The following is a 56,572-nucleotide window of genomic DNA, read 5'->3' as shown; positions in this document are numbered from 1 at the left end:
GTTCGATGACGCGGGCGATGCCATTCCGATCGGAGCGGCGTCGTGAGGGCCGCGTTCCGTCCGGCCAGCCTGGGCACCCTGCGGGCACGCAGCGCCTGGCTCTTCCTGGCTCCAAGCCTGATCGTGCTCACTGCGGTGGCGCTGTGGCCACTGGCCCGGACCTTCTTCTTTTCCTTCACCGATGCGGAGCTCACGCAGCCCGACATCTATGAACTTGTCGGCTTCGACAACTACCGGACACTGTTCGAGGATCCGCTTTGGTGGAAATCATTCAGCAACACGCTGGTCTTTGCCGCGGTTTCGGTCTCCATCGAAACGGTGCTCGGCCTGGCGATCGCACTTCTGCTCAATTCGCACATCAAGGGACGCGGGGCGATGCGCGCCATCATCCTGATCCCCTGGTCCATTCCAGTCGTCGTCAGCGCGCGGATGTGGCAGTGGATGCTGCACGACCAGTTCGGCATCATCAACCATTTGCTGAAAGGGCTCGGCCTGATCGACACCGGCATCGCCTGGACGGCCGACACCAACCTGGTGATGCCCGTGATCATCGCCGTCGACATCTGGATCACCACGCCTTTCATGGTGCTGCTCATTCTTGCCGGCCTGCAGATGCTGCCACGCAGCATCTATGAAGCGGCCGCCATCGACGGCGTGCCCGCCTGGCGGCAGTTCACGTCGATCACACTGCCGCTGTTGGGACCGAGCATCGCCGTGGCCGTGCTGTTCCGCCTGCTGGATGCCCTGCGCATGTTCGACCTCAGCTACGTGCTGTCATCCAACAGCGACGACACCAAGACAGTGTCGATCTACGCTCGCGAGATTCTTGTCAATTTCCAGGACATGGGCGTCGGCTCGGCCGCAAGCACCGCCATCTTCCTGATGATCGCAATCGTGACCGCCATCTACGTCACGCTGTTCCGCCTCAACCGCCGCCTGCTGGGAGCGTGAGATGGTCCGCAGTCCGTCGCTCAAGGTCCTCCACAGCTTCGCGATCTATGCGCTGTTCGGGATCGTTGCCCTCTACACGCTGTTCCCGTTCTACTGGATGATCGCATCGTCGCTGAAATCGGGGCAGGCCATCTTCGACGTGACCTTTTTCCCCGACCTGAAGCTCAACAACTATGAGGTCATCCTGTCGGACGGGGTCTTCGTCGGCAGCCTGCTCAACTCGCTGATCGTCGCCGTGTCCGTCGTTTCGATATCGCTGCTGCTCGCCATCGGCGCCGCCTATGCGCTCGGGCGCGTCCATTTCCGCGGCCGGTCGATCGTCATGATGATGGTGCTGGCGATCTCGATGTTCCCGCAGATCGCGCTGCTGTCCGGTTTGTTCGAGCTGATCAACTGGCTCGGCCTCTACAACAAGCTCGGCTCGCTGATCTTCGCCTACATGATCTTCACGCTGCCGTTCAACATCTGGGTGCTAACCACCTTCATGCGCGACCTGCCCAAGCAGATCGAGGAGGCGGCGATCATGGACGGCTGCTCGCCGCTGCGCATTGTGCGGGTAATCTTCCTGCCGATGATGGGGCCGGCGCTGATCTCCACCGGCCTGCTTGCCTTCATCGCCGCCTGGAACGAGTTCATGTTCGCGCTCACCTTCATCCTCACGGACGAAAACCGCACCGTGCCGGTGGCGATCGCGCTGATCTCGGGCTCCAGCCGCTACGAATTCCCCTTCGGCGCCATCATGGCGGCCTCCACCATCGTCACCGTACCACTCGTCCTGCTGGCGCTGTTCTTCCAGCGGCGGATCGTCTCCGGACTCACCGCCGGCGCCGTGAAGGGTTGAGGGACAAGCAAACTTCGAAAGGCATTCCATGAGCATAGTTCGTGTCGGATTGATCGGTCTCGGCGAGGTCAGCCAGCTGATGCATTTGCCGATCCTGGCCGACAACCGGGATCTGTTCGAGATCGCCGGCGTGTTCGACGTATCGCCGAGCCTGACGCGCCATTGCGCGGCCCGCTATCCCGGTGCCAAGGTCTACCAGACCGCCGAGGAACTGGTTGCCTCGGCAGACGTCGATGCCGTCTTCATCCTGACTCCGGACCAGACCCACAGCCACTACCTGACGATGGCGCTGAAGGCCGGCAAGCATGTTTTCCTGGAGAAGCCGGCTTGCCTGACCATCGGCGAGATCGATGCCGCGGCACCGCTCGCCGGAGCGAGCGACAGGCTGCTGTTCGTCGCCTACATGCGCCGCTATTCGCCGGCATTCCTGCGCGCCAAGGAAATGCTGCCGAAGACGGACGACATCCGCAACGTGCGTGTGCGCGACATCATCTGCGAGGGACCGTTCTTCATCCAGCAGACCCGCAATATCTTCTACCCGAATGATCTGTCCGCGGAGTTCCTGGCGCAGTCCCGCGCGGAGACGACGGCGCTTCTGGAAAATGTCGTGGGAACGAACCCGCCGGCCGGCCTTTCACGCGCCTACCAGGTGCTGACCGGTCTTTCCTCGCACAGCCTTTCGGCGATGCGCGAACTGATCGGCCGGCCCAAGCGGGTGATCGCGGCGCATCAGAAGCAGAATGGCGAGTCGATCGTGGCACTGTTCGACTACGGCAATTTCACCGCGATCTACGAAGCGCTGATCGACAACGTCGCCCGCTTCGACGCGCGCATCGAAATCCTCAGCGATACGCGCCAGATGCGCATCGGCTACGACACGCCGTACATACGCAACCTGCCGACGTCGCTCGAAGTCATCGAGTCGACCGGCACCGACACGCAGACGACCACCTATGGCCCCAACTACAGCGATCCCTTTGCGCTCGAACTCAAGGCGTTCCACGAGCATCTGACGAAGGGCACCAAACCGAAGACGACGCTTGCCGACTCGCGCGAAGACCTGGTGCTGATGAGCGAGATCGTCGAACGTATGAAGGCGTCGGCATGAAAAGGCAGCGAGGCGCCAGCGATCTGAGCAAGGGCGAGATCGCTCGGGAACGTATCCTTGCGGCGGCCGAGACGATCATCGTCGACAAGGGCGTGGCCGCATTGACTTTTGACGAAGTCTCCGAACAGACGGGTCTCAGCAAGGGCGGTATTCTCCACCATTTCTCCAGCAAAGACGCGCTTGTCCGGGCCATGGTCGAGCGCTTCGTCTCGTTGTTCGAGACTGGCCTTGCCGGACTTGAAACGCACGACGAAGCTGCGGCGGGTCGTTATACGCGCGCCTATGTCGGCGCCACGCTCGGCAATGCCACGAGCACCGGGCCGCAATACGACCGGCTGGGTGCCGCGATCACCGCCGCCCTGCACAACTTCCCGGACTTGCTGCTCATCGTCCGCCAACAGAACATCCGCTGCCAGACCGGTGTCGAGAATGACGGGCTGGACCCGGTGCTCGCCACCATCATCCGGCTGGCGACGGAAGGGCTGTGGCTCGCCGAAGTGTTCGACGTGATGCGCCTCGACCCGAAGATGAAAAGTGCCGTCGTGGCGCGGCTCATGGAGTGGACGCATCCCGCCAAGAGCTGAGACGGGGATCGCCCCCGAAAATCCAGACTGGAGATCAACATGGCCTACAAGCCGTCGCCACGACCGGTGTTCGATCGCCCGTCGCATATCCCCTACGACAAGGTCACACGGCATCTCTGGGGCGAGGAGGATGCCGGCCTCGTCGACGACTGGATCTACGCCTCGACCGACAATATCCACCAGTTGGTCTTCGGCCTGCAGCCGGGCGGCTTCTTCAAGCACACCGACGCGTTCCGCACGATCTTCGGCGCCGACGAGGTGATGTATGTCATCTCGGGCACGTTCGGCCTCGCCAATCCGCAGACCGGCGAAATGCAGATCGCCAAGGCGGGAGAGGCGCTGTTCTTCCGCAAGGACACCTGGCACCACGGCTTCAATCTCGGCGAAGAGCCGGTCAGGGTGCTGGAGTATTTCGCTCCGCCACCCGCCAAGGGCACGTCCGGCCCCTATGCGCGCACCAAGGAGCTCGTCACCAACTCGCAATATGCGCGCTGCGACCTCGTCGGGCGCTGGCCGATGGATGCCGGCTCGGAACGCGCCAGCCGGACGATCCACCCGATGCGCGACACCGACCTGCTCTGGAGCCTCGACCAGGAAACGCAGGGCGCCTACACCGGCCTCTACTGCTCGACGGAGCATCTGGTCGCCGGCCGGACGTCGATCCTCACCGGCAGGCGCACCGGCATGGAAAGCCACGGCGGCGACGAATGCCTCTATGTGCTCTCGGGCCAGCTCAACGTCCACGTGCCGGACGCCGGGGGCCAGGTCTGGTTCGAACTCAACCCGCGCGACGGCTTCTACATTCCGGCGGGCTGCAGGCACCAGTACTACAACATGGGACAGGGCAAGGCGGAGTTCGTCTTCGGCATCGCACCGGGCGAAGCACCCCGTTGACGCTCTGATGCTGCCACCCGACATTATGGCAGGGTGGTAGCGACCACACGACACCGAACAGGGCCGAGGTCAAGGCTGCGGTGGCGCCGCCCGCGATGGCGCCGCGCGGCGCCATCGTCTCGCGTGCAGTCGCGACCGACTACCAGTCGATGCCGGCTTCGGTCTTGGCCAGCGCGGATGCCAGCTCGGCGCGGGGTTCCGTGCCATCCAGGGGACGGATCGCCTGCTCCAGACGGCGCGCGGCATTGTAGCCCTCGGCCGCGGCCTCGGTCGGCGCGGTGCCATAGGCGCTGCGGTAGCGCGCGGCAAAGCTGTCGGCCGCAGTGGCCTCGGCCCAGAGGCTGCGTGCCGGCAAGGTGCCGGGGCGCAGCACGGCGCCGTTCGCCGAAGCCTCGGCCATCGCCGCCGCAGCCTCTTTCTCCGGACCGATGACCACCGTCACGTGGGGCGTCGCGTCGGGGCGACCGTTCAGCTTGTCGACGCCCGCAGCGGCCTCGGCCGGCAACGGGAGAATGTTCACGTCCACCCCGCCGAGATGTCCGTCCGACGTTTCGCCGGCGTGCCCGTCGCGTTCGTCGGCCGCCAGGAGGAAGCCTCGCACCGCCTCGGCAAGCCGCGCTTCACCTCCTTCGCCGACGCTCAGAATCCCGGCCGTGAATTCGTGCGCGGCCGCTGGCCCGGCTGCAAGCATGGCGGTGGCGAGAGCGAGTGCCCGCAATCTTGCGCCACGGATCCCACCTGCTACGGCCGTGTCCTCGAAGAGACGCCCCGTCATCGTGGCTCGTTGGTCCATTCCCGTCTTCATCTCCGTTTCGATCCTCATCGCATGGATGTCGTACTGCAAAGATGCCCCTGGAAACCGGGGGAATCTCACGCCCCTCGCCAGCCGTATCCGGCGGCATCGGGGGCGCGTTCGGCATAAGTCGACATTGGGTGGGCCGAGCGGAATGCGGCAATTGGCAGCAAATCGCGCCTCAGGCGCCGGATTGGCGCCCCTCCGGGGTCAGATCGCGAAATCGTGAAGGCAAGTGTGGCCGGCGAGCCCATCCCAACGCCGGCCACGGCAGATGGAATTCTAGGGGACGTCCGCCTCGCGGATGAAATCGCGCAGCGTCTCCATATCCCACGACAGCGGCCGATCGTCGGCATAGTGCGCGACATGCCCGCGCAGGGCGCGATAGATCGCATCGGTGCGAGGCGCGCGCGCTTCCTTGCCTGCCAGGAAATCATGCGCCTGCGCAGCCGCCATCAGTTCGATGGCGAGGATGTATTCGGCGTTGTCGACCACGGCCAACAGCTTGTTGGCGGCGACGGTCGGGTGGGCGAGAAAATCCTCCTGCAGGCCGGAGGTGACACCGCCGTCGGTGGCAGCCGGGGCGGCGAGGCGGCGGTTGGCGTTGCTCAAGGAGGCGGCGGTGTACTGGGCGATCATGAAGCCGGAATTGCAGCCGCCTTCGCTGGCGAGGAACGCCGGCAGATCGTTGACGAGCGGATTGACGAGACGGTCTATGCGCCGTTCGCTCATCCCCGCCACCTGCGCAAGAGCGATCGCCAGGCTGTCTGCGGCCTGGCCCAATGCGGGCGCCACGGCATGGGCTTCCGAGAACGCCATGGGGTTCTCCGGCGTGCCCATCACGGCCGGGTTGTCGGTGACCGAAGCCAGCTCGCGGTCGACCAGCTGGGCGGAGCGCTCCAGAACCTCGCGCGCGGCGCCATGCACGTGCGGTACGGCGCGAAGGCTCAGCGCGTCCTGGGTGCGCCTGCCGCGGGCTGCAGCGATCAGGCCGCTACCCTCGAGCAGATGGCGCAACGTTGCGCCTACCGCTTCGATGCCGGGCGATGGGCGCAGGGCGAGCACGCGCTCGTCGAAGGCCGCCATCTGGCCGCCGGCGGCTTCCAGGGTCAGCGCCGCGGCGGCATCGGCCCAGTTCAGCAGGCGTTCGGCACGGGCCAATGCCATGCTCAACAGGCCGGTCGCGCATGCCGTGCCGTTGACGAGGCTCAGGCCCTCCTTGGCGCCGAGCACCAAGGGCTCGAGTCCGATGGCGGCCAAGGCATCGCGCCCATTCATACGACGCCCGGCGACGCGCGCCCTGCCCTCGCCTATCAACACCAGGGCAATGTGGGCATTGTGCGTGAGATATCCCGCCGAACCACGCGAGGGCACTTCCGGAATGCAGTCCCGTTCCAGGAAAGTCAGCAGGTTGCGAACGATCGCGGGGCGCACGCCGGAGTGCCCATGCGCGAAATTGGCGACCTGCGACGCGATGATGGCGCGAATGCCGCGCTCCGGCACCAGGTCGCCTACCCCGCACGCGTGGCTGAGGATGATGTTGCGCGACAGTCTTTCCTGCAAAGCAGGCTCGACCACCGTATTCGACAAAGCACCGACCCCGGTGTTCACGCCGTAGGCGCGGATGCCGTTTTCAACGATGCGCGCCACGATGCGGTTCGCGTAGGCGATACGATCCCAGGCGGCCGGGGCCAGGGCCAGCGCTTCGCCATCGCCGACGCGCGCGATGTCGCGCCAGCTCGGAACTCTATCGATGGATATCGTCATCACATGCTTTCCAAACGAATGTGCCGATCAGAGTCCGAAATGGTCGAGACTGACAAACGGCACGCGATCCAGACAAGCGTCGCGTCATAGATGAACCGATGTCCCGGCCGAGCGATGAAAGCGACTTGGATCGGTCGCTTATTTCGTCAAACGGAAGGAAGTCGAAGTGGCGGGAGCCGCGACGAGCGCTTCACCAACCAAGGCAAAGATGCCTCAGATTTCCAGCGCCCCCGGCCGTCCCCGAACACCTGAGAGGATATCTCGACTGCCTAGGCAGCCACCGAACGGCGATCTGCCGAGGAAACGCGAGCCAGCGCATGAGCGACCGGCTCGATCTGATCGGGGCGGAGACCGGCGATGTTGATGCGGCCGGTCTGCGTGCCGTAGATGGCGAACTCCTCGCGCAGCCGCGTCATCGCGTCCGGACCAAGCGGAAGCAGCGAGAACATGCCCTTGTGATGCCGCAGGCCGTACATCTCCTCGGGGAGACCGAGGCGCTCGAGTGCATCGGCCAACGCGTTTCTCAGGCCGACGACGCGACGCCTCATGCCTTCGAGTTCGCTGCGCCAGGGCTCCGGATCGGCAAGGAGGACTGCGGCGATGGCCGCACCGTGCTCGGCCGGCATGGAATAGTTGCTGCGCGTGATGCGTTCGAGCGTGCCGGGTACCGCACGAAGCGCAGGCGCGTCCGCGGCGATCACGGTCGCGGTTCCGGTGCGTTCGCAGTAGAGGCCCATGTTCTTCGAGCAGCTTGCCGAGACGAGCACCGTGTCGAGCCTGTCCACCAGGAGACGCAGCCCTGCAGCATCTTCATCGAGGCCGTCGCCAAAACCCTGGTAGGCGATGTCGACGAGAGGAACCAGACCGCGGTTTGCGCACAAATCCGCGATCGCCGCCCAGCCCGCGAGCGGCATGTCGATGCCGGTCGGGTTGTGACAGCACCCATGCAGCAACACGACATCGCCGCGGCGCGCGGCGGCAAGATCGTCGAGGACAGCTTCGACATCGACAACGCCGCCGCGCTCACGCCAGCGATAGTGGCTCACCCGAAGCCGGGCAGCTTCCATCAGCGGCCGGTGGTTGACATAGGCCGGATCGGTCGACCACACGGTCGCCTCGGGGTTGGCGCGAGCGACGAGATCGGCCAGGAGCCGCAGCGCGCCGCTCGCCCCGATGGTCTGCATCGTGAACTGGCGTGCGAGGCGCGCTGGCTCTGCTCCGAGCAAGAGCTTCGCCATTCCGTCGTTGAACGCGACGTTCCCTGCCAGCGACCGGTACGCCTTCGACGGCGCCTCCATCGCCAGCCGGCGCTCGGCGGCCTTGACGACATCCAGAACCGGCGTGATGCCGGTGGCATCGCGATAGACGCCGACCACCAGATCGATCCTGGACGGACGGGGATCCTGCCGGAATGCAGCGCTCAGCCCCCAAAGCGGATCCGCGGGAAGGATGGGCAGGTTCGCGAACATGGCGCTAATCCTCGGTTGAGATCAGGAACGGTTGGACAGGACGACGCCCAGGGTGATCGCGCCGACACCAAGCGCAGTCAGCAGCGTCAGCGACTCGCCAAGGAGCGGAACGGCCAGGAGGCTGGCGAGTGCCGGCGCCAGCGAGCCGACGGCGGCGCTGCGGGCGGTGCCGAGCCGAGCAATGGCTATGACGTAGGCGAGGCTCGCGGTCAGGCCCACGCCGAGCCCCTGGACCAAAAGGAAAGGGGCTGCGTCGGCCAGTGCGAACGTGCCGAGGTGGCTGTCGACCAGACCGGAAGCCATCAGCACCAACAGGCCGACAAGGGACGGCACGCTCAGGAGCAGCGTGCTTCCGACCGCATCCAGGCCGGCACGGCGAAGGCCCAGGGTATAGATCCCCCAGAGCAGGCTAGCGCCCAGGAGAAGCGCTACCCCCTTGGCGGTCGACACAGAAACCCCCGCCGGTGCGGCGACGACAAGGGCGGCGGCACCGGCGACGATGATCGCAAGCGCATGCCAGCGTGTCGCCGGCGCGAAGCGGCGGTCGATCGCATAGCCGACGAGAGCGACCGACAGCGGCGACGTCCCGGCAATCAGTGCACCGACATAGGTCGCGGATGTTGCCGCCCCGCCAGCGGAAGCGACGAAGAAGAACGGCAAGCCTGCCCCGCAGATCACCATCATGGCGTCACGGGGCCTCACTGACCGCAGGGCCCGACCGCGTGACGGAAGGAGCGGCAGGAGCAGCAATGTCGGCAGGCCGAAGCGGATGAGTGCGACGTCGGCGGTCGTCAAGGCCGAGGCGCTGATGTAGCGGATGGAAAGGGCAAAGCCTGCCCAGACCGCGACCGTCACCGCGATGGCGGCGTAACCAATCACCGTCGCAGTCTGGATGTTGTTCCGCGCGGGCTGTGCCGCCTCGCTGCCGACCGCTGATGACATCTGTTCCCTCGACCCAGTTTCGTGGAATCATTGCCAGGCATCTGCAGGAATGTTCTTGCTAATTTGGATCGTCTGTCCCATTTTTTTGGCAGAATCTGCCACTGGAGACGGGAATGGACGCCAAGGACCGACAGATCATCGCCGCCCTGCAGCAGGACGGCCGGCTGACGAACCAGGAACTGTCGGAGCGTGTATCGCTGTCGCCCTCCCCCTGTCTGCGCCGCCTGCGCCTGCTGGAGGACGCCGGCGTCATCAAGGGCTACACGGCAATCGTCGACGAACAGGCTTACGGACTGCCCATCACGGTCTTTGTCCGCATTCGCCTCGAGCGGCATACGGAGGACGTGATCGAAGCCTTCGAACGAAAGATCCGGGACATCGACACGATTCTCGACTGCTACGTGATGACCGGGGACGCGGACTATCTGCTGCGGGTCCTCGTCGAAAGCCTGCAGGACTATGAACAGTTCGTGCGCATGCGCCTGCACAAGATCGAAGGAATCGCGGCGATCGACACGAGCTTTGCCTACGGAATCGTCAAACGATCCAACGTCTTTCCGCGTGTCGGGTGAGGAGAAGAGGCGTCGCCTCTGGAAGCGAGCCCCGCCAACTGCCGGGGTCACCGGATGTCTGACCGAGACGGCCCCCTCATGCACGTCAAGAAAATTGCGTGCCACCTCAGGCTGAATTCATTTGCCTGGGAACCGCAATGGCGGAAAACTCCAAGAAGGCAGCCTGCCGGACAAGCCCAGCAGCGCGGCCTGCGTCACCGACAGTTGCAGGGAGGAGAACATGGCCGGTAGCCATTCACAGCCCAGCGGACCCGACCTCGCACTCGGCATTGCGCTCGCCGAACTTCCCGATGGAGGCAAGCTGATCGGCCATCGCGATGGCGAGCCGGTGCTTCTGGTGCGTCGCGGACCGGAGATCTTCGCTGTCGCCGCCGCGTGCTCGCATTATGGCGGGCCGCTCGCTGAGGGCCTCGTCGCCGACGACACCATTCGCTGTCCCTGGCATCACGCCTGCTTCGACCTGCGCACCGGCGAAGCACTGCGAGCCCCTGCTCTGTCGCCGCTCGCCTGCTGGTCGGTGGAACAACGCGGCGACATGATCTTTGCTGGCGAGAAACGCAAGAAGCCGTCGCCGGCGCCCAGGGAAAGCGACGGAGCCGCTGCCGAGAGGATTGTCATCGTCGGCGGCGGCGCCGCCGGATTTGCCGCCGCCGAGCGGCTGCGGCGCGAACAATATCAGGGCTCGATCGTCATGCTCAGCGACGACGACGCGTTGCCCGCGGACCGCCCCAATCTTTCGAAGGACTATCTTGCCGGCAAGGCACCGGAAGACTGGATCCCTTTGCGCAAGCAAGGCTTCTACACCAAGAACGGCATCGACCTGCGCCTGGGAACCAGGGTCGCAGGCCTGGATGTAGGCGCCAATGAGGTCATGCTTGCCGATGGCGCTCGGCTCGCCTTCGACAAGCTGTTGCTGGCGACGGGCGCGGAGCCGGTTCGCCTGACCATCCCCGGCGCCGACCAGCCCCATGTCCACACGCTGCGCTCCTTCGCCGACAGCCGCGCCATCATTGCGCAGGCTGGCACGGCGCGGAGCGCCGTTGTCCTCGGCGCCAGCTTCATCGGCCTCGAGGTAGCCGCCGCCCTCCGGACGCGCGGCATCGAAGTGCATGTGGTGGCGCCCGAGGAGCGGCCAATGGAACGGGTTCTGGGCCCGCAGATGGGCGACTTCATCCGCGCCTTGCATGAGGAGAACGGCGTCGTCTTCCACCTTGGGGATACCGCCGCGAGCATCGGCACAAGAGAAGTTCGCCTTAACGGCGGCGGCACCCTGGTCGCCGACATCGTCGTTGCCGGCATTGGCGTGCGACCCCGGACCAGCCTCGCAGAAGCAGCCGGGCTTGCCACTGACCGCGGCGTCCTGGTGGACGCCTATCTCGAAACCAGCGCGCCCGGCATCTACGCGGCCGGCGACATCGCCCGCTGGCCAGATCCGCACAGCGGCGGGAACATCAGGGTGGAGCATTGGGTGGTGGCGGAGCGCCAGGGAGCCGCTGCGGCGCTGAACATGCTCGGACGCCGGAAGCCGTTCACCGACGTGCCGTTCTTCTGGAGCCAGCACTACGACGTTCCGATCAACTATGTCGGCCATGCCGAGGGATGGGACGCAATAGAGGTCGAGGGCGACATTGCCGCGAAAGACTGCATCTTGCGTTTCAAGCGCGGCGGACGCGTGCTGGCTGTCGCCACGATCTTCCGCGACGCCGAAAGCCTCGAGGCGGAACTGGCGATGGAGCGCGACCAAGTCTAGCGGATCGACCAGGCAGACTTTGCCCGCAGGCCATCGCGCGGTTCCACATGCGAGGTCCGAGAACCTAACAGATTGTGCAGTTCGACAGGTCGGCGGGCAACATGCTTACAGCCGGGATCCATGATGGCGCTACTGCGTCTCGGGATGATGGCATGCAACCGAATGCGCGCCGGGGTCGGACCCCACGGACAACACCGGGTCGATGCGGCTGCAGATCTCGGACGCCTTCCAGCAGCGCGTGCGGAAGCGACATCCCGATGGCGGATCTGCAGGATTGGGCGGATCACCTGCCAGCGTGATGCGCTCGCCAGCGCCTGCTTTGGTTCGCTCGAGCCGTGGCACGGCCGACAGCAGGGCACGGGTGTACGGATGTTGCGGCCGTTCGAACACCGCCTCCCGTGGCCCGATCTCGACGATCCGGCCGAGATACATAACGGCAATACGCTCGCTCACGTAGCGCACCACGGAGAGATCGTGTCCGATGAAGACGAAAGTCAGTCCCAGTTCCCGGCGCAGATCGTCGAGGAGATTGAGCACTTGGGCCTGAACCGACACATCGAGCGCCGAAACCGGCTCGTCCAGGAACAACACCTTCGGACCCAGGATCAGGCTGCGCGCGATCCCCACGCGCTGACGCTGTCCTCCCGAAAGCTGATGCGGATAGCGATCGGCCTGGCGGGCATCCAGCCCGACCTTCTCCAGCATGCGGAGCACTTGGGCGCGCCGCTCGGCTGCGGCAAGCCGCAAGCCACTCACCTGCAACGGCTCCTCGACGATCTGCCGAACCGTCATCCGAGGGTCGAGGGAAGCAAAGGGATTTTGGAACACCATCTGGACGTCGCGCCGCCAACGGCGCGTTTCGGCTCGGCTCATGTCGAACACTTCACGCCCGGCATAGCGGAACGAACCGCTGGTCGGGCGTACTAGTCCCATCAGCGCGTTGACCATGGTGGACTTGCCGCAGCCGGACTCGCCCACGACCCCAAGGCCCTCACCGCGCTGGACTGAAAACGAGATCTTGTCGACCGCCTGGATCGAGCCAACCGTCCGGCGCAGCAGTCCGGCGCGCACCGGGAAATGACAGACCAGATCCGAAACCTCGATCAACGGCCGATCCGGCTCAGGGCTTGAAAACGACTGCCCGACTTCCATCGGCAAGCACCTCTTCGCTAAAGTGACAGGCGGCCATCTTCCCAGGCGCCACTTCGCGCAAGGGAGGTCGCTCGTGTAGGCAAATCTGCTGCCGCAACGGGCATCGCGGCGCGAAGGCGCAGCCGGCCGTCGCATCGGCCAGGCTCGCAGGCTTACCGGGAATGACGGGAAGTCGCTGTGCTGCCTCGTCCATCCTCGGCACGCATGCGGCCAGCGCCCTCGAATAGGGATGGGCTGCGGCGCTGAGGATGCTTTGCGGCGTTCCGCTTTCGACAACGCGGCCCGCATAGAGAATGACGACGCGGTCGGCATTTTCCGCGACGACCCCGAAGTCGTGGGTCACCAGCATCATGCCCATCCGCTTCTCCTCCTGGAGAGCCACGAGCAGTTGCATGATCTGCGACTGCACGGTCACATCGAGCGCGGTGGTCGGCTCGTCGGCGATCAGCAGGCGAGGCTCGAGCGCGATTGCCATGGCGATCATCACGCGCTGTCGCATGCCGCCGGACAATTGGTGGGGGTAGTCCTTGGCGCGAGCTGCAGCATTGGGCAGGCCGACACGCATCATCAGCGCGACCGCGTTCCGCCAGGCATCGGCAGAGCTCATCCCCTTGTGTACCTTGAACACCTCGGCGATCTGCCAGCCGACGGAATAGACCGGATTGAGCGCGGTCGGCGCATCCTGGTGGACCATCGCCATTTCCGGTCCACGCAACCCGCGGCGACGATCCGGAGAGAGGTTCAGCAAATCCTCGCCGCGGTACGAGATCCGTCCGTTGGTTATCCGGATGCCAGGAGACAGGATTCCCATGATCGCCAGGGCGGTCATGCTCTTACCCGCCCCCGACTCCCCCATCACGGCAAGGACTTCGCCGGACTGGATGTCGAACGATACTTCGTCCAGTAGCGGCGTTCGGCTCGGACCGGACCCCAGTGCGAGGGACAGCCTGTCGACACGAAGTAGCGGCTCGAAGGCAGAATTCGGTTGGAAGAGTGTCATGCGCTTTCTACCGGGAGCGTGGGTCAAAGGCGCGCCGCACGGCTTCTCCGAACAGCACCAGTGTAAGCACCGTCACGGTCAGCAGCAGACTCGGAAACAGCAGCATGTGGGGGGCGCTGGCCAGGTAGGGCTGGGCGTCGCTGATTGCCGTCCCCCAGGAAATGATCGGCGCCTGCAGGCCGAGCCCGAGATAGGACAGGGTCGCTTCGGCCCCGACATAGCCGCCGAGCGAAAGGGTGGCCATGACCAGCAGCGGCGTGACGGAATTGGGCAGGATGTGCCGAACCGCAATCCAGAGGTCGCCCGCGCCGGCTATTCTCGCAGCGCGTACATACTCGGCCTGCTTGGTCTGCAACACACTTGCGCGCATCAGCCTGGACTCGGTCGCCCAGCCCAAGACGGACAGCACAAGCGCCAGGCGGATAATGCTGCTGCCATCTCCCGACCCGAGAGTCGCCAGGATGACGATCGCGCCGAGCAGGGTTGGCAAGCCGAGGACCACGTCGGTTATCCGGGAGACAACCGAATCCGTGACCCCGCCATAAAAGCCGGCGAGCAGGCCCACGGCACCACCGATAAAGGTGCTTCCGATCGTCGCCAGCAGCGCCACGACCAGCGACGCCCTGGCTCCATAGATGGTCCTGGCAAAGACGTCGCAGCCCTGGATGTCGAAACCGAACCAATGGCCGTAGCTGGGCGGCTTGCGAGCATTGAGGAGCTGACACTGGCGCGGGTCGAGCGATGTGAACAGGCTGGGCGCAACGGCCATGACCACCAGCATCAACAGAACGGCCAGGGCCACCCATACCATGGGAGAGCGCAAGAGCAATGTTGCGGCTTCGCCGGTCAGCGAGCGCCCAGCCCTGGTGTTTTCGACGAACTCTCCAGGCAAGCCTCCCGGCATCGCGATGGTTGTCTTGGTTTCAGTCATAACGAATCCGGGGGTCCAGGACCGCGTAGGCGATGTCCACGAGGAGATTGATGATCAGATAGGCAACGACGATGACCGTGACGGCGCCGACGATGGTGATGCCGTCATGGCTGCGGATCGACCGGACGATGAGCCCGCCGATGCCGCGGATATTGAAGACGCCTTCCACGACCACGGCCCCTGCCAGCAATCCGCCGATATCCTTGCCGACATAGGTCACGACAGGGATGAGGCTGTTGCGCAGGGCATGGATTCCCACAATCCGGCTCATCCGCAGCCCCTTGGTCTGGGCCGTACGGATGTAATCGCTGTGCAGGCTGTCGATCACGGCCGTCCGCGTAAGCCGCGACAGCGTTACCTGATGGGCAAGTGCGAGGACCACAGCAGGCAGCAGCAGCTGATAGTAACTGCCGGCGTCGCTGACTGTCACCGGGAACCAGCCAAGCCGGACACCGAATATCAGCTGGGCCAGATTGGCGATCACGAAGCCGGGAAATGCGATGATGACCAGGCCCAGCAGGAGATTGGCCGTGTCGAATGCACCGCCGGGTCTGAGCGCTGCCAGAATGCCGATGGTGACGCCAATCAGCACTTCGATTGCCACCGCCAGCAGCGCGAGCCTGATGGTCGCAGGAAATGCCGCGAGCAGCTGTTCCGACACATTACGTCCGGTGAACGATTTTCCCAGGTCGCCCTGCATCAGATCCGCAACATAGTAGCCGTATCGGACTATCAGCGGTCGATCGAGCTTGAACTCTTCGGTCGCCTGGGCAACGAAAGCTTCGGGACACTCCCTGTCTCCGCATTTCCCGGCGAGCGGGTCTCCTGGCATGCCCCATGCCAGGAAGAAGACCACAAAGGTCGTGCCGAGAAACACAGGGATGAACTGTATCAGCCGGCGCAGGATGTAACCTGTCATTTTGTTGCTCTGTTCAAGCCATGTTTCTCGGCACGCTGGGTCATTCCGCAAGCGTTACCGCGGAATAGTCCGGCCGGCCGTTGGAATAGAGAGAAACGCCCTTGATCTTCGGCGAATAGCCCACCGTCGTCATCGGGTTCCAGAGCGGAATGCGCGGCATTTCCTTGGCCAGCAGCCGCTCCGCCTCCTGATAGGTCCGGACGCTGTCGGCAGGAGCCTCGGTCGCCGCCTTGGCGATCAGCGCGTCGAATTCGGCATTCTCGTAGGAGCCGCGGTTGGAGGTTCCGTTGCTGGAGTAGAGCGGGATGAGCGCATTGTCGATGGACGGGTAGTCCATCGTCCAATTCGACGGGAACGGGCCATCCGCTTTGCCGGAACGGGTGAAGGAGCGGAACGTCGAGTTGTCCGACAGTGCCGAGGTCAGACAATTGATCTGAAGCGTGTTCTGAATGCTGTTGCAGATCGCATCCATGGCCGGTTTGGCCCCTCCATCGCCGGCATAGTAGATCTTGATCTCCCCGCTGTAACCGCCTTCCTTGGCAAGCAGTTCCTTGGCCTTTTCGGGATTGTATTCGCAAAACTCGCCGCAGGCGCCCGCCTGATAGCCTTCGACCCCTGGCGGCACCCAGCCGGTGGCAGGCTGGCCGATGCCGCTGAAGATGACGTCGATGATGGTCTTGCGGTCGATCGACATGGAAACCGCCTGCCGGATGCCTGGCTTCAGCAACTGTGCATTGGCGTCCGTGAAGGGCATGCCGAGACCCTGAAGATTGGCGCGCGGCTGCTGCAGGACGCGTCCCTCGAGGTCGGTCTTCCACAGCTCGCCGACGAGCTTCGACGCCGGAATGTCGCGCATCAGATCCAGGTTTCCGGCGATCAGGTCGTTATAGGCTGCCTCTTCGTTGGAATAGATCCGCAGTTCGATGCCCTTTAGCTGAGGGTGCCGGCTGCCGGCGTAGCCGGGAAACGCCGCGAGCCTGTACCCCGTATCGGGAGTGCCGGATTCGAACTGGAAGGGCCCGGCCCCGATCGGTTTCGCCCCGAATGCCTCGGGATCCAGGAAAAAGGAATCCGGCAACGGATAGAAGGCCTTGTAGGTCAGCTGCGACTTGAAGGTCGGCACTGGCGATTTCAGCACGACCTTGAACGAGAAGTCGTCGAGCACCTCGAGACCCTTCATAGCCTTCGCCGTCGGCTCGGGAGCCTTCTCGCCCTTGGGCGCCTTCAGATTGAGGTCCTCATATCCCTCGATTGTCGAGAACCAGTCGTTGTTCGACTGCCCGTTGGGTCCATAGGCTGCCCAATTCCAGGCATCGATGAAGTTCCTGGCCTTCACGGCCGAGCCGTCATGGAACGTCCACCCCTTATTCAGGGTGATCGTCCAGACCTTGTTGTCGGTCGTCTCGATCTTCTCGGCGATGTCGTAGACGACGCCGCCCGTCTTGGCATCGGTCGTGACAAGGCCGGCCAGAATCGGCTGCAGAACGTCCGAACCGCAGCTCTCGGTCGTGTTCGTCGGGATCAGCGGGCCGGCCGGCGCGCAGGCAGACACGGTGATCCAGCCCTGTTCCGCCGCCGCTGCAGGCAAACCCGTGCCACAGATGGCGCCATAGGCCAACAGGGCAAGAAGACTCGTGGACCTGTTCATATTCTCCTCCTGACTTTGAAAACTAGATTTTTCGATCTCTGGCGCGGCTGCAAGCCGGACGTCGCATTCGCGTTTGGCCGCCAGGCTCCACGTCACGATGACTCTGCTTGGCCATGCCTTCCCGGCTCGCTGGCGGTCTTTTCGGATTCTGCTTGCCGATCCCCGCACCGAATTCGGTGTCCAGACGAACGAGTCTGGATTGAGCCAACCCAATCATCTTCGAACGTGCCCCCTCCCGAAAAAACCATGCGATTATGCGCTTGTGTGTTTATGTGTATTTGTATACATGTCTACAAAACGATTGGCAAGCGACAATTCGAGCGGCGAGCATCGTCACCAGTGCAGCGGAACGGTCGCGCTCAACGCAGGCGAAGTGCCTGACACGGGAATGTCACGCACAGGACAAGGGCAGGAGCGATGGATCTCATTTCGATCGAAGGCTTGATCGACGACATCATAGCCTGGGCGTCGATCGAGACGCCCACCGATCGGCCGCAATCCGTAAATGAACTGGTTTCCGTCGTTACGGACATTCACCTGCGCTCCGGCATGCATGTCGATCGAATTGCAGGGGCATTCGGACGCGGCGACAAGCTGACGGCGCGAGCGCCCTGGGGTGGAGAAAATGAACCGGGAATCCTGGTGATCTCGCATCTCGATACTGTGCACCCGCTGGGCACGCTCGATCAGTTCCCGGTACGGCAGGTCGGCAATCGCCTGGAGGGCCCCGGCGTCTTCGACATGAAGGCAGGGGCATGCATGGCGGTCGAAGCCAGCAGGGCCATCCTCCGCTCAGGCGCTGCGCCGCGTCTGCCTCTGACCTTTCTTTACGTTCCAGACGAGGAAATGGGCAGCCAGACGAGCCGCGACATCATCGAGGAATTTGCCAGGCGCGCGAAATACGTGCTGGTGGTCGAAGGTGCCGAAATCGGCGGCGCGGCAATCACATCCCGGATCGGGTCGCTGAAATTCGACCTGGATATTGCCGGCATTGCAGCGCACTCGGGCGCCAATCATCGAGAAGGTCGCAGCGCGCTCCGCGAGTTGGCACATCAGATACTGACGCTCGAGGGCATGACCGACTATGACCGGGGGATCACCGTCAATGTCGGGACAGCCTTTGGCGGCACCCGCGCCAACGTCGTCCCTGAGCATGCGAACGCCCGTATCGACATAAGGGTGACCACGCCACGTTGCGCCTCCGAGATGCTGGGACGAATTGCCGACCTGGATGCGAAGGATCCTGACGTCCGCGTCACCTACCACGGCGGCATTTGGCGGATGCCCTATATGCGCTCGGCCGGCACCGCACAGCTGTTCGATGTCGCGAAGAGACTGGCGGGTCCGCTCGGGCTTTCGCTGACGGAAGCCCGCGGCATGGGAGGGAGCGACGCCAATCTGGTCGCCGCATTCGTTCCTGTGCTGGACGGGTTGGGGCCGCAAGGGGGCGGCGCGCATACCCATCACGAATGGATCGACCTCGCGAGCCTCCGCCAACGCACGGCCCTGCTCCACCAACTCATGATGAACCTTGAATGACCACGGGTCCGGGCAGGCTGCCCCGGGCTTCCACCTGGTTGCCGCCGCCCTGGTCCGTCTTCGCCATATCTCTCAGCTACCAACCAAAAGGATCGAAAACCGATGCGTGAAATGTTGATGGCCAAAGGTGCCGCCAAGCTCGTGAACGTCTGCGCGGCAGTCAAGCCGGGGGAGGACGTGCTGATCATTACGGATGCAGCGCAGGATTTCTCGCTTGCAAAGGTCCTGGCCGGCGCGGTCGTCGCCGCCGACGCAAACCCGATCATCATGACGATGAGCCGGGTGAAGAACGACTCCGGCGAACCCAGCCCGGCGGTTGCCGCGGCCATGAAATCCGCCCCCGTGGTGTTCACGCCGGTTTCGGTTTCCATCACCCACACGCATGCCGTGAAGGACGCCTGCGCGGCAGGGGCGCGCATCGTGGCGCTCACCCAGTGGCTCCCCGAGATGATGATGGGCGGCGGCATCGATGCGGACTTTGCCGCGATCGAGCCGCACGTCATGAAGATGGCCGCCATCTGGGACAAGGGTTCGGAGGTCCGTGTCACGACCGAAGCGGGCACCGATCTCACGCTCGACATTCGCGGCCGCCTGGGAACGCCTCACGCCAAGACGGGCATCGTCCGGCCGGGCGACTTCCATCCGGTTCCGGATATCGAATCCCCCGTCTCGCCGGTAACGGCCGAAGGGCGGATAGTGTGCGATGCCTCGATCCCCTACCTTGGCATCGGCGTTCCCGATCAGCCGGTCACGCTCGAAGTACGCGGCGGCAACGTCGTTTCGATCACCGGCGGCCGAGACGCCGAAAAGGTCCGCGCCGCCTGGGAGGCGATGAACGATCCCAATGTCTACAACGTCGCCGAGATCGGCATCGGCATGAACCCGCATTGCCGGCTGATCGGCTCGATGCTCGAGGACGAAGGCGTCGCCAGCACCTGCCATATCGGCGTCGGCACCTCGATCACGCTGGGCGGAACCGTCAAGGCGGCCTGCCACTACGACTTCATCATGCACAACCCGACGATCACCGTGGATGGCCGAACGGTGATGCGCGCCGGCGTGATGGAAATCTAAACCGGTCGGCCTTCAGGGAGGAGCTGAAATGAACAAAGGACTGGGAATCTTCGTAGCCGCCGGTTTGGCGGCTGCGTTCGCAACGATCAGCCATGCCGAGGAACTGACCGGGACGCTCAAGAAGGTCAAGGACGGCGGCACGATCTCCATCGGCCACCGGGAGACGAGCATTCCGTTCTCCTACTATGACAACGACCAGAAGGTGGTCGGCTATTCGCAGGACATTGCCCTGCAACTCGTCGACGCGGTCAAGGCCCATCTCGGCATGACCGAACTGAACGTGAACCTCGTGCCGGTCACCTCGCAGACCCGCATTCCGCTATTGATCAACAATACGGTCGACCTGGAATGCGGCACCACGACAAACAACAAGGAACGGCAAAAGCAGATCGGTTTCTCGACCAACTTCTTTATCATCGGGACCAGGCTGCTCACCCGCAACGGATCGGGAATCTCCGACTTCCCCGACCTCGCGGGAAAGAACGTCGTCGTCTCGGCCGGCACCACCTCCGAGAAGGTGCTGCGTCAGATGAACGAAGCAAAAGGCATGGACATGCGCATCATCAGCGCCAAGGACCATGGCGAGGCATTCGTCACCCTGGAATCCAACAAGGCAGTCGCCTTCATGAGCGACGACGCAATTCTCTATGGCGAGATCTCGAAGGCAAAGAACCCAGCCGACTGGCACATCACCGGAACCGCGCAGACGAACGAGGTCTATGCCTGCGGCATGCGCAAGGACGACCCGGCCTTCAAGAAGGTGATCGACGACCAGATGGCCGAGATGATGAAGAGCGGCGAGATGGCGAAGATCTACGACAAGTGGTTCAACGCGCCGATCCCGCCTCGCAGCGTCGTCCTTGGCGTGCCGCTGGGGGACGAGATGAAGAAACTCTACGCCGCGCCCAACGACATCCCGCTGCAGTGAGCCGACACGGCACGAGGTCGGAACAGGCGTTTGGAGAGCCGCGATGAACTACAACTGGAACTGGGGCATCTTCTGGGAACCGACGATTACCGGGGAAGGACGATACATTGACTGGCTTCTGTCCGGCCTCGGCTGGACAATTGCCATATCCCTCAGTTCGTGGATCATCGCGCTGTCCATCGGAACCGTGCTTGGGGTCATCCGCACGCTCCCCGGCAGAAGTGTGCGGATGGCAACTGGCGCCTATGTCGAGCTGTTCCGCAACATTCCGCTGCTGGTACAGCTCTTCCTTTGGTACTACGTCGTGCCGCAATTGTTGCCACTCGACTGGCAGTTCTGGCTTAACGGGCTTGATCCCCGGGTCATGCAGGTCGGCTCGGTGGTGCTGTGCCTTGGGCTCTTCACCTCCGCCCGCATATGCGAACAGGTGCGGGCGGGGATCGAGGCGCAACCCGGGGGCCAGAAGAACGCCGCGCTGGCCCTCGGCCTCACCTTGCGGCAAACCTACCAATATGCGCTGCTGCCGATGGCGTTTCGCATCATCATTCCGCCGCTGACGTCGGAATTCCTGAACGTCTTCAAGAATTCCGCGGTGGCGCTGACCATTGGCCTGCTCGAATTGACGGGACAGACGCGGCAGATCAGCGAGTTCAGCGCCCAGATCTTCGAGACCTTCCTGGCCGCGACCAGCATCTACTTCCTGGTGACCTATCTGGTCAGCGTCGCCATGCGCCTGCTCGAAAGGAGCATGCGGGTTCCCGGGTTTGTCGGCGGAGCCCGGTCATGAGCTACGATTTCGACTGGAGCGTCATCGGCATTTCGCTTCCCTTCCTCTGGCAAGGCATGAAGTTCACGCTGTTGCTGCTGCTGTGGTCGCTGGTCGGCGGCATCGTTTGGGGAACATGCCTTGCCCTCATGCGCCTGTCGTCAGTGCGCTGGCTGTCTCTTCTGGCGAGCGTCTATGTAGATGTGTTCCGATCGATTCCGCTGGTTCTCGCGATTTTCTGGTTCTACTTCCTGGTCCCGCTGATCATCCAGGCCTTCACCGGCCGGGCCTCGCCGATCGGGCCCTACTACTCTGCCTTCGTCGCCTATGTGATGTTCGAAGCGGCATATTTCTGCGAGGTCATTCGCGCCGGCATACAGAGCGTACGTTCGGGCCAGATCAACGCGGCGGTCGCCCTTGGCATGACCTACGGCCAAACCATGCGTTACGTGGTGCTGCCGCAGGCGTTCCGAAACATGCTGCCGCTGTTTCTGACCAAGAGCATCATCATCTTCCAGGACACCTCGCTGGTCTACGTGATCAGCCTGAACGATTTCCTCGGCGTGGCGAGCAAGATCGGCCAGCGCGACAGTCGGCTCGTCGAACTCTATCTGTTCGCCGGCGCGGTCTACTTCGTGATCAGCTTCGCCGCATCCCAGCTGGTCAACAGGCATCTCATCCAAAAACGGACATAACTGTCCGCGGCACTGCATTCCCTTGCAATTCAACAGGATAATCCATGGGCAATTTCGAGTTCTTCACCAACAACCACCTGTTCGAAAACAGCTCGTCGGATCGCTTCCTGTCCAATTGGGCTGCAGAAGCGGACCTGACTCAGCTTCGCCAAATCATCGGCGATCGGCACTCTTACGTCGCCTCGGTCGCCTTCCCCTACGAACTCGCGCTTGCTGCCATGGCCAAGCGGCTGCCGCAGAAGGTCTCGATCAACAACCTGGCGCTTCAGATCCACAAGCTGGTCCAACACCTTGGGGATTCGCACGCCATGGTCGTGGATTGGCGGAAGCGCCTGCCCGCAGGCTACAGCCCGGTGGCAATCGGCGTGAAGGGCAATCTGGGCTTCGCCTATCACCCGCAGACGCGCCGGCTGGTCGACACGCGGCACCCCTATGTCAGGGCGATAGACGGCATGCCGCTGCATCGTTGGCTGGAGGCCGCCGGCAATGTCACGAGCGGCCCCTTCGCCTCTCGATCCCAGCGCCTCGCGCGCAGCCTCAGCCTGATACGGTTCGTCGAATACATGCGGCGTGAACTCGGCCTGCCCGGTTCATCGCATGTCGCGCTCGAGCTGACCGATGACGCCGGCCGCTCCGTCTCGACGGTCGAGCTGCCGCTCACCGACCGCCTGGACCAGCCCGACAAGCTGCTTCCGCTCGCCAATGACAGCAAGGTCCTCCCGGGCAATGTCGGTTATCTGCGCATCTATTCGCAAAAGGACAGTGCGCTGGCGGGGCGCATCGACGAGATCATGCGCCAGTTCCAGGCAACCGATGCCCTGATCATCGATGCCCGGCAATGCGGCGGTGGAACGCGCGAAAACCTCGCCGCCTTGTTCCCGTATTTCATGCGGCCCGAAGACGGCGTTTACATCCACAACGTCGCCAGACTGAGGGCAGCGCGCGGCACGCCGGTTGCCGAACTGGTCGACAGGCTAAAGGTCGACGACAAGGCGATGGACTATCGCCTGGATCCCAAGATAGCCGTTGCGGAGCGCCAGGCGCTGGAGGCCTTCCTCGCCGATTTCCGCCCTCAATGGCAACCGCCCGCCGAAGACTTCACGGACTGGTATTTCGGGAAGCTTCGCGCCGTTCCGGGCAAGCCGCACTACGACAGGCCCGTCTATCTGCTGATGGATTGGGGGGTCGGCAGCGCAGGCGACATTTTCGTCTCGACCTTCAAGGGTTGGCGCGGCGTCACGCTCGTCGGGATGCCCAGCAACGGGCGCAGCGGCAACAGCATTCCGTTTCAGCTGGGAAACAGCGGTATCGCCGTCCGCCTGTCCACGATGGCATCATTCCAGAAGACGGGCGAGATGTATGACGGCTATGGAATCGCGCCGGATGTGACCATGGAAGCCGAAATTTCGGACTGGCTGGGCGAAACGGACACCGTGCTCGACCGCGTCCTGAACCTGGCCACCGCGGCCGCACGGGACATGAGGATCGACTGAGATGATCGTCATTCGGGAGGTTTCGAAGTGGTATGGCACGACGCAGGTACTGGACGGTTGCTCCTCGTCCGTGGAGAAGGGCCAGGTCGTGGTGGTTTGCGGCCCGTCAGGCTCCGGGAAATCCACCCTCATAAAATGCGTCAACGGGCTTGAGCCCTTCCAGAAGGGCGAGGTCGTGGTCGACAGCATTTCCGTCAACGCGAAGAATACCGACCTTCCGAAGCTGCGTTCCCGGGTCGGAATGGTGTTTCAGCACTTCGAACTGTTTCCGCACCTGACGGTACTGAAGAACCTGACTCTGGCCCAGATGAAGGTCCTGAAGAGGCGGGAGCCGGATGCGCTCGAGAAGACGCGTCACTATCTCGGCCGGGTTGGGCTGATCGACCACAAGGACAAGTTCCCCGGCGAATTGTCGGGCGGGCAGCAGCAGCGGGTGGCCATTGCCAGGGCGCTGTGCATGGACCCCATCTGCATGCTCTTCGACGAGCCGACCTCGGCGCTGGATCCCGAAATGGTCAACGAGGTGCTCGATGTAATGACCAACCTTGCCCGGGAAGGCATGACGATGATGTGCGTGACCCATGAGATGGGTTTTGCCAAACGCGTGGCCGATCGGGTAATCTTCATGGATCGTGGGCGCATCGTCGACGATTGCGCAAAAGGCGATTTCTTTGGTAGTGCGCCCAAGTGTTCAGAGCGGGCGCAACAGTTTCTTTCCAAGATCATCAATCATTAGGGCACGATAGTATGGAAATTCAACGGACGGCATACTTTCCGAAGATGCGCGCTTCGGGCCGCGCATTGCCGCCCTTTGACCGCCTGGTAGCCTGGATCTGCGCTCCGGAACGGGCCAACGGCGCCGTGGTGACCGAGCAGGAACTGGGCCAATTGGTCGACATCGGACGCACGCCGTTGCGGGAAGTGCTCAATCAGGCCCAGATGATCGGCCTCATCCACCGCGAGCCCAATCGCTCGATAGAGATTCCGGCACTGTCACGCGACGACATGGAGCAGTTGTCGGTCACGCGCGAGCAGCTGGAGGCCCTTATAGCGACCACGGTCACCGAACGTTTCACGGCGAGGAAGATCTCCATAGAAGCGCTGGAACGGATCAATCGGCGAATGCATGCGCTTGCGGAGGCAGGCGATATGGAACTGCTGTTGGAGGGGGGCTTGGAGTTCCACGCCACCATGCGTGATCTGTCCGGCAATGCCGTCGCGTCGCGCCTGCTTGATCAGGTGATGATCGGCCTGGAACGCTACCGCAAGCTGATGACCGAGCGGCACGAGCGCGGCACCGAGATCGTTGCCGAACATGACCTCCTGCTCAACGCCATTCGAGCCGGAGACTCGGCCGGCGCAGCTCAAGCGGCCAGAGACCACATTTCGCACGCGCGCGAGCTCTATGGTTCGATCATGGTGGCTCGCAAGGGCGGCTAGGGATGTTTGATCCCAAGCTTTGATGGGCAATGGGGCATTCTGTCTTCCGACTCCATGGATGCGCTGTGGGCCAGAAGCGGCGAGGACAATCGCCGTCTTGCCCTTACGCCAAGGCGCGTGGTCTGGAATCTCGCCGAGTTGGAGGCGTGGCTCACTGCGCGCAGGGCCGCATCCGTCCAGCCAGCTCCACCAACGCGTCATAGGGCGATCGAGCCAACCGCACGGTCCACTCTGTGTTCAGGGATGCCTCGGCCAGTGCCGCGCACCTTCGATAATCTCGGTTGCGCGCACAGCAAAACGACCAGCCAATTTGCCAACGTCTGCAGCATCGGCCGCGGTCGCATTGCCTGCCCGCGCCCGGTCTGCGATGCCGACGAAGATCACTGCGAAGCGGAACAGCGAAAACACCAGGTGGAAAGGCTCGAGCGCTGCCGTCGGCATGGCATGGTCGTAATAGTGGTCAAGGAAGTCGTGCTGGCTCGGAATGCCGAGCGCCTCGAGGTCAAGGCCAAGGATGCCGCCATATTCATCCGGGGCGGAATGCCAGGTCATTGAGCAGAAGCCGAGATCAGCGAGCGGATGGCCGAGCGTCGACAGCTCCCAGTCGAGGATGCCAATCACCTCGGGCCGTTGAGGATGGAACAGGAGATTGCCGAGTCGGAAATCGCCATGTGCGATCGCGACGCGGCCATCATCCGCCGGCAGGTGCCGCGGCAGCCAGTCGGCCACGGTCTCCAAGGCCGGAATTCGTTCGCTCGGCGACTCCCGGAGCTGCTTCGTCCAGCGTCCGATCTGGCGCTCGAAATAGTTGCCCGGTCGGCCATAGTCGCCGAGCCCGACTTCGTCGGGGCGCACCGCATGGAGCGTGGCCATAGCCTCTGCCATGGCGAGATAGATGCCCCGCCGCTCGTCGCGCGACAGTCCCGGCAGCGAACAATCGTGGAAGACACGGCCCTCAAGCCGCTCCATCAGGTAGAATGGCGTGCCCAGCAGCGCGTCGTCCTCATGGAAGAGCACGGGCCGCGGCACCGGCACGCTGGTCGGCGCAAGGGCCTGCAGCACGCGGAACTCGCGCTCGATAGCATGCGCGCCGCGCAGGATCGGCCCGGCCGGCTTCTTGCGCAGCACCATGTGCTGCGCGCCGAAGTCGACGAAATAAGTCGGGTTGGACTGGCCGCCGCCGATCCTCTCGAGCCGCATCTCACCCCTGCCGAAGCGTTCCACGAGGAATGCCTCCAAGGCCGCCGGATCGAAATCCCTGTTGACCTGCGCCTTGCTCACACTCGCCCTCAAGCTATCGCCTCGCCTTCGACGTTCCAGCGCCAGAACCCCGGGCCTTCCTCATTGAGAAAACGGTTCAGCACCATCTTGTGCACCTCATCGGCGCCATCAACCAGCCGCGCCTGGCGGGCGTAGCGGTAGATCCACTCGAGCACCGTATCCTTGGAATAGCCACGCGCGCCGTTGATCTGGATCGCAACATCTGCGGCGTCATGCAGCACATTGGCGATCTGTACCTTGGCCATCGACACCTCCTTGCGGGCGAAGCCGCCGCGGTCGAGCTCCCAGGCCGCCTTCATCACCAGCATGCGGCCGATCTCGATGCGCATGGCGAGGTCGCCGAGTTTGAGCTGGATGCTCTCGCGGTCGGCCAGACGGACGCCGAAACTATACCGCTCACCTGCATAGGCGCGGGCGATCTCGACACAGCGCTTGGACAAGCCGAGCCAGCGCATGCAATGCGTGAGCCGCGCCGGCCCGAGCCGCACCTGGGTCACCTTCATACCCTTGCCCTCGCCGGCGATCAGGTTCTCGGACGGGATTTCGAGCCCGTCGAATTCGAGCTCGCAGTGGCCGCCGTGTTCTTCCGGCCCCATGATCTCGATGCGGCGCTTGATGGACCATCCGGGTTGGTCCCTATGGAACATCAGTGCCGACAGACCATGCCTGGGATCGTCGGACGTGCGCGCGATCAGGATGAAATGGCTGGCGTCCTCGGCGCCGGTGATGAACCACTTGCGGCCGCTGACGGTGTATTTGTCTCCGTGCCTTTCGGCGCGGGTGGTGATCATCGATGGGTCCGAGCCCCCGCCTGGATGCGGCTCGGTCATGGCGAAAGCCGAACGCACCTTGCCCTCGACGATCGGCTTCAGCCACTTCTCCTTCTGCTCCGGCGTGCCAAGCGCCTCCAGCATCATCATGTTGCCGTCGTCGGGCGCTGCCGAGTTGAACACCACCGGGCCGAAGATCGAGCGGTTCATCTCCTCGTAGCAGACGGCCATGCCCACCTTGCCAAGCCCTTGCCCTCCCGTCTCGGACTTGAGTTGGAGGCACCACAGGCCTTGCGTGCGCGCCTTGGCGCGCAGCTTCTCGAGCAGCGGCAGGGCAATGTTGCCATGCGTGTCATAGGAGCCCCGGTCAGCCTCGAGCGGCAGGATATCGCCTTCGACGAAGTCGGCGATGCGGGCACGATAATCTTCAACGCGGGCGGGTATCGCGAAATCCATTGCGGGCCTCATGGCGGCGAAACAAGCTAACCGTTGTCGATCTGGATCGACAAACCGGCGATCCAGGTGGCGAGACAAGCAGTGCAGCCGACATTCCGCTTTGCGCCTGCCACCCGATGGAACATACCTTGCTACTCGTCCACAGTAACTTCCTGACGCTGGATACCGAGACCCTCGATTCCCAAATCCACGACGTTGCCAGGCTCAAGATAGCGCGGCGGCTTCATGCCCATGCCGACGCCGGGTGGCGTGCCGGTCGAAATGACATCACCGGGCTGCAGCGACATGAACTGGCTGACATAGCTGACGAGCATGGCGACACCGAAGATCATCGTCTCGGTCGAGCCGTTTTGGCGACGCTCGCCATCGACATCCAGCCATAGCTTCAACCGTTGCGGGTCTGGGATTTCATCGCGGGTGACCAGCCACGGGCCGATCGGCCCGAAGGTGTCGCACCCCTTGCCCTTGTCCCATGTGCCGCCGCGACTGATCTGGTAGTCACGCTCCGAGACATCGTTGACGACGCAGTAGCCTGCGACATGCGAAAGCGCATCCGGTTCCGCGATGTATTTTCCAGGCTTTCCTATGACGACCCCAAGCTCGACCTCCCAGTCCGTCTTTGTCGAACCCCTCGGAATACGGATGGGGTCGTTGGGGCCGCAGATCGCGCTGTTGACCTTGACGAACAGGATGGGTTCGGCGGGGACCGGCAGATTGGATTCCGCGGCGTGGTCCGCATAGTTGAGCCCGATGCAAATGAACTTGCCGATGTTGCCCACGCAGGCGCCAAGGCGAGGCTGCCCCGCAACGACAGGCAAACCAGAAATGTCGGCCCGAGCAATGGCCGCTATCGCACCGTCTGCCAATGTTGCCGAGCTGATGTCCTGAACGATCGCGCTCAGGTCGCGCAGCCGGCCATCCTTGTCCAGGATAGCAGGCTTTTCCTTGCCCAGCGGGCCGTATCTGAGAAGCTTCATGCCGTACTCCGAGGTGGGCTCAAGAAGCCCGCAATGCAAACCGGTAGGTGCCCGAGCCAATGTCGAAACGCTTGAGGCCATTTTCCTGCCGCATACCAGGCAGCGTATCGCCCTGCAGGGTCACGTCCGTGACGGTTTCAGGCAACTCGACCGAGGCCGTGCAATTTGCGGGCAGCGTCACGTCCCACAGCACCATGTCGTCCTGATATTCCCACGCACTGGCGATCGCACCCGCGTGGCTGGTGTACGAAGCCCTGCACCATCCAAGCCGGCGGTCAGGCAAGGGGCGTAGCAGCAAGCGGCGTCCCGCCCCCGCTGGTACGATTTCGATGCCGGCAACGCGGGCGTAGAGGAACTCGCCGACTGCTCCGAGCGCATAGTGATTGAGCGAATTCATGTTGACGCTCTGGAATCCGCGCTCCGGAGTCCATCCGTCCCAGCGTTCCCAGATCGTGGTGGCACCATTTTCGATCGAGAAGCCCCAGGACGGGTAGGTCTTTTTCAGAAGCAGGTCGTAGGCGACATCGGCCCGGCCGCACTCTGCAAGCACCAGACATGCCAGCCGGATGCCGTGAATGCCTGTCTGAATATGGCCGTCAGCCACCGAGATCGAATTGAGCAGATGCCCAAGCGCGCTGTCGCGATCGGCCTCGTCGAGCAAGCCAAAACCCAGCGCCATCAGGTAGGCGCACTGGGTATCGCTCTCCAGCCGCCCGTCTTTCTGCAGGAAGGCCTGCCGGAAGGCGCGACGGATGTCGCGATGCATGGCCTTGAAACGGGCTTCATCCTGGCGCCTCCCCAAGATGCCGGCCACGCCGATCATGATTTCCGCCATGTAAGCCCAATAAGCCGTGCCAAAGAGCGGCTTGGACGTCGCCGGACCGAGACACAGCCAATCGCCCCAGTTGCTGAACACGGCGTTGCGGCGGACGTAGTCGGCATTGTTTCGCTCGATTAGATCGAGCCAGCGGACCATGCCATCATGGCACCGATCGAGAACGCCGATGTCTCCATAGCGTTCATACATCCGCCACGGGATGATCACGCCCGCGTCCCCCCAGCCCGGAGCACCGCGCGGCGGATTTGGCGCAAAGCGGGTGTAGACGATCGAGGGCGCCACGTCGGTAAAGGCACCTTCGGCCGTCTGCGCATCACCAATGTCGACCAGCCATTTGTCGAAAAAGGCCGCCGTGTCCATATTGTAGGCGGCGGCATTGAAGAACACCTGGGCATCGCCCAGCCAGCCCATGCGTTCGTCGCGCTGGGGACAGTCGGTGGGCACCGACAGGAAGTTGCCACGCTGCGTCCAGACGATATTGGAGTGCAGTTGGTTGAGCATGTCGTTGCCGCAGGCGAAAGTGCCGGCCACCGGCATGTCGGAATGCACGGCGACGCCAGTCAGCTTGACGGCTTCGGGCCGGGTACCCGATGGAACCGTCAATTCGACATAACGATAGCCGTGGACAGTAAAGCGCGGCTCAAAGACCTGCCTTCCGCCCTTGGAGATATAGGTGTCCGTCGCCAGTGCCCACCGCAGGTTGGCAGTGTACAACTGGCCGTCCGGCTGCAGTGCCTCGCCGTGGCGCATCAGGAAGACTGCGTCCCGCGGCGCCTCGAGCTCAAGCCGCGTGTAGCCGGCAATGTTCTGGCCGAGATCAAAGATCAGCTTGCCGTCGCCGCTCGCGTGCAGGTATTTGGCATGGAACTCGACGGTGCGACGCACGGGAACACCGCGGGTCGCATCGATGAGGGGAGCCTTGGGAAGCGGGCTCGTCTCTTCAGCACCCCACCAGGCCGCGTCGTCGAAATCCGGCCTGTCCCAGCCGGGCTGCTCGAGCCGGGCGTCATATTTCTCGCCCAACAGCAAATCAGAGTAGACGATCGCCTCGTTGGAACACGTCCATGACGCGTCCGTCCCAACGATTTCGATGCTTCCGTCCTCATATTCGATATGAAGCTGGCAAATCAGTGCGGGACGCGATCCGTAGTGGCTGCCCGCACGCTTCTGATCAAGGGCGACGCGGCCGCAGTACCACCCTTCCCCCACGATGGCACCCATTGCGTTCCGCCCCGTGGCGAGCAGACGCGTGACGTCGTAGCTCTGGTACTCGACACGCTTGTGGTAGTCGGTCCAGCCTGGTGCCAGCACCTGATCTCCCACGACCGTTCCGTTGAGATGCAGCTCATAAAGTCCGAGCGCCGTTGCATAGACGGTTGCTCGCTTCACTTTCCGGTCCAGGCTGAATTCCCTGCGATAGTAATCGGCCGGACGGGCCGAGTAGGGATTGTCATAGACTGTGTCCTGCGGCGGGGTGCGCCCACCCGGCGGCACCAGGGATCGCGAGATCCAGTGTGCCGTCCAATCCAACTGCTCCATCAGGCCGGTACGAAACATGGCCGGCGAGGAGAAGCCGGAAACGACGCCCTGCTCATCCCAGGCCTGCACGGTCCAAAACAGCGTTTCGTCGGATCGGAGCCTGCGGCCAGCATAGGCGATGAGCAGGCTTTCGTCCGAGGCAACTCGGCTGCTGTCCCAATGCGAGCCATGCCCGGCTTCAACCTCATTTCTGTCTGAGCCAACCACGATGCGGTAGGCAGTCTGCCGACGGTTGCGGCCAGAGCCCTGCAGAGCCCAGGTAAAGCGGGGCTGGCGGGTATTCAGTCCCTGCGGCTCAAACAGGTGCTCGCAACGGAGATCGATGGGCATCAGCGCGGACATGGCATTTCCTCGTCCTTAGATTATGTAGTCGGGCTTGGCGTCAGGCCTTTAGGCCGCCCGCGAAGCCTTCCATCATTCGACGCTGCAGGAATGCGAACAGCAGCATCACAGGGGCGACGCCGATCAAAAGCGCAGCAAAGACGATGCCCCAGTCCGTGATTTCCTGATCGACGAAAGCGGCCACAGCGACTGGAATCGTCGCCCAGGACGATCCCTGCAGATAGAGCAGCGGTGTCATGAAGTCGTTCCAGATGAACACGCAGTTGAGAATAAGTACGGTGCCGGTAACCGGCCGGACCATCGGGAAAATGACATGCCGGAAAGTCTGGAAGTCCGAGGCGCCATCGATCTTGGCAGCTTCGTCATAGGCACGCGGAATGGCCCGTATGTAGCCGGTGTACAGGAATATCGTAAACGGCAGCTGATAGCCGGCATAGAACAGGATCAGGCTGAGCGGCGATCCCAGCAGGCCGAGATCGCGCATCATCTGGTAGAGAGGCAATAGCCCGAGCTGGAAGGGCAGGATCATCGCCAGCAAGAAGAAAACATAAAGCGTGTTGCCCAACCCCTGTCGGCACCTCGCCAGGAAGTATCCCGCAAGCGATCCGACCGCAGTAAGCACGATTAGGCTGGCGATGACGACCGTGATGCTCGATATCAGAGCATCGCCCAGATAGGCATCACTCCAGGCGCGCTGGAAATTGGCCAGCGTTGGGTCGAGCGGCAGGCTCAGCGGATCGCGGCTCCAGGTCGAACGCTCCTTGAGGGCGATCGTCACAAGCAGATAGACCGGGAAGATGAAGCAGATGGAGGCAAGGACCATTGCCGCTTCCAGCGCGAACGTGCGCGAAGTGTAACGGCGACTAGCCATGGACGATTTCCCTCTTGCGGAGCACACTCATGACCGGCAGTACGATCAGCGCCACAATCAGCGAGAAGGTCATCGCTACCGCCGCGCCGTAGCTGAACTCTCCGAACTGGAAGCTGATGCGGTAGATCATGGTCGACAGCGTCTCGGTGGCGTATCCCGGGCCGCCACGCGTCAACGCATAGATCTGGTCGAAGAACCGCAGGCCCTGGATCAGCGCGATGACGACGCAGACGGTGACCGAGGGCGCAAGCATCGGCAGCGTCACATACCACAGCCGCTGGAGCGGATTGGCGCCGTCGAGCGCCGCCGCTTCGTTAAGCTCTGGCGGCACGGCCTGGAGGCCGGCGAGAAAGATCACCATCGACAGACCCACGGACTGCCACGACGTGACCACGATGACGCTGATGAGGGCCAGCGTCGGGTCTCCGAGCCATCGCATGCTCTCCAATCCAACCAGGTTCAGCAGCATGTTCAGGGGCCCCTGGTTGGAGAAGATGTACTTCCACATGTAGGAGACGATGATGGGGGTCAGCACCACGGGCATGAAGAAGACAATGCGCAGATAGTTGCGCGACTTCAGATTGCCGTCCACGGCCAGCGCAAGCAGCAAGCCGAAGGTGACTTTGACCAACACCAGCGCCGCCGCGATGAGCAGCGTCGTGCCGATCGCCGATCTGACCTGCACATCGTCGAACATGCGCCGGAAGTTGGCGAGGCCGACATAATTGACGGTGCGGCTGAGCCCATCCCAATCGGTGAACGCGTAGTTCACGCCACGCAGGATCGGCAGGAAGATCACGACAAGATAGATGACGAGCGCGGGCAGGATGAACAGGTAGCCGACCTTGCCCCAGTCGAGGAAGCGTCGCCATGGTGAACGCCCTCCTCCACTACGAGCCGCTGTCACGTAGTTGGTCTCGATGATTTCCATGACCGCTCCGCCAGACTTCGTCATGCCGACTTGAATGCGGCGTCCATCCGTCCAAGGACATCCTTCACACTGGACGAGCCGGACAGGAGCTCCTGGATGCCGACGAAGTGTGCCTCTTGCACGCGCGGGTTCGGCCACTTGTTGTCCATGTACAAGGCGCCGCGCCCGTCGTTCACAAACTGCATCACCTGGGTGTAGATCGGGTCCGTCTTCTCCGCCGGCATGCCGAAGACGGGCACGAGCGTGATTTCGGCCCAGATACTCTGGATCTCCGGCTCGTTCATGAAATTGAGGAAAGCGATGGCCGCATCCTTGTTCTTCGAACTCTCGGTGACACCGTAGCCATTGGTGATGCCGACCGGGATCTTCGTCTGCTTGGCATCGTCGCGGCCCGGCAGCGGCCACATGACGAAGTCGCGATGTCCGGCAGCCTTGATCATACCCGCCATGGTGCCGGAGGTGTGAACTGCCATCGCGGCTTGTTCGGAAGCGACAAGCTGCTGGGATTCTTCGAATGAAGTGCCTGCAGGATTGTCGTTGAAGTAGCCAAGCTTCTGCAGTTCGAGATATTTCTCCAGCGCTTCCTCCCAGGCCGATCCGACGAAAGTCGCCTTGCCTTCCTTCATGTCTTCGGAGAAGCGCGGGTTGTCTGCGTAGACGGTTGTCGCCACCAGCGCATAGCTGATCAGCTGGGTGATCCACTGCGTGCCCGCGCCAAGGGCGATTGGAACGACACCCAATTCCTTGAGCTTCTTGCAGGCCGCGAGGAACTCGGTCCAAGTCTTCGGCTGCTCAAGACCGGCCTTCTTCCAGACCCGCAGATTGACGATCGGTCCGATCACCGATGGCTGGTTGGCGAACCAATAGAGCTTGCCATCGACTTCGGTGACGTCCTTGGCGAAGGCCGGTATGTTCGCTGCAAAGGGCTGGCTGCTGAGATCGCTTAAGAAGCCACCGGGCGCAATCTGGTGTACCGACAGGGGTACGCCGCCACCCGGCCATACAGGCACCACGTCAGGCGCAGTACCCGACGAGAGTTGCATGCGCACGGTGGCCATGAGCTGGTCTACGCTTGCGCCATTGAGGCGGATCGTCAGGTTCGGATTGAGGGCGCTGAACTTGTCCACGGCCGCCTGCAGCGCGGGACGCTTGGCAGAATCACAAAGCACCTTGAGCTCGCCGCTGAAATTCTGCGCATATGACCTTTCAATCCTGGCAACGAGACCGGCGGAAAGTCCGGCAAGGGCCAGCCCGCCCAGGAAACCGCGGCGTGAAATCGTCTTCTCGGAACACATCATTCTTCTCCCATCATGATGTTGTGACGCCTGCCTTTGACCAAGGCTTCGCCACGGGCGGATTGATCCGCCTCTCCTCCCCCGGATTCGGTCCGGTCCGCTTATGAGTCCAGTCCTGCGCTTTCCTCGGGCAGGTCGTAGCCCAGCCTGTGTGCCGCGCGGGTGATATGCGCTGCGACCGCCCGTTTGGCTGCCGCAGGATTGCGAGCCACGATCGCATCGCGGATGGCCCTGTGCTCGTCGATGGTCAGCCGCTTGACCTCGCCGACGACCTCGCCAGAACGTTCGCGCGTGGCCACGATGGTTTCGCGCATCCTGCTGGTGAGAAACGTGATTGCTTCGCCGATAAGCGGATTGCCGGACGCAGCGGCGACGGCAAGATGAAACTCTATGTCGAGGTCCACGCCTTCGGCTTGCCAGCGCTCGGCCTCCTCCATCCGCTCAAGCGTAGCCGAGATGGCAGCTAACTGGTCCTCGCCCCCCCTGAGAGCGGCAAGTGCCGCGGCCTGCATCTCGATGCCCATGCGCAACTCGTAGACATTCTGGAACTGTCCACCCTGCGTGCCCTGGTCGAACTCGATGTGGAAGGGCTTCTCCGGCTCGGCAACGACAGTGCCGTGGCCCTGTCGGGAATGAACCACACCTGCCGACCGCAATTGCGCAATGGCTTCGCGCACGACATTGCGGCTGACGCCGAAATTTTCCGCCAAGTACTGTTCCGTCGGAAGGCGATCGCCCGGTTGAAGCCGGCCGTCAGAGATCTCCTTCATGAGCGCATCGGCAATTCTCGCCGGAAGGCGGACCGGGCGATCGAGCGTATTGATCTTCATCTCGGCATCTCCTTGAGCATCCGGCCCGGACTTAGGGTTCCCGCCGGATCGAACGCCGTCCTCAACGCCTGCAACAGGTCGGCATGGACGGGCGAGATCCGTTTCAGGAAGGCTTCACGTTTGAGCCGGCCGATGCCGTGCTCGGCGCTGATCGATCCATCGAGTTCGTCCACGACCGCGAAGATGGCTTCCTCGCATTCGTGCAGAAAGGCAACCTTCGCCCCCTCATCCAGGTATGCGGGCGGCACGACGTTGAAGTGCAGGTTGCCGTCGCCGACATGGCCATAGGCCAGCACGATCGCGTCGGACGAAATCTTGCCTATCACATCGCCGGCAATTCGAATGAACGCTGGAATGGCAGAGATTGGCATTGATACGTCGGTGCGCAGGTGGCGCCCACGCCGCAACTGCGCCTCGATGACCTCCTCGCGAATCTTCCAGAACGACGCGGCCTGGGCGGTGCTGGTTGCCAGCGCCGCGTCCGCGATCAGGCCTGATCCCATCGACTCTTCCAGGAACGATTCAAGCAACGAACGCACATCGACGGGACCGCTGGCCGAAACCTCGATCAGCACATAGATCGGAGCGGGCTCGCCGAGCGGATTCGCTTGCCCGGAAATCTCAACCCCTTCCTGCGTCAGCAGTTCGAAGGCTGAGAGGAGGTCGCTGAGCCGACGCCTTGCGAGACCATAGAGATCGATAACGGCCTCAAGGCTATGAAGGCTCACGAAGGCCGTCTCAATCTGGGTAGGCTGAGGGAACAGCTTCAACGTTGCGGCGGTAACGACGCCAAGCGTGCCTTCCGAACCCAGAATCACTTGCTTGAAATCGTAGCCGGTATTGTCCTTGCGCAGGGCCTTCAGACCGTTCCAGATGCGCCCGTCCGGCAGGACTACCTCCAGCCCGAGCACCAACTCGCGCATCATGCCGTAGCGAAGCACGTTGAGCCCCCCCGCATTCGTGGCGATGGCACCGCCGATCTGGCAACTGCCCTGAGATCCGAGCGCCAGCGGGAAAACAAAGCCACGATCCGCAACATGGGCGCGAACATTCTCCAGGATGCAGCCTGCCTGGACCTCCAGGCTGAAATTGTGTTCGTCGAGTGCGCCGATCTCGTTCATCAGCTCGAGACTGAGGATGATTTCATCTCCCCGGTCAGTCGGCGTCCCGCCGCCGACAAGACCGGTGTGACCTCCCTGCGGCACCAGCTTGAGCTCGTTTGCGGCGCAGAAAGCGACGATGCGAGACACCTGCTCGACGCCCCGCGGCCGCACGACAAGAAGTGGGATGCCGACGATGTCGCCAGACCAGTCGCGGCAATAGCGACCCAGCCCCTCCGAAGCCATCACCAAGCCGGAGTTGCCGACGATGTCGGAAAGTTGCGCTGCTATCCATTCCTGCCGTGCGGCCGCAGTCATCAGTTTTCGACCTGTCACTCAACAATACGGTTGTCCTACAACTTCAGCTGTGCCATACATCCCCTGGCAGCGCAAGTGGCTTGTGAATGAGCTCCGATTTTTTCGGGCGGCAGCGCCTCACGCGGCAAGGGAGTGGTTTGTGCCAGATATTCCGATCGTCGATACCCATCTCCACCTGTGGAACCCGGCTCTCATCCCCTATCCCTGGCTCGAGGAGAACGAGCTGCTGAACAAGCCGTATCTCCTCGAAGATTATGCCCGGGCGTTCACGTCCACCTCCATCGAAGCAATGGTCTTTGTTCAATGCGAAGCGAGGTTCGATCGCTACCTCGATGAGGCTGCATGGGCCGCAGACCAGGCAAGGATCGATCCGCGGATCAAGGCGATGGTGGCATGGGCGCCGCTGGACAAGGGCACAGCCGTCCGTGAGGATCTGGAGCGCCTGGCCCGGCACGCGATTCTGAGAGGCATTCGGCGCATCATCCAGTTCGAAGAAGATATCGATTTCTGCCTGAGGCCAAGTTTTGTCGAAGGCGTCCGCACGCTCTCAGAATACGGCCTTTCCTTCGATATCTGCATAGACCATCGTCACATGGCGAATATTCTCAGGTTCGTCGAGCAAGTGCCCGACTTTCCTCTGATCCTCGACCATATCGGCAAGCCGGACATCAGGTCCGGCACCATGGAACCCTGGGCAAGTCAGATGCGCGAACTTGCCCAGCACCCCAACGTCCTGTGCAAGATCTCGGGGGTGGCAACCGAGGCACACGCCGACTGGACGCCTGCAGACCTCCACCCTTATCTGGATGTGGCGTTCGAGGTCTTTGGGTTCGAGAGGACCATGTTCGGCGGCGACTGGCCGGTCACATTGCAAGCAGTCCGACCCGAAAGATGGATAGCGTTGCTGGACAGCTACCTTCAGCACGCCACGAGCGCCGAACTTCGCGCCTTCTGGCGCGACAACGCCATCAAAACCTACCGCATCGCGCCGTGAACGCGGCATTCAGGGAAAGAACCATGTCGGAAAGATTCAAGGGACGGGTCGCGCTGGTCACCGGAGGTGCTCGTGGCATCGGCTTCGAAGTCGCAAGGAGAATTGTCGACGAGGGCGGCTCCGTTGCCATCGTCGACATCGATGGCAACAAGGCCGACGCCTCGGCAGCCAGCCTGGGCAAGTCCGCGCAAGGGTTTGCAGCCAACGTTGCCAGCGAGCCTTCCGTTGCCAAGGCGGCGGCAGCTGCCGAAAGCCGCTTCGGCTCCCTCGATATCCTGGTGAACAGCGCCGGCATCACCGGGCCGAACATGCTCATGGAAAATTATACGGCAGATGATTGGCGCCGTGTGATGGAGGTGAACCTGACAGGCGCCTTCCTCGCCTGCAAGGCGGCGATACCGTCCATGCGCAAGCGAAACTACGGCCGGATCGTCAACATCGCTTCCATTGCCGGAAAGGATGGCAACCCCAACGCATCAGCCTACTCTGCGTCGAAGGCCGGCCTGATCGGACTCACCAAGTCGCTCGGCAAGGAACTGGCTTCGACCCAGATCCGCGTGAACGCCGTCACGCCGGCTGCGGTGAAGACCGAGATATTCGACCAGATGACCGAAGAGCACATCGGCTACATGCTCTCCAAGATCCCGATCGGCCGCTTCGGCCTCGTCGAGGAGGTCGCAAGCCTGGTGTGCTGGCTCGCATCCGAAGAATGCTCGTTCTCGACCGGCGCAGTGTTCGACGTCTCTGGTGGCCGAGCCACCTACTGACGGCGACGGCGACCATCCAACCTGGAGTATGACGACAGATGGACCCTTTCCGCAAACGCCGCCTCGGCAGATCGGAAGTCATGCTGCCGCAGATCGGCTTCGGCGCCGCGCCCCTGGGAGAATTGTTCACCAAGGTGACCGAGCGCGACGCCGAGGCGACGCTCGAAGGAGCCTGGAATGCGGGCATTCGCTACTTCGACACGGCACCATGGTACGGGCGAGGACAGAGCGAGCATCGGGTCGGCCGTCTCCTCTATCGGCAAGACCGCAACGAAGTGATCCTCTCGACCAAGGTCGGACGCATACTGCGCGCGCCGGCGCGCCCAGCCGAATTCGATACCGGCTTTTGGGCCGGTGGGCTGCATTTCGAGCACTATTTCGACTACAGCTACGATGGAGTGATGCGGGCCTACGAAGACAGCCTGCAACGGCTCGGCATGAATAGGGTCGATCTTCTGATCATCCATGACCTCGACGTCTGGCACCAGGGATCGCGGGCGATGGTTGAGGCCAAGACGGCCCAACTGGCCAATGGCGGCTTCCGGGCGCTGGCCGACCTGAAGGCGGCCGGCGCCATTAAGGCGATCGGCGCCGGCATCAACGAACTTGGTATGATCCCGCGCTTCGTCGACCTGTTCGACATCGATTTCTTCCTGCTGGCACTGAAGTACACGATAGGCGAGCAGGACACCTTGGATGCTGAGATCCCGCTTTGCGTGGAGCGGAACATCGGCCTCGTCATCGGGGCCGTCTTCAATTCCGGCCTGTACGCCACAGGGCCGGTGACCGGAGCCAAATACAACTACAGCGAACCGACCTCCGACCAGCTCGACAAAGCGCGCAGGATCCAGGCCGTATGCCGAAGGCACCAGGTTCCCCTTGCCGCTGCCGCTCTGCAGTTCCCTCTGCTGCACCCGCAGGTCACTTCTGTCATTCCGGGCGCATTTCGGCCCGAGCAGACCGAAGAAAATCTCGCCCATGTCCGGCGCGACATCCCCGCCGATCTCTGGGCGGAACTCAAACATGAAGGGCTTATCCGGCCCGACGCGCCAACCGCGCAACAATTGGACATCCGGGAGGAAACATGGCCGACGTAACAATTGCCAACGCACGCAAGCACTACGGCAACATGCCAGTCCTGCATGGCATCGACCTGCAAATCCGTTCGGGCGAATTCGTCGTCTTCGTTGGGCCTTCCGGCTGCGGCAAGTCGACATTGCTGCGCATGATTGCAGGCCTGGAAGAGATCAACGATGGCACGATTGCCATCGGCAAGACAGTCGTCAACGATGTTTCGCCTGCCAGGCGCGGCGTTGCCATGGTCTTCCAGAACTACGCGCTCTACCCGCATATGACGGTGAGGGACAACATGGGCTTCGGCTTGAAGATGGCCGGCGTTCCGAAACCGGCGCGCGATCTCAAAGTGCGGCAGGCTGCGGCAATGCTGCAACTGACCGACTATCTCGATCGCCTGCCCAAGCAGTTGTCGGGAGGACAGCGCCAGCGCGTCGCCATCGGGCGGGCGATCGTTCGCGATCCGCAGGTCTTTCTGTTCGATGAACCGCTGTCCAATCTGGACGCTGCACTGCGGGTGGCAACCCGCATCGAAATCGCCCGGCTCAAGGATAAATTGCCGGGCACGACGATGATCTACGTCACGCACGACCAGGTCGAAGCCATGACCCTGGCGGACAAGATCGTCGTTCTCAACTCGGGCCGCATAGAGCAGGTAGGCTCGCCGCTCGAGCTATATGAACGACCCGCCAATCTGTTCGTTGCCCGCTTCATCGGCTCACCGGCAATGAACATCGTCGATGCCTCGTACGATGGTGCCAGCCGCGTCGGCCTTCAGGGTCAAACAATATCGGTACCCCAAGGCAGCTTCCGAGAGGCAGGCTTCGTGAAGCTGGGTGTTCGTCCGGAGGACCTTCGACTGGCCGAAGGCGCGGACCATCTGCTTGCGGGGACGGTCGCGCTCGTCGAGCACCTTGGCGAAGTCACCCTGGCATATGTCGACATCGGCACATCGGAGCCCCTCGTCGCCAAACTGGAGGGCACGGCGGCGGTCGAACGCGGCACAGCCGTCAGGTTGACCGCCGATCCGACGCGTATCCATCTGTTCGATGGCGAAACCGGCGCCTCGCTGCGTCTGCCAGCCCCGACTTCGCTCGCTGCATAGGTTCCGGGATTGCCTCATGCGACCTGTTCCCGCCATTCGCCAGGAAGTCCTGTACGGTCAGCGCATTGTCCGGTGTTTCGCCGATCGCCCGCCCACGATCGGCCAGATGTTCCAGGACGCGGCGACGGCCAATGGCAGGCGAACCGCCATCGTGGCTGGAGACAGGCGCATCAGCTACGCAGAACTGGCCCGCAACGTGGACTGCGTCGCCTCCAACCTGATGCGCAGCGGTTTCGGCAAGGGCGAGAGGATAGCGTTGTTGATGGACAACGAGGTCGAGTTCGTCGTCAGTTTCCTAGCCGTTGCCAAGGCGGGCTTGATTTCGGTCCCGCTCAACACACGCCAGCGCGAACCCGAGATCGCCTTCGCCATCAATCAGTGCCGGGCATCGGCGCTGATCGCCGATGCGTCGTATCTCCGGAACGTGCCCGATGCGAGCAGGATTCCCAGCGTCCGATCGCTTTTCGTCGCAGGCGGTGAGGAAGCCGGAGCCGCCCACCCCTTTGCGAAACTCATGGCCGACAACGGTTACGTCGAGCCGCCCGCAATCGACCAGGAAGACACGGTCTGCATACTCTACACGTCAGGGACGACCGGCCAGCCGAAGGGCGCAATGCTGACGCATGTCTCGACCATTCATTCAGTCTTGCACTATGCCTGGGCGTTTGATCTTTCGAACCGGGACGTGTCCTTCCTGTCTGTGCCGGCAAGTCACGTCACCGGCCTCGTCGCAATCCTGCTTGCCACCATCCATGCCGGGGGCACGACCGTCATCCTCAGGAACTTCAAGGCCCGACACTTCCTTCAAGAGGCGAGCCGAGAGCGGATCACCTACTCGCTCATGGTGCCCGCCATGTACAATCTGTGCCTGCTGGAACCCGACTTCGGCTCGTTCGACCTGGCGAGCTGGCGCATCGCCGCATTCGGCGGCGCACCTATGCCGCCGGCCACCATCGAACGTCTGCGCGAAACGTTGCCGGAGCTGGGTCTCTACAATGTCTACGGATCGACCGAAACATGTTCGCCGGTGACAATCCTTCCGGCGGCCGACATAGCCGTCAATCCGGATTCCGTCGGCAAGCCGCTCCCGCTTGCCGACGTCGTGATCGTCGATGAGAACGGTCGGGAGGTCGCTCCCGGCGAGCGCGGAGAAATGCTCGTGGGCGGCCCGATGGTCGTGCCCGGATATTGGGACAATGACGACGCAACGGCCAAGAGCTTCCTCGGCGGCTACTGGATGTCCGGAGACATCGGCTGCGAGGACGCCGATCGCTACGTGCGGCTGTTCGATCGCCGGAAGGACATGATCAATCGCGGCGGCTTCAAGATCTACTCGGTAGAGGTCGAGAACGTCCTGGCGCAGCACCCCGCAATAGTCGAGGCGGCCGTTGTCGGCTATCCGGACCCTGTTCTCGGCGAACGCGTTGCAGCCTTCGTGTTCGCCGACGGCAAGCCGCTCGGCGAAGAGGACGTCAGAATGTTCTGTTCAGAACGCCTTTCCGACTACAAGGTGCCCGAGATGGTGGAATTGCTGAACGCTCCTTTGCCGCGCAATGCCAACGGCAAAGTCTCCAAGGTGAATTTGCGCAACCTGCTTGCCGGGACTAATTTGCCGGGCCTAAGCAGCTAACTTCTCAGGACCCTTGCTACCGCATCGGGGCGCAAAATCGGCGGGAATGGACGTTCGCAGTTTTTGAACCGAAGTGGCGCGCCATGTTACAAACACCCTGACGCCTCCGCATTGAAGTTTGATGCAGGGTCCTAAGGCGCTTCGATAGGCGTCCAGCGAACACAGGACAAGCGGATCAACCCTGCTTGCCGGCCTTTATCTCGACCAGCACATTGCGATAGCTCACTTTGCCGCGATTGACGAGCTTGTGTGGAGCTCCCGCCGTGCGCCAAAGGGCATCGCCTGGCACTTCCGTGGTGGGGTTTTCACGCCCATCGGCGAAGATCATCACATTGTCGCTGATCTGGATTGGCACCACCAGATAGTCCAGAAAATGCTGGTGCCAGTCTTGCGTCTCACCGGGTTCCAACACCAGCTTCCAGACCCGGACGTGTTCGTTCTCGAACACCACTTCGTCGCCGATGGGTCCGAGTTTGGTGCCTTCGGGCATGAAGTCAGTCATGATGCGCTCCCTTTCTGTCTGCTTGCCAGCAATCTGGTGGGGTTTATCTGCGTAATGCGTTCACGCCGGTCCGGATTCAGCTTCGCAAGCTGTTCGTCCGGCTCGACCAGTCCCATCGGGAAAGGCCAGTCCGAGCCGAAAACAAGGCGATCTTCGCCGAAAACCGCTTCGGACAAACACAGCGCCTCCTGACTGTGGCAGATGCAATCGACATGCAGCCGCCGCACGAGGTCCGAGGGACGCGCGGCTGCGGTATCGACGCCGGGCCGTGCGGTGTCGTAGCCACGCTGGATGCGGGCCGCGATCATCGGATAGGTCCCGCCGCCATGGGCGAAGCACAACTCCAGTTGCGGGTGACGCTCAAGCACCCCGCCAAGGACAAGATGGCTAATCGCCACGCTCGTTTCATGCGGGTTCCCCAGCAGGTTGGTCAGGTAATGCGCCGACAGCCGCCCGTCCGCGCATTCGCCCGGATGGACAAAGACAAGCGCGCCGAGCGCGTCGAGCCGTGACCAGAGGCCGTCGAACTCGGCATCCGCCAGCGTCCGGGCGTCGCCAGTCCCGGAAGGCATAGCGAACAGGCGGTGTCCCTTGCCGCCACGTTCGTCGACGATCCGGCAGGCGCTTTCGGGATCTTGTGTCGGCAAGTGGTAGAGCGGCGTCATCGCGCCCTCGTGATCCGCCGCCGCCCTGTCCAAGCCCTCATTGAGGTAGCGCGACCATTCCAGCGCGCCAACACCGCGCAAGTGCATCCGATAGGCGGGCGGCGGAGCGGAGATCCAGGCGTGGGCCACGTCCTGATCCGCCATCCACCGGGCCAATGCCGCAGGCTGGAACAGCCGCGCAATGCCGACGGCATGTCCGTCGATCGACAGCGTTTTCGCTGCCGCGTCCCAGCTGACCTCTGCAAAACCGGCCAGCCTTTCGGGCAGCACCGGCAACAGATGAGCATGAACATCCAGCGCAATGCGGGTCACGCCCGCCTCCCCGTCGCCGCCAGATAGGCGTCGCGCAAAGCTGTTTCGTCGATCGGCAGGATCGCGGCGACGTGATCATCGGGGCGAAGTAGAACGATACAGTCATCGGGAATGCCTGCGTTGCGCTGAAAGCCGCCAGCCAGATCCAGCAGCGCCTGCGGCCTCAGCCCGCTGTCAAGCGGCGCGTCCCAGCGCGAAATCACCCAGCTGCGGATGCCCGGCAGTTCCAGTTCTGGCAGCTTCGGCCGACGGCGCACGTCGGCAAAGCACAGCGCCGCGAAGCTGTCGTTGCAGAGGTCGTGGACCCAGGTTTCGCCGCCCTCGCCGTTCAGCAGGCGCCTATCGGCTACACGGTCGCCCACGCGAAGCGGCAGCTTCTCGCGCGCGACGATGGACCAGTCGCCGGTTCCCTCCAGGTCGAGCCGCACGCCCAGCAGCGAACGAGTCATGGCGAATGCCCATGCGCTCCCGTCATTTACGGCTGTCCGATCCCCGCCCATGCGCGCCCGTCCAGCCTCGGCCATCTCGCCCGAGCCATGCACGGCCAAGGGCTTTTGTTCCCGCTCGTAGCCATCCAGAAGCGAGGGGTCAGCCCAGCCGCGAGCCACCCACGCAAGCCGCCACGGCAGGCTGATCGAATCCAGCACGCCGGTATTCATCCCCAGCGCCCACATCGGCGTGATCAGATGTGCCGCGTCGCCGGCGAGGAATACCCGGCCATTGCGCCATCGGGTCGCCACGCGATGGTGAACGCGATAGGTGATCGTGTTGATGACCTCGAGCTGCTTCACGTCGCCGATGAAGTGCCGGACCTTGGCCTCGAGTTGGGCGGGGGTTTGTTCCTCGACACCTGCTTCCAACGGAAAGAGGAAGCGCCAGCAATGGGGTTGCCGCACAAGGATCATCCACTCATGCGGATCCGAGAAATAGGCGAGGTAGGGGTAGTCGCGCGGATTTTCGGCGTCCAGATCGACCTGGATATCGACCAGCATATATCGGACGTCGAGTGTCTTGCCTTCGACGACGATGCCCAGGGCCTCGCGAATTTGCGATCGGCCTCCATCGCAGGCCACGAGATAGCTGCCTTCAAATGTCTTGGGTCCGTCGGGGGTTTCGACCGAAACCTGCACCCCCTCGCCTGTATCCCGGAAGCCGGTGACCCGATGGCGAAGATGGATGGCGCCCTCGGGCATGTCAGCCATTCCTTGGGCAAGAACGGGCTCGAGATGGTTCTGCGGCATGTTCAGCACGAAGGGGAACCGGGTCTCTTCCGAGATGGCGGCAAGATCGACGAAGTTGCGCGGCAGGTTGGTCTCGCGCTCGAACTCGCCAATCAGATCCACCCGCAGGGCGGACCCCAAGACAGACTCGGCCACACCGTAGCGCTGGAACGCCTCGATGGTGCGGGTCAGGATCGTGCCGGCCTTGGTGTCGCTCGAGAAGGAAGCGTCTTCTTCCAGGAGCACGAAAGGCAGCCGGTAGAACTTGCAGGCGAGCGCGGTCATCAGCCCGACAGGGCCGGCACCGGCAATCAGGACAGGCTTGGTCAAGGCAGTCATCGTCGTCACCCCCGTCGTGCGAATGCGTAGTCGCGGCTGATCAGTGAGGCGGTCATCGTCGCGTCGTCGGACAGCAAGAACATCAACGGCCCCACCACGTCCTCGGGGCTGCCGACGCCGGTCGTACCCTTCCAGCTTGCGTGATCTGCGCCTTCGTTCGCACGGCGGTACTGCGGTGTATCGATCACACCGGGTGCAACCAGGTTGACGCGGACCCCGTGTTCCGCGACCTCTTTCCCAGCGCTCTTGATGAAAGCGATCAGCGCGGCCTTGCTGGCGGCATAGGCCGAAGCCTTGGGCCAGCCTTGATGCGCCAGCCCAGACGAGAAGGCGAGGATGCTGCCGCGCTTGCGCGCGATCATCCCGCCGATCGCCGCCATGTAGCACCAGACGACGCCGTTCAAGTTCACCGCCTGCACGTGCAACCATTCCTCGGGCGCCATCTCGTGGATGTTGTTGCGCGGCTGGATTGCCGCGCCGCACACAAGCCCATCGATACGGCCATGGCGCCGCTCTATGGCGGCGATGGAGCGGAACACCTGTTCGCGATCGCTCACGTCCAGCGTCTCGGTCTCGATCCGCGCATCCTCGCCGCGCAGAGATCCCAGCGCCACCGGATCGAAGTCGCAGACCACGACGCTCGCGCCGGCGCCGGCCGCGGCCAGGGCCAGGGCGCGGCCGATGCCGTTCGCCCCCCCAGTGATGACGATCACGTCACCGGTCGCATCGAAATGCGCCTTCATGGCCGGTCCTCCCATGCGGGCACGTCGCTCGACTCGTGCAGGTCGGCCAGAACCACGCGATTTTTCAGCTCCCCCAGACCCGTCGCACGGACGATCATCTCGTCGCCAGGCTTCAGAAAGACCGCTGGCTCGCGCGCATTGCCGATGCCGGCGGGCGTGCCGGTCAGCAGGATGTCGCCGGCCATCAGCGTCATGCCGAAGGACAGTTCCGCCACCAGTTCAGGGATGGAAAAGGCCATCTGCTTGACCGACGCATCCTGCAGCCGTTTGCCGTTCAGCAGGAATTCCAGCCGAATCTCACCCAGATCGCCAAGTTCTTCCGGGGTGACGATCTCCGGGCCGAAAGGCATCGAGCCGTCGATGCTCTTGCCCTTCAGCCATTGCCCGCCGTGGCGGCGCTGAAGGTCGCGGACGGACACGTCGTTGGCCAGGAAATAGCCAAAGATCACCTGTTCCGCGCGGTCAACGGGCACGTTGCGGCACTTCCGGCCGATCACCAGCCCGATCTCGGCCTCGTAATCCCATTTCGCGGAAACGTAGGGATCGAGACCGATGTCGTCATGAGGTCCGGCTGCGACATAGGGACTCTTGGTGAAGAAGGTGGGCGCCTTGGGTCGGTCCACGTCCTGACCCTCGCGCTTGCCCCTGCTCTCCTCGAAATGATCCCAGTAGTTCCAGCCGGTGCAGAGCACGTCCCGGCCGAAACGCTGGATCGGGGCGCAAAGCCGCGCCTCGGCGCATGAGACCTGTTCTGTGGTCGCCGCGGCGGCGGCCTCGATAGAGGCGCGGCCGCGGGCGATCCAGTCCACCATGTCGCCGCCACCGATGGGCAGCAATGCGTAGAATCCGCCCCGGGACACGCCCACCCGCAGACCATCCGCATGTTGAACAGTGACAAGCCGCATTCCGCTCAGGCCTCGGGCAGGATGGCGATGGCGCTGATCTCGATGAGATATTCCGGCTTCACCATCTTGGAGACCTCGACCATGGTCGAGGCGGGGACCGGTGGGCGAAAGTATTGCGCGCGCACCTTGTGGATGACGGGGAAGTCCTCGATGTTGCGGACATAGCAATCGACCCGGACTATGTCGTCCAGCGAGCCGCCTGCTTCCTCGACCGCCGCCTTGAGGTTCTCGCACACCTGGCGCGTCTGGACCTCGACATCGCCGATGCCGGCAATGGTGCCGTCGGCCCGGCGCGCGGTCATGCCGGAGATGAAAACCATCTTGCCCTTGGCTTCGATGGTGGTCGCCTGGCTGAAATGCCCGTTCGGGACAGCGAGACGCGCGGATTTGATTTCCTGTTTCATGAGGTCATTCCTTGGGTTTCAGATAGGACAGGTCGAGGTCCAGCCCGGCGCCGGCGGCGATCAGCGCATCGAGTGCCTGGGGCTGGGGGCGACAGAGGCCGGCGGCGGCCTCGCGTGAGGCATGGGCCAACTCGCCAGGCGCGAATACCCGCGCCACGCCTGGCGCCAGCGCGCTGGTCGAGGTGCGAGAGAGCGCCCGGTCCACGCGCTGCGCCATGGCGGCCGCGTCAGTGAAATGGCCTGTGTCGATAGCCAGGAAAAACGCCGCGCAGGCATAGGGCTTCGCCGGATCGCCATAAAGCGCACCGACCTCGGGGCCGGCGGCGCCGCCGGACAGGCCACCGGCGATCAGGTCCAGAACGAAGGCTAGACCGAAGCCCTTGGGTCCGGCGGCGGGCAAGAGCATTCCCTGTATCGCGGCGGCCGCATCGGTGGTGGGCCGGCCGGCGGCATCTGTCGCCCAGCCCTCAGGGATGGGCTGGCCGGCAGCCATTGCGTTGCGGATCTTTCCCATCGCGACGGCGGACAGGGCCATGTCCACCTCCGCCGCGTATCCGCCCGACGAAGGCACCGCAACGGCCAGCGGGTTGTTGCCGGTGATCGGCGTCGCTCCGCCCGTCGCAGGCAGCAGGGGCCGGGTGTTGGTCGTGACCAGCGCGACGCAGCCCTGATCGGCCATCATCCGCGCATAGCGATTCAACGCGCCGATATGAAAGGCATTGCGCACGGCAACCGCCCCGAGGCCTACTTCCCTAGCCTTTTCCACAGCCAGCCCGGCAGCCTGCCGCGCCGTGGGCTGGCCCAGCGTGTTCGCCGCATCCAGCACTACCGCCGCCGCCCGGTCGGAAACGACCGTACGGTCGGCAGCAGGACGGACCGAGCCGGCTTTGATGCGGTCGAGATACATCGGTACCAGCATGATACCGTGTGAGGCGATGCCCTCGACATCGGCGGCTACCAGATCTTCGGCGACGCAAAGCGCATCCGCTTGCGCCACCCCGGCGGCGCGGAACAGGTCCGCCACCGCACGTTCGAGCACCTCGATTTCGATCTGCGGCAGCCTCATCACCGCGCATCCTCGTCATTGTCGTACCACGAGGGACGCTGGGGATAATGCGGGCCATCATAGATCTCGACCACGATGGTCTCTTCATGCGCAAGGGTCGGGCCGTGCACGTTGCCCTTCGGGTTGCAATAGAAGGACCCCGGAAGCAAGGTGACCTTGGTCGCGGTATATTCGTACCGGCCCGACAGGCAGAACATCATCTGGTTCGAGGCGTGCATGTGCGGCTCGGGGATCGAGGCCCCCTTGTCGAACTTGATCAGCGCCACCGAGGCACCGGTCGCCTCGTCGCGCCACATCATCTTTTCATGCACGCCTTTCAGCGATTTCGGACGCCAGTCCATCTCCTCCGAGCGGATGAGAATTTCCTCGAACGAGGGGGCGCTATCTCCCAGCTTGACCATCGGCTTGATTCCGTCCGTTAGAGTTGGCGTTCATATTGCATGATATTTCACGTGAATATTACTGCAAGTCTTTTGTGCAGATTCTTTCCTGCGATGGAGGCGAAAGAGCCTCCGTCGCTCCGCGGTGCTACCGCGACGACGATGTCAGCGTCAGCCGGAGAAGGTTTCCTGCAAATGCAGGTGAATAGGACGCGCCTGTCCCGGGGCATCCCTGAGCAGGGCCGAGGACCAGCGTTCCGTTTCTGCCCCGTCCTGTCGCTGGGTCTCCCGATAGGTCACCAACGCAATATCGCCTTGCTGGAACCACACTGCGACATCGCTGATCTGCATGACCAGTCCGGGACGGCTGCCGCGCATCTTCGGTACGTTGGCCGCGAATGTATCGTAGGTCACGATCTTGCCTGCAGCACCTACCATTCGGAAGCTCGGGTCGAAGGCCGCGAGGACGACGGAGGGATCGTCAGTGCCCTCGGCGCGGAACCAGGCCTGCAAGACGCGATGCAGCTCGAAAATCTCCTCGGCCGCGCGACTGGCAAAGGTGGCGACGGTGGTCGGTGACATGTTGTTCTCCGGTTATGGGAAGGAGCAGGTTTCCGCGGGCGGCAGTCATGGAAAGGGCGGATCAATGTCCGCCGAGATAAGCTGCGATCAGGCGCGGATCGTGGATCAAGTCACCCGAGGTGCCGGATTGCACAATCTCGCCGGTTTCCAGAACATAGCCGTAGTCGGCGGTCTCCAACGCCGCGCGGGCGTTCTGTTCAACCAGAAGGACCGAGACGCCGATTTCACGCAGCGAGGCGATGGTGTCGAAGATCTCGCGGACGATCAGCGGGGCGAGACCCAGGCTGGGCTCGTCCAGGATCAGCAGCTTCGGACGCGACATCAGTGCGCGGCCTAGCGCCAGCATCTGCCGCTCTCCCCCCGATAGAGTGCCGGCAGCCTGCCGGTGGCGTTCCTTCAAGCGGGGGAAACGCAGATAAACGGCGTCAAGGTCGGCGGCAACCGCGTCGCGGTCACTGCGACTGTAAGAGCCCAGCAGCAGATTGTCGCGCACGCTCATCTGGTGGAACAGCTCGCGCTTTTCCGGGACCAGGCAAAGGCCGCGCTCGACCCTGTCCTCCACCGAAAGGTGCGACAGATCCTCGCCCTGAAAAGTTACAGTCCCTTGCAACCGCAATAGCCCCATCGTCGCCAGCATCAACGTGGACTTGCCCGCGCCATTCGGGCCGATCACGGTGACGATCCGGCCCTCCTCAACGGAAAGCGAGACGTTGCGAACAGCTTCGACCTTGCCATAGCTGACAGAGACATTCTGAATGGAGAGCAAGGGCATCATGCGGTCCCCCCGAGGTAAGCTTCCTGGACGCGGGGATCGTCCCGCACCTCTGCCGGCAGGCCCTCGCAGAGCTTTTCGCCGAAATCCATCACGACGATGCGGCTGACGAGACCCATCACGAACTCCATATCGTGTTCGACAATCAGGATCGTCGTCCTGTCCTCGGCATTGAGCGCCTTCAGCAACCCTGAAAGGCGCTGTTTTTCGTGGCGGCGGAGACCGGCGGCGGGTTCGTCGAGCACCAGAAGGATCGGATCCGCCGCCAGCGCGCGGGCGATTTCCAGCACGCGCTGGTCACCCAGCGACAGATTGCCCGCAAGCTCATAGGGCTTGTCGCCCAGCCCAACGCGTTCAAGCTGCCGCATCGCCTCGTAACGCGCACGCGCCTCTTCGTCCCGATTGAGCCGCAGCGCGCCGCGAAGCAGCCCGGAACGGGTCCGCGAATGCGTGCCCAGCATCACATTTTCGAGCAGGCTCATGCGCGGGCGCAGCTTAACATGCTGGAAGGTCCGCGCGATGCCCAGACGGGCGATGGTGGATTGCTGCTTGCGCGTGATCTCCTCGCCTGCAAAGCGGATCGAACCGCTGCTCGACATCAAGGCCCCGGTCAGAAGATTGAACATCGTGCTCTTGCCCGCACCGTTCGGGCCGATCAAGCCGAGGATTTCGCCAGCTTTCACGTCAAAAGTGACCTTGTTCACCGCGACCAGCCCGCCGAAGCGACGCCCGATCCGGTCAATGTTCAGCAGATCGGATCCGGGCTCCGGCTTCGGGCGTGTCGGAAGCGGTTCGGTCGGGATCGGCCGCGGCGGTGCAACCTTTGGCATGAAGCCCTGGATACGCGGCACGATGCCCTCACGGGCATATTGCAAGAAGAGGATGAACAGGACGCCGAAGGCGACGATTTCCAGTTGTCCCGCCCCCTCGACGAAAAGGTGCAGATAGTCCTGAATGCCGTTCTTCAGCAGCGTGACGATGGTCGCTCCGATGACACCGCCGATCGGGCTGCCCATGCCGCCGACCATGCTCATCATCAGATATTCGATGCCCATGATCGGCTCGAAGGGAGTTGGGCTGATGAAGCGGCTCATGTGTGCATAGAGCCAGCCCGAGAGTCCGGCGAGGAAAGCCGCGAAGACGAAGCAGATCACCTTGACGCGAAACGCGTTGATGCCAAGGCTTTCGACCAGCGTATTGCCTCCGCGCAGCGTTCGCATCGCCCGGCCGAGACGGGAATTCAATAGGTTGTACACCAGAAGCAGCGTCACGCAGACGATGGTCCAGATCAAATAGTAGATCTGCCAGCTCTGCACCAAATCGACCGAGCCGATCGAGATCGGCGGAATGTTCGAGATGCCGTTATGCTTTCCCAGGGACTCCATGTTTCCGAAGAGAAAGCCGATCGCCAGGCCCCAGGCGATGGTGCTGAGCGACAGGAAATGCCCTTGGAGTCGGAGGGTGATCACGCCCAGAAACAGTGCGACGCCACATGTCAGCCCCAGGCCAAGCAGGAGTCCCACCCATGGCGAGCCGCCGATCGCCGTGGTGACCCAGGCGGTGGCATAGGCCGCCATCCCGACGAATGCAGCTTGCCCAAAGGACACGATACCGCCGACGCCCGATAGCAGCGCAAGGCCGATGGCAACCAGCGCGTAGATGCCGATGTAGTTGAGCAGCGTAATGCTGAACGGGCCGAGAAGCATCGGGGCCGCAAACAGCGCCGCCAGAGCCACTGGAACGGCGATGGAAAGATGCAGACGGCTCATTCTTCGTCATGCTCCTCGTGGTGGAAAGAGGCGATCGAACGCCAAATCAGGATCGGGATCAGCAGCGAAAAGACGATCACGTCGCGGAGCGCGCTGTTGTAGAAGGCGGCGAAACTCTCCAATACGCCCACGAACAGCGCACCGGCCACGGTGCCCGGATAGCTGACCATGCCGCCGATGATCGCGCCGACAAAGGCGCGCAGGCCCAACAAGAAGCCGGTGTCGTAGAAGATCGTGTTGACCGGTGCGATCAGAATGCCGGAGACACCCGCCATCAGCGAGCCAATGATATAGGCGATAGCGCCAGACCGCTCAGGCCGTATGCCCATCAGCCGCGCGCCGGTTCGATTGACCGCCGTGGCGCGAAGCGACTTGCCTGTCAGTGTATAGTCGAAGAAGAAATACAGCATGGCGCTGAAGACGACGGCGGCGATCATGATGATCAGGGTCTGCCCGGTGAGCAGAATCGGTCCCAATTCCAGTACGGTATCGGTCATCGGTTGAGTGCGTACACCTTCGGGTCCGAAGAATACGAGACCGATCCCCACGAGTGTGAAATGCAGCGCCATCGAAACGATTAGCAGCAAGAGCACGCTGGCGTCGGCTATAGGCCGGTAAACAATCCGGTCCAGCAGCGGCGCGATCGGTACGACCAACATCAGCGTGAGGGCGATCCGCAACACCATGCTTTCGCCGTAAAGCGGCCTCGCCAACCAGACGATGGCAACCAGCGCCAAAGGCAAGGCGAGATAATATGCCAGCGCGCGAGGGATTTCGCGGTGTCTGCCGTGTCGCAGCAGCGACATCGCTTCGACGGCCGTCGCGAGGCATGCCAACAGAACGACCAGCCCCCCGGTCCCGGGCAGCGTCCGCGCCTCAAATGCGGCGAGCGTCAGCGCGGCAAAGGCTGCGATATCCCCGAAGGGGATGAACACCACCCGCGTGACGGTGAAGATCAGCACCGTTCCAACGGCGATCAATACATAGATCGCCCCTGATGCCACACCGTCGATCGCGAGTATCGAGGCAATATTGAGATCCATCGAGATTTTCCTTGGCCGGCGGCATTCTGGAAATGCTTCGCCGGCTACTGACCAGACAGAGCCTCTGCGTGTTCGTTTGGCTCAGGTGATGGCCGCGGGAGAATGTGGGGCTCCCCCGCGTCAGGTGGGACAGCTCAAGGCTCGTAGGTCCAGACGCCATTCTCGAGGCGGACCACGACCAGCGAGCGTTCATCGACACCGTAATATGAACCAGGCTTGAAATTGTAGACCGACTGGCTGCCCTGCAGTTCCTTGGTCTTGAAGATCTCGTCCTTGAGCGCGGCGTGGAATTCGGGTGTACCCGGCTGGGCGGTCTTGAGCGCGCGCTCGGCAGAACTCAGGAAAATCAGCCAAGCGTCGAAGGTCATCGGCGCAAAATTGTCGCGTGACTCTTCGCCGTTGGCGGTCTTGTAAGCATCACGGAATTTCATCGCCATAGACTTCGCCGGGTGATCGTCAGGCAGTTGCTCAGCCACCGCGACCGGGCCAACGCTGACCTTGACGCCCTGCACCGCTGCTCCTCCGACACGCACGAAATCTGCATTGACGAGCGGGGAGAGGCCGTAGATGCCGCCCTTATAGCCACGCTTGGCCAGCTCCAGCGGCGGCAGCGCACCTTGGGTCGAAGACGAGCCCAGCATGATGGCATCGGGCTTCTGCGAGATCAGCTTCAGGATCTGGCCGGTGACGGAGGTGTCGGTACGGGCGTAGCGCTCGTCAGACAGCAGTTTGATCTTCCCGGCATTTTGTGCCTCGACCATCCCCTGGTAACACAGATCGCCCCAGCTGTCAGAAAAGCCGATGAAGCCCACGTTGGTCTTGCCGTCTCGCTGCATACGGTCGGCGATCACGCTCGACATCAAGGACGCTGGCTGCACGACAGAGACACCCCACTTATCGGCATCCTCCTCAGGCATATTGACCGGCGAGACCGCCAGCATCGGCACCTTGAGTTCCTTTGCCACCGCCATGATCGCTGTCGAGGACGGCGAGGTCGCAGTGCCGATGAGGATATCGACGTCGAACTCCTCAACCAGCTTACGGGCATTGCGGGTTGCAGCTGAGGGATCGGTCCCGTCGTCGAGTTCGATCACGGTGACCTTTTCGCCAGCAACTTCGGCCTGATATGCGATCCCCGCCTTGAGTCCCTTCGAATAGGGAATGCCGATCGAGGCGCCATTGCCGCTAAGCGAAGTGACGAAGCCCAGCTTGATCTCGGCCTGCGCCAAAGATGCCGTTGATATACCTGCGGCCAGAGCCGCCACCATCAGAAGTTTGTTCATGTGTATTCCCCTTGTTGGAGTTCATCGAATTTTTATTGTGTTTCTTGGCTGCTCGTTTAGAAGCCGCAGTGCAGCTTGGCCAAGCGTCGCGTCCTTGCGGGAAGCGAGCGAGCGCCGCAGGGAAGGCAGCGAAACAACCCGTGGCGTTTCGCTGGATCGTCAGTCACCTCGACCTGATTTGTTTCTGGGTTCTCGTCTCTCCTTCGCGACCACGAATGCCCCCGCGGGTACTGCCCCAATCTCGGCGAAACCGGGACAAGGTTGTGTCCGACCGAATGGACTGGGGTTATCGAGCCCATAGCGCCTGGCCTCCAAGCCTCAGCGAAACACGGCTTCCCACCTCCGCAGATTGTTCTAGGCGTGCCACGACCAGAGGTCCGCCCGCGATACGTACGGTCGCCAACGTCACCGGCATCTCCATCGCGCCGTTTAGTCGGTGGCGCAGCGTAGTCGTGACTACAACCTCTCCAGCATCGGCCTCGGCGGCGGTAAACTCCGCCCGGCCGCAGCGCGCGCAAAGAAGCATTGCCGGGTAGTGGCGATGGCCGCAGGAAACACACGTCTGGAGGAGAACGCTCATGCGACACGCTCCAGCACGGCGGCATTGGCGCATAGGCAATAGCGGTATTCCATCATGCCATAGCCGCTTACCAGCGCGCGGCGGGCATCAGTGACCTGGCGTGCGCCCGCGTCGTGGCGCAATTGGCATACCGCCTCGACCAGCCCGTGGAGGCCGCCCGCCGCGCCAGGCTGCCCGGCCGACAGCTGGCCGCCCGAGGTATTCACAGGCAGTTCCCGGGTGGCGATGCGACGGGCAATGAAATCGCGCAGCGCCATGTCGCCGACCAACCCCAGGTCGCGCAGTTGCACCAGCACCATGACCGGATAATCGTCGTAGCATTGCACGAGGTCCACGTCGCCCGGCGCCAGCCCTGCCGCCTGCCACAAGTCGGCCGCGACCTCGGACAGGCCGGTGCGCAGCCCGTCGCCCTCGTGCCGGTCGAAATTATGGCGCGCGCGAAAGGCGCGCAGGCGGATGTTGGGCGCGCCCTTCACCATGCCTTCGCGTGCGACCAGCACCGCCTCGGCCCCGGCGACGACGGGCACGCAGTCAAAGACGCAGAGCGGATCGGCGACCGGTCGGGCCTCCAGATAGTCCTGCATCGTCAGCGCATCGCGATAGGCGGCACGGGGATTGCCCGCCGCCCATTCCCGCTGCGCGATGCAGAGTCGGCCGAAATCCTCGCGCACCAGCCCGTCCTGCTGCATCATCCGGCTGGTCAGCATCGCAAAAAGGCTGTTTGGTCCGCCGAACTCCAACGGCGCAAGGTTGTCGCGGGTGTTGACGTTGTAATTGTCGTTCAACGCCGCCATGTCCTCGGCGGAAAAACGGTCGGCCGCCAGGATCGCAATGGCCTCGGCATCGCCCGCCTCGACCGCGCGCACCGCGTGCTGAAGCATGTTCAGCCCGCTGGCTCCGCCGTGACTGTCGCTCATGATCCAGGAGGGGCGCAGGCCCAGCCGCCAGGCCAGGTCGATCGTCGTGTCGGGTCGCAGCGTGAACGAGGCCACTGCCAGTCCGTCGATTCGATCCCGCTCCAGTCCCGTCTGCGCCAGAAGCGCCAGGAAGGCATCGCGCAACAGGTCGTGGGTGGACACGCCCTCGGCTCGGCGGCGATAGGGCAGGCCGGTCGCCCCGGCGATGATAGCCGTCCTGCCGCTCATCGACGAACCACCACGCCGGCCTTTTCGCGGTCCCAGGTCATTTCCGTCACGCCCTTTTCGCGCAGCGGGAATTTTTGCACCTTGCCGTTGGCCGTGCGCGGCAAGTCCGCGACCACGTCCACGAAACGCGGGACGGCGAAATAGGGCATCCGCGTCTCGCAATGGCGGATCAGATCCTCGGGATCGAGGCTGGCCCCCTGCTTCAGCACCACGGCGACCATCACCTCGTCCTCGGCCAGTTCCGAGGCGGCGGGAAAGGCGGCCGAAACCGCCACCGCGGGATGAGACTGCACGACCTGCTCGACCTCGAACGAGGAAATGTTCTCGCCTCGGCGGCGGATCGCGTCCTTCATCCGGTCGAGGAAGCGGAAATAGCCCTCGGCATCGCGCACCACGCGGTCGCCGGTATGCAGCCACAGGTCCATCCATGTCTCGACGGTCTTCTCGGGCATTCCCCAATAGCCGGCCGCAAAGGCACAGGCTTCATC

54 protein-coding genes (2 of these 54 only partly in view) are annotated in these 56,572 nt (G+C 62.9%); 21 read left to right on the top strand and 33 right to left on the bottom strand.

Annotation, left to right across the window (positions count from 1 at the left end; translation table 11 throughout):
* The 6 genes in view from AmiPiv_RS00875 to AmiPiv_RS00850 are tightly spaced (at most 39 nt apart) and all read left to right on the top strand, a layout consistent with a single transcriptional unit that may run on beyond the window.
* Window positions 1–46: the end of an ABC transporter ATP-binding protein gene (locus AmiPiv_RS00875; protein ID WP_340035357.1), read on the top strand. The gene continues 1,031 nt to the left of window position 1, outside the view; 46 of the gene's 1,077 nt are visible here — the last part of the coding sequence; the start codon falls outside the window, past its left edge; it ends in the stop codon at window positions 44–46.
* On the top strand, window positions 43–951 hold the full coding sequence (locus AmiPiv_RS00870; protein ID WP_340035356.1) for a carbohydrate ABC transporter permease: 909 nt from the start codon (window positions 43–45) through the stop codon (window positions 949–951). Before AmiPiv_RS00875 ends, AmiPiv_RS00870 begins: the two co-directional genes overlap by 4 nt.
* A 1-nt stretch (window position 952) precedes the next feature.
* Window positions 953–1,792, top strand: coding sequence for a carbohydrate ABC transporter permease (locus tag AmiPiv_RS00865; RefSeq protein WP_340035355.1), 840 nt, complete (start codon window positions 953–955; stop codon window positions 1,790–1,792).
* 28 nt (window positions 1,793–1,820) lie between these two features.
* Window positions 1,821–2,900, top strand: coding sequence for a Gfo/Idh/MocA family protein (locus AmiPiv_RS00860; RefSeq protein ID WP_340035354.1), 1,080 nt, complete (start codon window positions 1,821–1,823; stop codon window positions 2,898–2,900).
* Window positions 2,897–3,484 (top strand): TetR/AcrR family transcriptional regulator, encoded by a 588-nt coding sequence (locus AmiPiv_RS00855; protein WP_340035353.1) that lies wholly within the window; start codon window positions 2,897–2,899, stop codon window positions 3,482–3,484. Before AmiPiv_RS00860 ends, AmiPiv_RS00855 begins: the two co-directional genes overlap by 4 nt.
* Window positions 3,485–3,523: 39 nt before the next feature.
* Window positions 3,524–4,378, top strand: coding sequence for a cupin domain-containing protein (locus AmiPiv_RS00850; protein WP_340035352.1), 855 nt, complete (start codon window positions 3,524–3,526; stop codon window positions 4,376–4,378).
* 139 nt (window positions 4,379–4,517) lie between these two features.
* On the opposite strand, the gene AmiPiv_RS00845 is transcribed toward AmiPiv_RS00850, so the two are convergent.
* The 4 genes from AmiPiv_RS00845 to AmiPiv_RS00830 form a co-directional block, all read right to left on the bottom strand.
* The gene (locus AmiPiv_RS00845) at window positions 4,518–5,222 is read right to left on the bottom strand and encodes a hypothetical protein (RefSeq protein ID WP_340035351.1); all 705 of its coding nucleotides are present in this window, start codon (window positions 5,220–5,222) and stop codon (window positions 4,518–4,520) included.
* Between the two features lie 231 nt (window positions 5,223–5,453).
* Window positions 5,454–6,938: an HAL/PAL/TAL family ammonia-lyase gene (locus AmiPiv_RS00840; RefSeq protein WP_340035350.1), complete on the bottom strand. Its 1,485-nt coding sequence runs from the start codon at window positions 6,936–6,938 to the stop codon at window positions 5,454–5,456.
* A gap of 269 nt (window positions 6,939–7,207) precedes the next feature.
* Entirely contained in the window at window positions 7,208–8,407 is a 1,200-nt protein-coding gene (locus tag AmiPiv_RS00835; RefSeq protein WP_340035349.1) for an amino acid aminotransferase, read from the bottom strand.
* A gap of 21 nt (window positions 8,408–8,428) precedes the next feature.
* The gene (locus AmiPiv_RS00830; RefSeq protein ID WP_340035348.1) at window positions 8,429–9,349 is read right to left on the bottom strand and encodes a DMT family transporter; all 921 of its coding nucleotides are present in this window, start codon (window positions 9,347–9,349) and stop codon (window positions 8,429–8,431) included.
* A 113-nt stretch (window positions 9,350–9,462) separates the two neighbouring features.
* On the opposite strand from AmiPiv_RS00830, the gene AmiPiv_RS00825 reads away from it, so the two are divergent.
* Complete coding sequence (locus AmiPiv_RS00825) at window positions 9,463–9,921, top strand: Lrp/AsnC family transcriptional regulator (protein WP_340035347.1); 459 nt, start codon at window positions 9,463–9,465, stop codon at window positions 9,919–9,921.
* Window positions 9,922–10,141: 220 nt separating this feature from the next.
* Window positions 10,142–11,671, top strand: coding sequence for an FAD-dependent oxidoreductase (locus AmiPiv_RS00820; protein WP_340035346.1), 1,530 nt, complete (start codon window positions 10,142–10,144; stop codon window positions 11,669–11,671).
* A 129-nt stretch (window positions 11,672–11,800) separates the two neighbouring features.
* Here AmiPiv_RS00820 and AmiPiv_RS00815 read toward each other — a convergent pair whose 3' ends face one another.
* The 5 genes from AmiPiv_RS00815 to AmiPiv_RS00795 are packed head-to-tail and all read right to left on the bottom strand — an operon-like array spanning window position 11,801 to window position 17,321.
* Window positions 11,801–12,823: an ABC transporter ATP-binding protein gene (locus AmiPiv_RS00815; protein WP_445206873.1), complete on the bottom strand. Its 1,023-nt coding sequence runs from the start codon at window positions 12,821–12,823 to the stop codon at window positions 11,801–11,803.
* The gene (locus AmiPiv_RS00810; protein ID WP_340035344.1) at window positions 12,792–13,823 is read right to left on the bottom strand and encodes an ABC transporter ATP-binding protein; all 1,032 of its coding nucleotides are present in this window, start codon (window positions 13,821–13,823) and stop codon (window positions 12,792–12,794) included. The genes AmiPiv_RS00815 and AmiPiv_RS00810 overlap by 32 nt, the downstream gene beginning before the upstream one ends.
* 7 nt (window positions 13,824–13,830) lie before the next feature.
* Entirely contained in the window at window positions 13,831–14,754 is a 924-nt protein-coding gene (locus tag AmiPiv_RS00805; protein WP_340035343.1) for an ABC transporter permease, read from the bottom strand.
* Window positions 14,747–15,673, bottom strand: a complete 927-nt coding sequence (locus AmiPiv_RS00800; protein ID WP_340035342.1) for an ABC transporter permease — start codon at window positions 15,671–15,673, stop codon at window positions 14,747–14,749. The genes AmiPiv_RS00805 and AmiPiv_RS00800 overlap by 8 nt, the downstream gene beginning before the upstream one ends.
* A gap of 40 nt (window positions 15,674–15,713) precedes the next feature.
* Entirely contained in the window at window positions 15,714–17,321 is a 1,608-nt protein-coding gene (locus AmiPiv_RS00795; protein WP_340035341.1) for a peptide ABC transporter substrate-binding protein, read from the bottom strand.
* Window positions 17,322–17,738: 417 nt separating this feature from the next.
* On the opposite strand from AmiPiv_RS00795, the gene AmiPiv_RS00790 reads away from it, so the two are divergent.
* From AmiPiv_RS00790 to AmiPiv_RS00755, 8 genes are all read left to right on the top strand, one after another.
* Window positions 17,739–18,860 (top strand): M20 family metallopeptidase, encoded by a 1,122-nt coding sequence (locus AmiPiv_RS00790; protein ID WP_340035340.1) that lies wholly within the window; start codon window positions 17,739–17,741, stop codon window positions 18,858–18,860.
* A 102-nt stretch (window positions 18,861–18,962) separates the two neighbouring features.
* Complete coding sequence (locus tag AmiPiv_RS00785) at window positions 18,963–19,934, top strand: aminopeptidase (protein ID WP_340035339.1); 972 nt, start codon at window positions 18,963–18,965, stop codon at window positions 19,932–19,934.
* A 28-nt stretch (window positions 19,935–19,962) separates the two neighbouring features.
* Entirely contained in the window at window positions 19,963–20,862 is a 900-nt protein-coding gene (locus AmiPiv_RS00780; RefSeq protein ID WP_340035338.1) for a glutamate/aspartate ABC transporter substrate-binding protein, read from the top strand.
* 43 nt (window positions 20,863–20,905) lie between these two features.
* Window positions 20,906–21,649 carry an amino acid ABC transporter permease gene (locus AmiPiv_RS00775; protein ID WP_340035337.1) on the top strand — a complete coding sequence of 248 codons (744 nt, stop codon included), beginning with the start codon at window positions 20,906–20,908 and terminating at the stop codon, window positions 21,647–21,649.
* A complete protein-coding gene (locus tag AmiPiv_RS00770; RefSeq protein ID WP_340035336.1) occupies window positions 21,646–22,323 on the top strand; it encodes an ABC transporter permease subunit in 678 nt (225 codons plus the stop codon). The genes AmiPiv_RS00775 and AmiPiv_RS00770 overlap by 4 nt, the downstream gene beginning before the upstream one ends.
* Before the next feature lie 44 nt (window positions 22,324–22,367).
* Window positions 22,368–23,816, top strand: coding sequence for a S41 family peptidase (locus AmiPiv_RS00765; RefSeq protein ID WP_340035335.1), 1,449 nt, complete (start codon window positions 22,368–22,370; stop codon window positions 23,814–23,816).
* Window position 23,817: 1 nt separating this feature from the next.
* Window positions 23,818–24,552, top strand: a complete 735-nt coding sequence (locus AmiPiv_RS00760; protein ID WP_340035334.1) for an amino acid ABC transporter ATP-binding protein — start codon at window positions 23,818–23,820, stop codon at window positions 24,550–24,552.
* An 11-nt stretch (window positions 24,553–24,563) separates the two neighbouring features.
* Entirely contained in the window at window positions 24,564–25,256 is a 693-nt protein-coding gene (locus AmiPiv_RS00755; protein ID WP_340035333.1) for a GntR family transcriptional regulator, read from the top strand.
* Between the two features lie 237 nt (window positions 25,257–25,493).
* Here AmiPiv_RS00755 and AmiPiv_RS00750 read toward each other — a convergent pair whose 3' ends face one another.
* The 9 genes from AmiPiv_RS00750 to AmiPiv_RS00710 form a co-directional block, all read right to left on the bottom strand.
* Window positions 25,494–26,537, bottom strand: coding sequence for a phosphotransferase family protein (locus tag AmiPiv_RS00750; RefSeq protein WP_340035332.1), 1,044 nt, complete (start codon window positions 26,535–26,537; stop codon window positions 25,494–25,496).
* An 8-nt stretch (window positions 26,538–26,545) separates the two neighbouring features.
* Entirely contained in the window at window positions 26,546–27,763 is a 1,218-nt protein-coding gene (locus AmiPiv_RS00745; RefSeq protein ID WP_340035331.1) for an acyl-CoA dehydrogenase family protein, read from the bottom strand.
* A gap of 131 nt (window positions 27,764–27,894) precedes the next feature.
* Window positions 27,895–28,740: a fumarylacetoacetate hydrolase family protein gene (locus tag AmiPiv_RS00740; protein WP_340035330.1), complete on the bottom strand. Its 846-nt coding sequence runs from the start codon at window positions 28,738–28,740 to the stop codon at window positions 27,895–27,897.
* 19 nt (window positions 28,741–28,759) lie between these two features.
* On the bottom strand, window positions 28,760–31,459 hold the full coding sequence (locus AmiPiv_RS00735) for a family 78 glycoside hydrolase catalytic domain (RefSeq protein ID WP_340035329.1): 2,700 nt from the start codon (window positions 31,457–31,459) through the stop codon (window positions 28,760–28,762).
* 40 nt (window positions 31,460–31,499) lie between these two features.
* On the bottom strand, window positions 31,500–32,330 hold the full coding sequence (locus AmiPiv_RS00730) for a carbohydrate ABC transporter permease (protein ID WP_340035328.1): 831 nt from the start codon (window positions 32,328–32,330) through the stop codon (window positions 31,500–31,502).
* Window positions 32,323–33,261, bottom strand: a complete 939-nt coding sequence (locus AmiPiv_RS00725; RefSeq protein ID WP_340035327.1) for a carbohydrate ABC transporter permease — start codon at window positions 33,259–33,261, stop codon at window positions 32,323–32,325. The genes AmiPiv_RS00730 and AmiPiv_RS00725 overlap by 8 nt, the downstream gene beginning before the upstream one ends.
* 20 nt (window positions 33,262–33,281) lie before the next feature.
* Entirely contained in the window at window positions 33,282–34,556 is a 1,275-nt protein-coding gene (locus AmiPiv_RS00720; protein ID WP_340035326.1) for an ABC transporter substrate-binding protein, read from the bottom strand.
* A 101-nt stretch (window positions 34,557–34,657) separates the two neighbouring features.
* Window positions 34,658–35,386 (bottom strand): FadR/GntR family transcriptional regulator, encoded by a 729-nt coding sequence (locus tag AmiPiv_RS00715; RefSeq protein WP_340035325.1) that lies wholly within the window; start codon window positions 35,384–35,386, stop codon window positions 34,658–34,660.
* Window positions 35,383–36,804, bottom strand: a complete 1,422-nt coding sequence (locus AmiPiv_RS00710; protein WP_340035324.1) for an FAD-binding oxidoreductase — start codon at window positions 36,802–36,804, stop codon at window positions 35,383–35,385. Before AmiPiv_RS00710 ends, AmiPiv_RS00715 begins: the two co-directional genes overlap by 4 nt.
* A 139-nt stretch (window positions 36,805–36,943) precedes the next feature.
* Between AmiPiv_RS00710 and AmiPiv_RS00705 the strand changes: the two genes are divergently transcribed.
* The 5 genes from AmiPiv_RS00705 to AmiPiv_RS00685 all read left to right on the top strand — a co-directional run bounded on the left by AmiPiv_RS00705 (window position 36,944) and on the right by AmiPiv_RS00685 (window position 42,374).
* On the top strand, window positions 36,944–37,798 hold the full coding sequence (locus AmiPiv_RS00705) for an amidohydrolase family protein (RefSeq protein WP_340035323.1): 855 nt from the start codon (window positions 36,944–36,946) through the stop codon (window positions 37,796–37,798).
* 23 nt (window positions 37,799–37,821) lie between these two features.
* A complete protein-coding gene (locus tag AmiPiv_RS00700) occupies window positions 37,822–38,565 on the top strand; it encodes an SDR family NAD(P)-dependent oxidoreductase (protein ID WP_340035322.1) in 744 nt (247 codons plus the stop codon).
* A gap of 80 nt (window positions 38,566–38,645) precedes the next feature.
* A complete protein-coding gene (locus AmiPiv_RS00695) occupies window positions 38,646–39,662 on the top strand; it encodes an aldo/keto reductase (RefSeq protein WP_340035321.1) in 1,017 nt (338 codons plus the stop codon).
* Window positions 39,650–40,744: an ABC transporter ATP-binding protein gene (locus tag AmiPiv_RS00690; RefSeq protein ID WP_340035320.1), complete on the top strand. Its 1,095-nt coding sequence runs from the start codon at window positions 39,650–39,652 to the stop codon at window positions 40,742–40,744. The genes AmiPiv_RS00695 and AmiPiv_RS00690 overlap by 13 nt, the downstream gene beginning before the upstream one ends.
* Window positions 40,689–42,374, top strand: a complete 1,686-nt coding sequence (locus tag AmiPiv_RS00685; RefSeq protein WP_340035319.1) for a class I adenylate-forming enzyme family protein — start codon at window positions 40,689–40,691, stop codon at window positions 42,372–42,374. Before AmiPiv_RS00690 ends, AmiPiv_RS00685 begins: the two co-directional genes overlap by 56 nt.
* A gap of 175 nt (window positions 42,375–42,549) precedes the next feature.
* On the opposite strand, the gene AmiPiv_RS00680 is transcribed toward AmiPiv_RS00685, so the two are convergent.
* The 15 genes from AmiPiv_RS00680 to AmiPiv_RS00610 form a co-directional block, all read right to left on the bottom strand.
* On the bottom strand, window positions 42,550–42,876 hold the full coding sequence (locus tag AmiPiv_RS00680; RefSeq protein ID WP_340035318.1) for a hypothetical protein: 327 nt from the start codon (window positions 42,874–42,876) through the stop codon (window positions 42,550–42,552).
* On the bottom strand, window positions 42,873–43,853 hold the full coding sequence (locus AmiPiv_RS00675) for an amidohydrolase family protein (protein ID WP_340035317.1): 981 nt from the start codon (window positions 43,851–43,853) through the stop codon (window positions 42,873–42,875). Before AmiPiv_RS00675 ends, AmiPiv_RS00680 begins: the two co-directional genes overlap by 4 nt.
* Complete coding sequence (locus AmiPiv_RS00670) at window positions 43,850–45,412, bottom strand: FAD-dependent monooxygenase (protein WP_340035316.1); 1,563 nt, start codon at window positions 45,410–45,412, stop codon at window positions 43,850–43,852. The genes AmiPiv_RS00675 and AmiPiv_RS00670 overlap by 4 nt, the downstream gene beginning before the upstream one ends.
* A 5-nt stretch (window positions 45,413–45,417) precedes the next feature.
* On the bottom strand, window positions 45,418–46,155 hold the full coding sequence (locus tag AmiPiv_RS00665) for an SDR family NAD(P)-dependent oxidoreductase (RefSeq protein ID WP_340035315.1): 738 nt from the start codon (window positions 46,153–46,155) through the stop codon (window positions 45,418–45,420).
* Window positions 46,152–47,060, bottom strand: a complete 909-nt coding sequence (locus AmiPiv_RS00660) for a fumarylacetoacetate hydrolase family protein (RefSeq protein WP_340035314.1) — start codon at window positions 47,058–47,060, stop codon at window positions 46,152–46,154. Before AmiPiv_RS00660 ends, AmiPiv_RS00665 begins: the two co-directional genes overlap by 4 nt.
* A gap of 5 nt (window positions 47,061–47,065) precedes the next feature.
* Entirely contained in the window at window positions 47,066–47,464 is a 399-nt protein-coding gene (locus AmiPiv_RS00655) for a RidA family protein (protein WP_340035313.1), read from the bottom strand.
* 4 nt (window positions 47,465–47,468) lie between these two features.
* A complete protein-coding gene (locus AmiPiv_RS00650; protein WP_340035312.1) occupies window positions 47,469–48,530 on the bottom strand; it encodes an Ldh family oxidoreductase in 1,062 nt (353 codons plus the stop codon).
* Window positions 48,530–48,931 carry a cupin domain-containing protein gene (locus tag AmiPiv_RS00645; protein WP_340035311.1) on the bottom strand — a complete coding sequence of 134 codons (402 nt, stop codon included), beginning with the start codon at window positions 48,929–48,931 and terminating at the stop codon, window positions 48,530–48,532. Before AmiPiv_RS00645 ends, AmiPiv_RS00650 begins: the two co-directional genes overlap by 1 nt.
* Window positions 48,932–49,081: 150 nt before the next feature.
* Window positions 49,082–49,492 carry a DUF4440 domain-containing protein gene (locus AmiPiv_RS00640; RefSeq protein WP_340035310.1) on the bottom strand — a complete coding sequence of 137 codons (411 nt, stop codon included), beginning with the start codon at window positions 49,490–49,492 and terminating at the stop codon, window positions 49,082–49,084.
* A gap of 61 nt (window positions 49,493–49,553) precedes the next feature.
* Window positions 49,554–50,267 carry an ABC transporter ATP-binding protein gene (locus AmiPiv_RS00635; RefSeq protein ID WP_340035309.1) on the bottom strand — a complete coding sequence of 238 codons (714 nt, stop codon included), beginning with the start codon at window positions 50,265–50,267 and terminating at the stop codon, window positions 49,554–49,556.
* A complete protein-coding gene (locus tag AmiPiv_RS00630) occupies window positions 50,264–52,033 on the bottom strand; it encodes a branched-chain amino acid ABC transporter ATP-binding protein/permease (RefSeq protein WP_340035308.1) in 1,770 nt (589 codons plus the stop codon). Before AmiPiv_RS00630 ends, AmiPiv_RS00635 begins: the two co-directional genes overlap by 4 nt.
* The gene (locus AmiPiv_RS00625) at window positions 52,030–53,076 is read right to left on the bottom strand and encodes a branched-chain amino acid ABC transporter permease (protein WP_340035307.1); all 1,047 of its coding nucleotides are present in this window, start codon (window positions 53,074–53,076) and stop codon (window positions 52,030–52,032) included. The genes AmiPiv_RS00630 and AmiPiv_RS00625 overlap by 4 nt, the downstream gene beginning before the upstream one ends.
* Window positions 53,077–53,210: 134 nt before the next feature.
* A complete protein-coding gene (locus AmiPiv_RS00620) occupies window positions 53,211–54,359 on the bottom strand; it encodes an ABC transporter substrate-binding protein (protein WP_340035306.1) in 1,149 nt (382 codons plus the stop codon).
* A 576-nt stretch (window positions 54,360–54,935) separates the two neighbouring features.
* Window positions 54,936–56,084 carry a thiolase family protein gene (locus tag AmiPiv_RS00615; RefSeq protein WP_340035305.1) on the bottom strand — a complete coding sequence of 383 codons (1,149 nt, stop codon included), beginning with the start codon at window positions 56,082–56,084 and terminating at the stop codon, window positions 54,936–54,938.
* Window positions 56,081–56,572 carry the end of an ATP-dependent acyl-CoA ligase gene (locus AmiPiv_RS00610; protein ID WP_340035304.1) on the bottom strand. It continues 1,161 nt past the right edge of the window, so only the last 492 of its 1,653 coding nucleotides appear in the window; its start codon lies off the right edge, out of view — the gene reads right to left on this strand; the stop codon is at window positions 56,081–56,083. Before AmiPiv_RS00610 ends, AmiPiv_RS00615 begins: the two co-directional genes overlap by 4 nt.

The sequence above is a fragment of the Aminobacter sp. Piv2-1 genome, from assembly GCF_037625995.1.
GTDB lineage: Bacteria > Pseudomonadota > Alphaproteobacteria > Rhizobiales > Rhizobiaceae > Aminobacter.
Note: the sequence above shows the minus strand (reverse complement) of the source record. Positions and strands in the feature narration are given on the sequence as shown.

Bases quoted from the DNA above. Each gene is read 5' to 3' on its own strand.
- AmiPiv_RS00865 (WP_340035355.1), top strand. From the start codon at position 953: ATGGTCCGCAGTCCGTCGCTCAAGGTCCTCCACAGCTTCGCGATCTAT.
- AmiPiv_RS00860 (WP_340035354.1), top strand. From the start codon at position 1,821: ATGAGCATAGTTCGTGTCGGATTGATCGGTCTCGGCGAGGTCAGCCAG.
- AmiPiv_RS00855 (WP_340035353.1), top strand. From the start codon at position 2,897: ATGAAAAGGCAGCGAGGCGCCAGCGATCTGAGCAAGGGCGAGATCGCT.
- AmiPiv_RS00850 (WP_340035352.1), top strand. From the start codon at position 3,524: ATGGCCTACAAGCCGTCGCCACGACCGGTGTTCGATCGCCCGTCGCAT.
- AmiPiv_RS00840 (WP_340035350.1), bottom strand. From the start codon at position 6,938: ATGACGATATCCATCGATAGAGTTCCGAGCTGGCGCGACATCGCGCGC.
- AmiPiv_RS00835 (WP_340035349.1), bottom strand. From the start codon at position 8,407: ATGTTCGCGAACCTGCCCATCCTTCCCGCGGATCCGCTTTGGGGGCTG.
- AmiPiv_RS00830 (WP_340035348.1), bottom strand. From the start codon at position 9,349: ATGTCATCAGCGGTCGGCAGCGAGGCGGCACAGCCCGCGCGGAACAAC.
- AmiPiv_RS00825 (WP_340035347.1), top strand. From the start codon at position 9,463: ATGGACGCCAAGGACCGACAGATCATCGCCGCCCTGCAGCAGGACGGC.
- AmiPiv_RS00820 (WP_340035346.1), top strand. From the start codon at position 10,142: ATGGCCGGTAGCCATTCACAGCCCAGCGGACCCGACCTCGCACTCGGC.
- AmiPiv_RS00815 (WP_445206873.1), bottom strand. From the start codon at position 12,823: ATGGAAGTCGGGCAGTCGTTTTCAAGCCCTGAGCCGGATCGGCCGTTG.
- AmiPiv_RS00810 (WP_340035344.1), bottom strand. From the start codon at position 13,823: ATGACACTCTTCCAACCGAATTCTGCCTTCGAGCCGCTACTTCGTGTC.
- AmiPiv_RS00805 (WP_340035343.1), bottom strand. From the start codon at position 14,754: ATGACTGAAACCAAGACAACCATCGCGATGCCGGGAGGCTTGCCTGGA.
- AmiPiv_RS00800 (WP_340035342.1), bottom strand. From the start codon at position 15,673: ATGACAGGTTACATCCTGCGCCGGCTGATACAGTTCATCCCTGTGTTT.
- AmiPiv_RS00795 (WP_340035341.1), bottom strand. From the start codon at position 17,321: ATGAACAGGTCCACGAGTCTTCTTGCCCTGTTGGCCTATGGCGCCATC.
- AmiPiv_RS00790 (WP_340035340.1), top strand. From the start codon at position 17,739: ATGGATCTCATTTCGATCGAAGGCTTGATCGACGACATCATAGCCTGG.
- AmiPiv_RS00785 (WP_340035339.1), top strand. From the start codon at position 18,963: ATGCGTGAAATGTTGATGGCCAAAGGTGCCGCCAAGCTCGTGAACGTC.
- AmiPiv_RS00780 (WP_340035338.1), top strand. From the start codon at position 19,963: ATGAACAAAGGACTGGGAATCTTCGTAGCCGCCGGTTTGGCGGCTGCG.
- AmiPiv_RS00775 (WP_340035337.1), top strand. From the start codon at position 20,906: ATGAACTACAACTGGAACTGGGGCATCTTCTGGGAACCGACGATTACC.
- AmiPiv_RS00770 (WP_340035336.1), top strand. From the start codon at position 21,646: ATGAGCTACGATTTCGACTGGAGCGTCATCGGCATTTCGCTTCCCTTC.
- AmiPiv_RS00765 (WP_340035335.1), top strand. From the start codon at position 22,368: ATGGGCAATTTCGAGTTCTTCACCAACAACCACCTGTTCGAAAACAGC.
- AmiPiv_RS00760 (WP_340035334.1), top strand. From the start codon at position 23,818: ATGATCGTCATTCGGGAGGTTTCGAAGTGGTATGGCACGACGCAGGTA.
- AmiPiv_RS00755 (WP_340035333.1), top strand. From the start codon at position 24,564: ATGGAAATTCAACGGACGGCATACTTTCCGAAGATGCGCGCTTCGGGC.
- AmiPiv_RS00745 (WP_340035331.1), bottom strand. From the start codon at position 27,763: ATGGATTTCGCGATACCCGCCCGCGTTGAAGATTATCGTGCCCGCATC.
- AmiPiv_RS00740 (WP_340035330.1), bottom strand. From the start codon at position 28,740: ATGAAGCTTCTCAGATACGGCCCGCTGGGCAAGGAAAAGCCTGCTATC.
- AmiPiv_RS00735 (WP_340035329.1), bottom strand. From the start codon at position 31,459: ATGTCCGCGCTGATGCCCATCGATCTCCGTTGCGAGCACCTGTTTGAG.
- AmiPiv_RS00730 (WP_340035328.1), bottom strand. From the start codon at position 32,330: ATGGCTAGTCGCCGTTACACTTCGCGCACGTTCGCGCTGGAAGCGGCA.
- AmiPiv_RS00725 (WP_340035327.1), bottom strand. From the start codon at position 33,261: ATGGAAATCATCGAGACCAACTACGTGACAGCGGCTCGTAGTGGAGGA.
- AmiPiv_RS00720 (WP_340035326.1), bottom strand. From the start codon at position 34,556: ATGTGTTCCGAGAAGACGATTTCACGCCGCGGTTTCCTGGGCGGGCTG.
- AmiPiv_RS00715 (WP_340035325.1), bottom strand. From the start codon at position 35,386: ATGAAGATCAATACGCTCGATCGCCCGGTCCGCCTTCCGGCGAGAATT.
- AmiPiv_RS00710 (WP_340035324.1), bottom strand. From the start codon at position 36,804: ATGACTGCGGCCGCACGGCAGGAATGGATAGCAGCGCAACTTTCCGAC.
- AmiPiv_RS00700 (WP_340035322.1), top strand. From the start codon at position 37,822: ATGTCGGAAAGATTCAAGGGACGGGTCGCGCTGGTCACCGGAGGTGCT.
- AmiPiv_RS00695 (WP_340035321.1), top strand. From the start codon at position 38,646: ATGCTGCCGCAGATCGGCTTCGGCGCCGCGCCCCTGGGAGAATTGTTC.
- AmiPiv_RS00690 (WP_340035320.1), top strand. From the start codon at position 39,650: ATGGCCGACGTAACAATTGCCAACGCACGCAAGCACTACGGCAACATG.
- AmiPiv_RS00685 (WP_340035319.1), top strand. From the start codon at position 40,689: ATGGCGAAACCGGCGCCTCGCTGCGTCTGCCAGCCCCGACTTCGCTCG.
- AmiPiv_RS00680 (WP_340035318.1), bottom strand. From the start codon at position 42,876: ATGACTGACTTCATGCCCGAAGGCACCAAACTCGGACCCATCGGCGAC.
- AmiPiv_RS00670 (WP_340035316.1), bottom strand. From the start codon at position 45,412: ATGACTGCCTTGACCAAGCCTGTCCTGATTGCCGGTGCCGGCCCTGTC.
- AmiPiv_RS00665 (WP_340035315.1), bottom strand. From the start codon at position 46,155: ATGAAGGCGCATTTCGATGCGACCGGTGACGTGATCGTCATCACTGGG.
- AmiPiv_RS00660 (WP_340035314.1), bottom strand. From the start codon at position 47,060: ATGCGGCTTGTCACTGTTCAACATGCGGATGGTCTGCGGGTGGGCGTG.
- AmiPiv_RS00655 (WP_340035313.1), bottom strand. From the start codon at position 47,464: ATGAAACAGGAAATCAAATCCGCGCGTCTCGCTGTCCCGAACGGGCAT.
- AmiPiv_RS00650 (WP_340035312.1), bottom strand. From the start codon at position 48,530: ATGAGGCTGCCGCAGATCGAAATCGAGGTGCTCGAACGTGCGGTGGCG.
- AmiPiv_RS00645 (WP_340035311.1), bottom strand. From the start codon at position 48,931: ATGGTCAAGCTGGGAGATAGCGCCCCCTCGTTCGAGGAAATTCTCATC.
- AmiPiv_RS00640 (WP_340035310.1), bottom strand. From the start codon at position 49,492: ATGTCACCGACCACCGTCGCCACCTTTGCCAGTCGCGCGGCCGAGGAG.
- AmiPiv_RS00635 (WP_340035309.1), bottom strand. From the start codon at position 50,267: ATGATGCCCTTGCTCTCCATTCAGAATGTCTCTGTCAGCTATGGCAAG.
- AmiPiv_RS00630 (WP_340035308.1), bottom strand. From the start codon at position 52,033: ATGAGCCGTCTGCATCTTTCCATCGCCGTTCCAGTGGCTCTGGCGGCG.
- AmiPiv_RS00625 (WP_340035307.1), bottom strand. From the start codon at position 53,076: ATGGATCTCAATATTGCCTCGATACTCGCGATCGACGGTGTGGCATCA.
- AmiPiv_RS00620 (WP_340035306.1), bottom strand. From the start codon at position 54,359: ATGAACAAACTTCTGATGGTGGCGGCTCTGGCCGCAGGTATATCAACG.
- AmiPiv_RS00615 (WP_340035305.1), bottom strand. From the start codon at position 56,084: ATGAGCGGCAGGACGGCTATCATCGCCGGGGCGACCGGCCTGCCCTAT.